A 56165-nucleotide genomic window follows, 5' to 3' on the forward strand; every position below is an offset into this window, starting at 1 on the left:
ACGGCCGCGCCGAGCGCGAACACGCCGAAGCCCAGGAACAGGACCGTGGCGGTCATGTTCATGAGCCGGACGTCGAACGGCGGGGGCGGCAGGGCCTGGGCCATGGGTCAGTCGTTGTGGCGGTCGGTGGAATCGAGCCCGGCCGACGCGGCGATGCGCAGGCACAGGTCCTCGTACGAAATGCCGGCCGCGCGCGCCGACAGCGGCACCAGCGAATGGCTGGTCATGCCGGGGGCGGTGTTGAGTTCCAGCAGGAAGGGCCTGCGGTCGCTCGCGCGGACCATGATGTCGGCGCGGCCCCAGCCGCGGCAGCCGAGCGTGCGGTAGCTCGCGAGCACGATGCGCTGGATCTCGCGCTCCTCGTCGGCGGGCAGGCCGCTCGGGCAGTGGTACTGCACCGCGTCGGTGAAGTACTTGTTCTGGTAGTCGTAGGCGCCCTCGGGCGCCTGGATGCGCACCACCGGCAGCGCGCGCGCGTCGGCGCCGGTGCCGATCACCGGGCAGGTGACCTCCTCGCCGTCGATGAACTCCTCGCAGAGCACGTCGGGGTCGTACCGCGCGGCCAGCGCGACCGCGTCCTGCATCTCGGAGTAGCCGCCCACCTTGGAGACGCCGATGGACGAGCCCTCGCGCGGCGGCTTGACGATCAGCGGCAGGCCCAGCACGTCGGGCACCACGCGCACCTGCTCGCGCGCCTGCTGGTCGGAGGCCAGACGCACGTAGCGCGGCGTGGGCAGCCCTTCGGCGATCCACATGCGCTTGGTCATGACCTTGTCCATCGCGATGGCCGAGGCCAGCACGCCGGGGCCGGTGTAGGGGATGCCGAGCAGTTCGAGCGCGCCCTGGACCGTGCCGTCCTCGCCGTGGCGGCCGTGCAGCGTGATGAAGGCGCGGTCGAAGCCTTCGTCCTTCAGGGCTTCGAGCCGGCGTTCGGCCGGGTCGAACGCATGCGCATCGACGCCGCGCGCGCGCAGCGCCGCGAGCACGCCGGTGCCGGAGAGGAGGGACACCTCGCGCTCGGCCGAGGTGCCGCCGAGCAGCACGGCGACCTTGCCGAGCGACGCGGGATCGATGGATGGTGCGCGACTCACGATACCCTTCCCAGTACACTTCCAATACGAACGATTTCTGCCGGCACTGACCCTATACTCCCTGCCCCCATGCAGACGACGACGTCGCCGTCGCGGGCGTTGTCGAGGACGGCCTGCGGCAGCGCGGCCACGTCCTCGACGAAGAGCGGCTCGACCTTGGCCGCCACGCGCAGCGCGCGCACCAGCGCCCGGCCGTCGGCCGCGACGATCGGGCTCTCGCCGGCCGCATAGACCTCGGTCAGCAGCACGGCGTCGGCATGGCGGCCGATGACCGCGACGAAGTCCTCGAAGCAGTCGCGCGTGCGGCTGTAGCGGTGCGGCTGGAACGCGAGCACCACGCGGCGGCCCGGGAAGGCGCCGCGCACGGCCGCGAGCGTGGCTTCCATCTCGACCGGATGGTGGCCGTAGTCGTCGATGACGGCGAAGCTGCCCCCGCTGCGCGCAGGCACGTTGCCATAGCGCTGGAAGCGCCGGCCCACGCCGCCGAAGGCGGCGAGCGCGCGCAGCACGGCCTCGTCCGGCACGTTGAGTTCGGCGGCCACGGCGATGGCCGCGAGCGCGTTGCGCACGTTGTGCTCGCCGGCCAGGTTGAGCACCACGTCCAGGTCCGCCAGCGTGACGCCGTTGCGGCGCTGCACCGTGAAGTGCATCTGCGGGCCGACGGCGCGCACCTTCACTGCGCGCACCTGCGCGTCCTCGCCCAGGCCGTAGCTCGTCACCGGGCGCGACACGTCGGCCAGGATGGCGCGCACGCCGGGGCTGTCCACGCAGAGCACGGCCGCGCCGTAGAACGGCATGCGGTGCAGGAAGTCGACGAAGGCCTGGCGGAGCCGGCCGATGTCGTGGCCGTAGGTCTCCATGTGGTCGGCATCGATGTTGGTGACGACGGCCATGACCGGCAGCAGGTTGAGGAACGAGGCGTCGGACTCGTCGGCCTCGACCACGATGTACTCGCCCGCGCCGAGCCGGGCGTTGGCGCCGGCGCTGTTGAGCCTGCCGCCGATCACGAAGGTCGGGTCCAGCCCGCCCTCGGCCAGCACCGCGGTGACGAGGCTCGTCGTGGTCGTCTTGCCGTGGGTGCCGGCGATCGCGATGCCGCGTTTCAGGCGCATCAGCTCGGCCAGCATCAGCGCGCGCGGCACGACCGGGATCTTCCGCGCGCGGGCAGCCCGCACCTCGGGGTTGTCGGCCCGCACCGCGGTGGAGGTGACGACCGCGTCGGCGCCCTCGATGTGCGCGGCGGCGTGGCCGACCTGCGTGGCGATGCCCAGGCCCGCGAGCCGGCGCAGCGTGGCGCTGTCGGCCAGATCGGAGCCCGAGACGGTGTAGCCCAGGTTGTGCAGCACCTCGGCGATGCCGGACATGCCGGCGCCGCCGACGCCGACGAAATGGATGTGGCGGATGGCGTGCTTCACCGGCGGCCTCCACGCACGATGGATTCGTCGGCATCCTTGATGCCTTCGACGAAATGGATGTGGCGGATCGCGTGCTTCATCGGGCTGCGGCTTTCTCGATCTCGTCGGCCACGCGCGCCGCGGCCTGCGGCCGGGCTAGCGCGCGCGCCTGCTGCGCGAGCGACAGCAGCCCGTCGCGCGTGGTGCCGCGCAGCAGCTCGGCCAGCCGCCCGGCGCTCAGGTCGGACTGCGGCAGGTGCACGGCCGCGCCGTGGCCGGCCAGGAACGCGGCGTTGTCGCGCTGGTGCGCGGTGGTGCGGATCACGAGCGGCACCAGCACGCTGGCGACGCCGGCGGCGCAGAGTTCGCTGACGGTCACCGCGCCGGCGCGGCAGACCACGAGGTCGCAGTGCGCGAGCGCGGCGGCCATGTCGGCGATGAACGGCACCACCTCGGCCTGCACGCCGGCCTGCGCATAGGCCGCCTGCACGCCGTCGGCATGGGCGGTGCCGGTCTGGTGCAGCGTGAGCGGCCGCTCCTCGGGCGGCAGCAGCGCGAGCGCGGCCGGCACCGTCTTGTTGAGCACGCGCGCGCCGAGGCTGCCGCCGACGACGAGCAGCCGCAGCGGCCCCGCGCGGCCGGCGAAGCGCTCGGCCGGCGGCGGCAGCGATTCGATCTCGCGGCGCACCGGGTTGCCGGTGACCACGGCGCGCTTCGTGCGCTGCGCGTCGGGGCCGTCGAAGCCGAACGCGACGCGGTCGGCCACCGGCAGCAGGGCCTTGTTGGACAGCAGCAGCGCCGCGTCGGCGTTGACCAGCACGAGCGGCTTGCCGAGCACGCCGGCCACGAGCCCGCCGGGAAAGCAGACATAGCCGCCCATGCCGAGCACCGCGTCGGCGCGGCGCTGCCGCAGGATGCGCCAGCCCTGGAAGAACGATGCCAGCAGCGTGGCCGCGCCGCGCAGCGCCTGCAGCGGGCCCTTGCCGCGCAGGCCACCGAACGCGAGCCGGTCGAGCGCGATGCCGGCGGGCGGCACCAGCGTGTTCTCCATGCCCGCGGGCGTGCCGATCCAGCTGACCGTCCAGCCGCGCGAGAGCATCTCGCGCGCGACCGCGAGGCCGGGGATCACGTGGCCGCCGGTGCCGGCCGCCATGATGACGAGGTGACTCAAGGGAGTATCCCCCCCCCCCAAGCACTTATGCAATAGGCGGCATGGGGTCATACCCTGCCCCCTTTCATGAGCACCCTGTTCTCCCAGTCGATCCGCAGCACCACCGCGATCGCCACGAGGTTCAGCAGGATGGCCGAGCCGCCGTAGCTCATGAACGGCAGCGTCAGGCCCTTGGTCGGCAGCGCGCCGAGGTTGACGCCCATGTTGATGAACGACTGGAAGCCGACCCAGATGCCCACGCCCTGCGCGACCAGGCCGGCGAACACGCGGTCCAGCGCGATGGCCTGACGGCCGATGACCATGATGCGGCGCGTGAGCCAGAGGAACAGCACGATCGCGCAGAGCACGCCCACCAGGCCGAACTCCTCGCCGATCACCGCCATCAGGAAGTCGGTGTGCGCCTCGGGCAGCCAGTGCAGCTTCTCGACGCTGCCGCCCAGGCCCACGCCGAAGATCTCGCCGCGGCCGATGGCGATCAGCGAATGCGACAGCTGGTAGCCCTTGCCGAGCGCATGCTTCTCGTTCCAGGGGTTGAGGTAGGCGAAGATGCGCTCGCGCCGCCACTCCGAGCCCGCGACCATGAGGCCGAAGGCCACGACGACGAGCGCGGCGATCAGGAAGAACATGCGCGCGTTCACGCCGCCCAGGAACAGGATGCCCATGGCGATCACCGCGATCACCATGAAGGCGCCCATGTCGGGCTCGGCCAGCAGCAGCACGCCGACCAGCACCACGGCCAGGCCTATCGGCAGCACGGCGCGGAAGAAGCGCTCCTTGACCTCCATGCGCCGCACCATGTAGCCGGCCGCGTAGACCACGGTGGCGAACTTGGCGAGTTCGGACGGCTGGAAGTTCATGACGCCCAGCGGCAGCCAGCGGCGCGCGCCGTTGACGCTGCGGCCCACGTGCGGCACCAGCATCAGCGCCAGCAGCACGAGCGAGGCGATGAAGAGCGTGGGCGCCCAGCGCTCCCAGGTCTTGATCGGCACCTGGAAGGCCAGCACCGCGCCGGTGAAGGCCAGCACGATCGACAGGCCGTGGCGCAGCAGGAAGGACATCTGGTGGAAGCCCTGGCGCGCGAAGCGCGGGTTGTCGGGCAGCGCGATCGAGGCCGAATAGACCATGACCAGCCCCCAGGCCACGAGCGCGATGACGACCCAGACCAGCGCCCGGTCGAAGCCGGCGACCGTGGCCGGCGAGGTGCTCGCACGGCTCCAGTCGCTGCCGGCGCTGCTGCTGTAGACGCCGGCATGCACCGGCATCGGATCGCCGGCCTTCTCGCCGCGGCCGAACCAGGAGGCGATGCGTGCGGTGACGGTCATGGCGTGCTCTCCAGCGTGAGGCCGGCCGCGTCGGCCAGGGCCTGCACCGCGCCAGCGAACACGCGGGCGCGGTGCTCGTAGCCGGTGAACATGTCGAAGCTGGCGCAGGCCGGCGACAGCAGCACCGCGTCGCCGGCCTGGGCGCGCCCGGCGGCTGTGCGCACGGCCTCCTCCAGCGTGGCGGCGTCGAGGAGCGGCACGCCGGCGTCTTCCAGCGCGGCGCGGATCTGCGGCGCATCGCGGCCGATCAGCACCACCGCGCGCGCATGGCGCGCGACCGGCGCGGCCAGCGGCGCGAAGTCCTGGCCCTTGCCGTCTCCGCCGAGGATGGCGACGATGCGGCGCTCGGCGCCCAGGCCCGTGAGCGCGGCCACGGTGGCGCCGACGTTGGTGCCCTTGCTGTCGTCGAAGTATTCGACCTCGTCGATGACGGCCAGCGGCTCGACGCGGTGCGGCTCGCCGCGGTATTCGCGCAGGCCGAAGAGCATCGGCGCGAGCGGGCAGCCGGCCGCATGGGCCAGCGCCAGCGCGGCCAGCGCGTTGGCCGCGTTGTGGCGGCCGCGGATGCGCAGCGCGTCGGCCGGCATCAGGCGCTGGATGTGCAGGTCCTCCGGGCCGTCCTTGCGGCGGCGGGTCTCGTCGGCCTCCAGCGCGCGCACCAGCCAGGCCATGCCGTTGACGTTCTCGATGCCGTAGTCGCCGGGGCGCTGCGGCAGGTCGGTGCCGAAGGTGACGCAGGGCCGCTGGCGCGGCTTCTGCCATTTGACCTTGACCGGCGAAGGAGAGCCTCGTGCCCCCACGCTCGCCGCTGCGCGTGCTTCGCTGCCCCCCGAGGGGGCTGCGGCCGCCTTCGGGCGGCCGGGCGGCGGCAGCATGGCCATCACCGTGTCGTCCTCGCGGTTGAGCACCAGCAGCCCGCGCTCGCCGAAGATGCGCGCCTTGGCCGCGGCATACGAGGCGATGTCGCCGTGCCAGTCGAGGTGGTCCTGCGTGACGTTGAGCACCGCCGCCGCCGTGGGCTCGAAGCCCTGCACCCCGTCGAGCTGGAAGCTGGAGAGTTCGAGCACCCAGACCTCGGGCAGCGTGCCCGCGTCGATGCGCGCGGCCAGCGTGTCGAGCAGCGTCGGGCCGATGTTGCCGGCGACCGCGACCGTCTTGCCGGCACGCGCGACGAGCTGGCCCGTGAGCGCGGTCACGGTCGTCTTGCCGTTGGTGCCGGTGATGGCGAGTACGGCCGGGCGGTAGCCCGGCTCGGGCGCGGGCAGGGCAACGGCATCGGGACCATTCCTCATACCCTCGGGGATATCATCTTGCAGCCCGCTCTCTTCGGACACTATAGGTCTATACTCCCCGGCACCCTCCTCTGCTTCGGCAGCCGCTCCATCCGCCTCGCGCAGATCGGCCAGCGCCCGGGCGAACAGATCCAGCTCGCCGCCGACCGGCAGGCCGATCGCGCGCGCGGCATCGGCCACCGGCGCGATCACGGCCGGCGACAGGCCGGGCGAGCGGTAGACCGCCCGCACCGTCGTGCCCTCGACCAGCGCCGGCGTGAACGGCCCGCCGACGAAGGCGGCGCCCGGCACGTCCCGCGCGAGCGCGGCGCGCTGCGGCGGGTCCTCGCGCGTGTCGGCCACAGTCACCTGCGCACCGTGGCGGGCGCACCAGCGCGCCATCGCCAGGCCCGAGGCGCCCAGCCCCAGGATCAGTACGGGGAGGTCCTGAAGGTGCTTCATCGGAGTTTCAGCGTGGTCAGGCCCACGAGGCACAGCAGCATCGTGATGATCCAGAAGCGCACGACGACCTGCGTCTCTTTCCAGCCGCCCTCCTCGAAGTGGTGGTGCAGCGGCGCCATGCGCAGCAGCCGCCGGCCCTCGCCCCAGCGGCGGCGGGTGTACTTGAACCAGACCACCTGCAGCATCACCGACAGCGCCTCGACCACGAAGATGCCGCCCATGATCGCGAGAACGATCTCCTGGCGCACGATGATGGCGATGGCGCCGAGCGCGCCGCCGAGCGCGAGCGCGCCCACGTCGCCCATGAAGACCTGGGCCGGGTGCGTGTTGAACCAGAGGAACGCGAGCCCCGCGCCGGCCATGGCCGAGCAGAAGATCAGCAGCTCGCCCGAGCCCGGGATGTGCGGGAACAGCAGGTACTTCGAATAGGCGGCGCTGCCGGTCACGTAGGCGAACACGCCAAGCGAGGCGCCGACCATCACCACCGGCATGATCGCCAGGCCGTCGAGCCCGTCGGTCAGGTTGACCGCGTTGCTCGACCCGACGATCACGAGGTAGGTCAGGACCATGAAGCCGATCACGCCGAGCGGGTAGCTCACCTCCTTGAAGAACGGCAGCAGCAGGCCGGCCTTGGGCGGCAGGCTCACGTCGAAACCCGAGCGCACCCAGTTGATGAACAGCTCGACCACGCGCCCGTTGGAGTTCTCGGAGATGCTGAACACGAGGTAGAGCGCGGCCAGCAGGCCGATGACCGACTGCCAGAAGTACTTCTCGCGCGAGCGCATGCCCTCCGGGTCCTTGCGCACGACCTTGCGCCAGTCGTCCACCCAGCCGATGGCGCCGAAGCCCAGCATCACCGCCAGCACGATCCAGACGAAGCGGTTGGACAGGTCGGCCCAGAGCAGCGTCGAGACGGTGATGGCCAGCAGGATCAGCACGCCGCCCATGGTCGGCGTGCCGTTCTTCGACAGGTGCGACTGCATCGCATAGCCGCGCACCGGCTGGCCGATCTTGAGCTCGGCGAGCTTGCGGATCACGAACGGGCCGGCCAGCAGGCCGATCAGCAGCGCGGTCACGGCGGCCATCACTGCGCGCAGCGTGATGTACTGGAACACGCGGAAGTAGCTGAGCTCGGGCGACAGCCCCTGCAGCCATTGGGCCAGGCTCAGCAGCATGCGGCTGCCCCCGGCGAAACGTTGAAGAGAGGAGATGCTGCTGTTGTCATTCTTGCTTGCCTGAACCGTCCGAACCGGCGGCGGCCGAGATCGCCTCGACCACCCGCTCCATGCGCATCGAGCGCGAACCCTTGACCAGTACGCTGCCTGCGGCCGGCAGCGCGGCGCGCACCGCCTCCAGCAGCGGCGCGAGGTCGTCGAAATGGCGGCCGGCCGCACCGGCCTGCCGCGCGATCGCCGCGGCCTGGCGCCCCAGCGTGAAGACCTGGCCGATGCCGCGCGCGCGGGCATGGTCGCCGACCTCGGCATGGAAGGCCGGGCCCTGGTCGCCCACCTCGGCCATGTCGCCGGCCACCAGCAGCTGCGGCTGCGGCAGGGCCGCGAGCACGTCGACGGCGGCGCGCATCGAATCGGGGTTGGCGTTGTAGGTATCGTCCACCACGGTGACCGTGCGGCCGCCGAGCCGGAGCTGGAAGGCGCGCGAGCGGCCCTGGACCGGCTCGAACGCGGCGAGGCCGGCGCCTATGGCCGCGAGCGGCGCCCCGGCGCCGAGCGCGGCGGCCGTGGCGGCGAGCGCGTTCTTGACGTTGTGGCCGCCGGCGATGCCCAGCGTGAATTCCAGCGGGCCGGCCGGCGTGTCGACCTGCACCTGCCAGGCGTCGCCCTGCCAGTCGGCATGGCGCAGGCGCACGTCGGCCGGGCCTTGCGTGGCGAACGTGATGTGGCGGCGCGAGCCGGCCAGCGCCTGCCAGACGCCAGCGTAGTCGTCGTCGGCCGGCCACACGGCCACGCCGGCCGCATCGAGCGCCGCGATGGCCGCGCCGTTCTCGCGGGCCACGGCCTCGACCGTGTGCATGAATTCCTGGTGCTCGCGCTGGGCATTGTTGACCAGCGCGACCGTCGGCCGGGCTATCGATCCGAGCTGCGCGATCTCGCCCGGATGGTTCATGCCGAGTTCGACCACGCCGGCGCGGTGCGAAGCGCGCAGCCGCAGCAGCGTGAGCGGCACGCCCACGTCGTTGTTGAGGTTGCCCTGGGTGGCGAAGGCCGCGTCGCCGTGCCAGGCGCGCAGGATGGCCGCGACCATCTGGGTGACCGTGGTCTTGCCGTTGCTGCCGGTGACCGCGACGAGCGGAAGATCGAACTGCGCGCGCCAGCCGGCGGCGATGCGGCCGAGCGCGGCGCGGCCGTCGTCCACCCGCACGCCGGGCAGGCCGGCCGTGTCGAGGCCGCGCTCGGCCACCACGGCGGCGGCGCCGGCGGCGCGGGCCTGCGGCAGGAAGTCGTGCGCGTCGAAGCGCTCGCCGCGCAGCGCGACGAACAGGTCGCCGGGTCGGAGGCTGCGGGTGTCGGTGTGCACGCGCGCGACCGGCACGGTGCCGTCGCCCATGAGCGTGCCGCCGGCCCAGGCGGCGGCCTGCGCGAGGGTCATCATCGCCAGGGCACTCATGCAGCCGTCCTTGCGGCGAGCGCGGCCTCGGCCTCGGCGCGGTCGGAGAACGGGCGGCGCACGCCGGCCGTCTCCTGGGTGGCCTCGTGGCCCTTGCCGGCGATCAGCACCACATCGGCCGGCGCGGCCTCGGCCAGCGCGGCGTGGATCGCGCGGGCGCGGTCCGCTTCGGTGCACGCATCGGCGAGCGCGGGCAGGCCGACGGCGATCTGCTCGATGATGGCCCGCGGGTCTTCGCTGCGCGGGTTGTCGCTGGTGATCCAGACGCGGTCGGCGCCGCGCGCGGCGGCCTGGGCCATACGCGGGCGTTTCGTCGCATCGCGGTCGCCGCCGCAGCCGAACACGCAGATGAGCCGGCCGCCGCGCGCACGGCTGAGCGGGCGCAGCGCGGCCAGCGCCTTCTCGATGGCATCGGGCGTGTGGGCATAGTCCACGACCGCCAGCGGCTGGCCGTCGCGCGCGACGCGCTCCATGCGGCCGGGCACCGGTGCCAGCCGGGCGCAGGCCGCCGCGGCCTCGGCCAGCGGAACGCCAAGGGTGCGCAGCGCGGCGACCACGCCGAGCAGGTTGCTCAGGTTGTAGTCGCCGCCGATGTCTGCATAGAGGGGTATGGGCTCACTGTGCCCGTTCTCCGCCAGCTGGCAGGAGATTCCCCGGGCGGTATATTGAATGACTTGCGCAACCAGCCGGGCGCCGGCATGCAGCGAGACGGTCCACACGTCCAGGCCCCCGCCGGCCAGTTCGCCGGCCAGACGCACGCCGGCCGGATCGTCCACATTGACCACTGCGGCCCGCAGGCCCTCGTGCGCGAACAGCGCGACCTTGGCCCGCCAGTAGGCTTCCATGCTGCCGTGGTAGTCGAGGTGGTCCTGGGTGAAGTTCGTGAAGATCGCGGTGCGGATGCGCGTGCCCGCGAGGCGCTGCTCGGCGATGCCGATGGACGAAGCCTCGATCGCCGCGGCCCGGAGCCCGCCGTCGGCGAACGTGCGGAAGGCGCGCTGCAGCAGCACCGGGTCTGGCGTCGTCAGGCCGTTGTGGACCACGCCGTCCGGCGGCACGCCGGTGCCCAGCGTGCCGACCACGGCGCAGCCGATGCCGGCCTGCGTGGCGGCCTGGGCCAGCCACCAGGCGGTGCTGGTCTTGCCGTTGGTGCCGGTCACGGCCAGCACGTCGAGCGCGTGCGAGGGCCGGCCGAACCACAGCGCGGCGATCGGGCCGGTGGCGGCTTTCAAACCAGGGTAGGCCGCGACCTCGGCCGTGCCGAAGTCGAACACCTCGGCGCCTTCGGCCTCCACGAGCGCCGCCCCAGCGCCCTGCGCGAAAGCGTTGCCGACGAAGCCGCGTCCATCCGTCGCGGCACCGGGCCAGGCGATGAAGCCGTCGCCCGCGCCGACCGCGCGGCTGTCGGTCTGCAGCGTGCCGGGCGCGCGCGCGCGCAGCCACTGCACGGCCTGTTCAGGAGTGCGAAGGATCGTCGGGCTCACAGCGATTCCTGCACCGGATCGGCCACGATCTGCGGCTTGACGCTGAGGTCGGGCTGCACGCCCATGAGGCGCAGCGTCTGCTGCACCACTTCGCTGAACACCGGCCCGGCGACGGTGCCGCCGTAGTAGGAGCCGGCGCTCGGCTCGTCGACCATGACGGCGACGATGATGCGCGGCTTCTCGATCGGCGCCATGCCGGTGAACCAGGCGCGGTACTTGCCCGCGGCGTAGCCGCGGCCGACCTGCTTGCGCGCCGTGCCGGACTTGCCGCCGACCGAATAGCTCACGGTCTGCGCCTTCTGGCCGGTGCCGCCGGGGCCAGCCGCGAGCCAGAGCATGTGGCGCACCTCGGCCGCGTTCTCGGCCGAGAACACGCGCGTGCCGACCGGCGCCCCGGTGCTCTTGAGGATGGTGGCCGGGATCACGCTGCCGTCATGGGCGAAGGCGGTGTAGGAGCGCGCCATCTGGAACAGCGAGGCCGACAGGCCGTAGCCGTACGACATGGTGGCCTGCTCGATCGGCCGCCAGCTCTTCCAGGGCCGCAGCCGGCCGCTGACCGCGCCGGGGAACTGGATCTGCGGCTTCTGACCGAAGCCGAGCGCGCTGAAGTGGTCCCACATCTCCTGGGCCGACAGGCGCTGCGAGACCTTGGTCGCGCCGATGTTGCTCGACTTCTGGATCACGCCCTCGACCGTCAGCAGCCCATGGTTGCTGGTGTCGGTGATCGTCGAGCCGGTCACCGTGTAGCGGCCCGGGTTGGTGTCGATGAGCGTCGAAGGTTTCACACGGCCCAGCTCCAGCGCGGTGGCGATGGTGATCGGCTTCATCGTCGAGCCGGGCTCGAAGGTGTCGGTGAGCGCGCGGTTGCGCAGCTGCTCGCCGGTGAGGTTGCCGCGGTGGCCCGGGTCGTAGCTCGGATAGTTGGCCAGCGCCAGCAGTTCGCCGGTGACGGCGTCGAGCACGACCACGCTGCCGGCCTTGGCCTTGTTGGCGGTGACCGCGTCGCGCAGCTTCTGGTAGGCGAAGAACTGGACCTTGCTGTCCACCGACAGCTGGATGTCCTTGCCGTCGACCGGCGGGATCTGCTCGCCCACGCCCTCGACCACGCGGCCCAGGCGGTCCTTGATCACACGGCGCGAGCCGGGCTTGCCGGCCAGCTCGTCGTTGAAGGCGAGTTCCATGCCTTCCTGGCCGCGGTCTTCCACATTGGTGAAGCCGACCACGTGCGCGGCCGACTCGCCCTCGGGGTACTGGCGCTTGTATTCCTTGCGCTGGTAGATGCCCTTGACGCCCTGCGCGGCGATCTTCTGGCCGATGTCCCAGTCGACCTGGCGCTTGATCCAGACGAAGGTCTTGTCCTCGTTCTCGATCTTCTTCTCGAACTCGGCGAACGGCATCTCCAGCAGCTTGGCGATCTGCTGGAGCTTGGCCCGCACTTCGGGATCGTCGCGGTCGATGTCCTCGGGAATGCCCCAGATGCTGGCGGCCGGCACGCTGGAGGCGAGGATCAGGCCGTTGCGGTCGAGGATGCGGCCGCGGTTGGCCGGCAGCTCCAGCGTGCGGGCGAAGCGGACCTCGCCCTGGCACTGGAAGAAGTCGTTGCCCACGACCTGCACGTAGAGCGCGCGGCCGGCCAGCCCCAGGAAACCGAAGGCGATCATCGCGACGATGAACTTGCTGCGCCAGACCGGCGTCTTGCTGGCCAGCAGCGGGCTGGTGGCGTAGCGCACGCTGCGGCTCATTGGGACGCTCCTGCCGGCGCGGCCGGGGCGGCGTCCTGCGGCACCGGCGCCGGTGTGCCCTTGTCGTGCACGTACTGGGTGATCGCCGGCGTGGCCGTGCGCATCTTGAGCTGGTCGCGCGCCATCTTCTCCACGCGCAGGGGAGTGGCCTGGGCGCGGCGCTCGACCTGCAGGCGGTCGAAGTCGGTGGCGAGGCTGCGGCCCTCGGACACGGCACGGTCGAGCGCGGTGAACAGCTGGCGCGATTTGTACTGCGTGTGCACGAGGTAGAGCGCGCTCGCGATGACGGCGAGCAGCAGCACGAGGCTCAATCGGGTCATGCGGGCACCTCGGTGCGCTCGGCCACCCGCAGCACGGCGCTGCGGGCGCGCGGGTTGGCCTCGACCTCGGCGGCCGAGGGCTTGATGCGCCCGATGGCGCGCAGGCGCTGCGGCTTGGGCGGCGCGAACGGCGCGCGGCGGTCGTAGACCTCCTTCGAATGCCGGGCGATGAAGGTCTTGACGATGCGGTCTTCGAGCGAATGGAAGCTGATGACCGCGAGCCGGCCGCCCGGCGCCAGCACGCGCAGGCAGGCGTCTAGTGCCTGCTGGAGCTCTTCAAGCTCAGCGTTGATGAAAATCCGCAGTGCCTGAAATGTGCGCGTCGCAGGGTTCTGGCCCGGCTCGCGGGTCTTGACCGCACCGGCCACGAGTTCGGCCAGTTCGGCTGTGCGGGCAAGGGGGCCGCGCTCCTGCCGGCGCGCAACAATCGCCTTTGCAATGGGGCCAGCAAACCGTTCTTTACCGAAGTCACGTATCACCTCCGCGATCTGTTGCACGTCGGCCGTGGCGAGCCAGTCGGCCACGCTCTCGCCGCGCGTCGTGTCCATGCGCATGTCGAGCGGGCCGTCGCCGCGGAAGCTGAAGCCGCGCTCGGGATTGTCGATCTGCGGCGAACTCACGCCCAAGTCCATCAGCACGCCGGCCACGCTGCCCGCGGGCAGGTCGCCCAGCCCCACGAAGCCCCCGTGCCGGATCGCAAAGCGCGCATCGGCGATGCGCGCGGCCTCGGCGACGGCCTCGATGTCCTTGTCGAAGGCAATGAGCCGGCCGCCCGCGGGCAGGCGCGAGAGGATCAGGCGCGCATGCCCGCCGCGGCCGAACGTGGCATCCACGTAGGTGCCCGCCGCGAGTTGCGCCGCCGTGCCGTCGGACGCAGGCTGCGCCGACAGGGCGTCCACTGCTTCGTTGAGCAGGACGGTGGTGTGCCGCCACTGGTTGTCCACGCTGCCCCGCTAGAAAGAGAAGTCCTTGAAGACGTCCGGCATCTCGCCCTGCATGGCCTCGGCCTCCTGCTGGTCGTAGGTGGCCTTGTCCCAGAGCTCGAAATGGCTGCCCATGCCCAGGAGCACGGCGTCCCTGGCGATGCCGGCGGCGCTGCGCAGTTCGGGCGAGATGAGCACGCGGCCGGAGCCATCCATCTCCACGTCCATCGCGTTGCCCAGGAAGATGCGCTTCCACCACTGGGCGTTCATCGGCAGCCTGGCCACGCTCTCGCGGAACTTCTCCCATTCGGGGCGGGGAAAAACCATCAAGCACCCATGAGGGTGCTTGGTGATGGTGAGGGCTCCGGCGGCCGTGGCGCTGAGGACGTCACGATGCCGGGTCGGCACCGATAGCCGCCCCTTTGCATCCAGACTCAGCGATGAAGCCCCTTGAAACACTGCAAAAACCCCGGTTCGCCCAAAACGCTTCCGACTGCGCATGGGATGGGCACTTTTTGCCACTTCATCCCACTTTTTTGCACTGTAGCAGGAAACGCGACCGCCGCAAGGGGGCCTGCAGGAAAGTTTTGCAATGAAATCAATGACTTAGCTGTTCATCTGAAATGCCCGCTTACGCAAAAGCATTCCAGGTGAACGACTTAGCCGAAGCTCTTCAATAAGTTTGTGAAGGAACTCGGCCTTGCCTACAAGATGTAACGCGACCAGTCCTCGTCGCGGCTGCGCTCGGTGATGCGCGCATCCACATAGGCTTCGTCCACGGTCACGGTGGTGCCGGCCAGTTTGGCGGCATCGAAGCTGACCTCGTCGAGCAGGCGCTCCATCACGGTGGAGAGCCGGCGCGCGCCGATGTTCTCGGTGCGTTCATTCACGTCGTGCGCCACCTCGGCGATGCGGGAAATACCCCCGGGGGTGAACTCCACCGTCACCCCCTCGGTGCCGAGCAGCGCCTGGTACTGCCTGACCAGGGAGGCGTGGGTCTGCGTGAGGATGGCCTCGAAGTCCTGCACCGACAGCGACTCCAGCTCGACGCGGATCGGGAAGCGCCCCTGCAGTTCGGGGATCAGGTCGCTCGGCTTGCTCAGGTGGAAGGCGCCCGAGGCGATGAACAGGATGTGGTCGGTCTTGACCATGCCGTACTTGGTGGTCACGGTCGTGCCTTCGACCAGCGGCAGCAGGTCGCGCTGCACACCCTGGCGCGAGACCTCGCCGGCGCCCGATCCGCCTTCCTGGCGCGAGGCGACCTTGTCGATCTCGTCGATGAAGACGATGCCGTTCTGCTCGGCATTGGCGAGCGCCAGCGTGCGGATCTCGTCCTCGTTGACCAGCTTGCCGGCCTCCTCGTCGACCAGCAGCCGGAGCGCCTCGCCGATGCGCAGCCTGCGTGTCTTGCGGCGGCCCTGACCCATCTGGCCGAACAGATCGCGCAGCTGCTCGGTCATGCCTTCCATGCCCTGCGGCCCCAGGATCTCGACCGGCGCGCGCGGCTCGGCCAGGTCGATCTCGATCTCCTTGTCGTCGAGCTGGCCCTCGCGCAGCTTCTTGCGGAAGGCCTGGCGGGCGGCATTGTCGGCCGGCGCGTCGGTGCCGCGGGCCGGCGGGATCAGCACGTCGAGGATGCGGTCCTCGGCGGCGTCCTCGGCGCGCACGCGCAGCTTGGCCCGCTCGGACTCGCGCAGCTGCTTGACGGCGACCTCGACCAGGTCGCGGACGATCGAATCGACGTCCTTGCCGACGTAGCCGACCTCGGTGAACTTGGTCGCCTCGACCTTGATGAACGGCGCGTCGGCCAGCCGCGCGAGGCGGCGGGCGATCTCGGTCTTGCCGACGCCGGTGGGGCCAATCATCAGAATGTTCTTCGGCGTGATCTCGTGGCGCAGCTTCTCGTCGACCTTCTGGCGGCGCCAGCGGTTGCGCAGCGCGATCGCGACGGCGCGCTTGGCCTGGGCCTGGCCGACGATGTGGTGGTCGAGCTCGGAGACGATCTCCTGGGGGGTCATGGAGGCAGACATCAGTCGAGGCTTTCGATCGTGTGGTGCATGTTGGTGTAGATGCAGAGCTCGCCGGCGATCTCCAGCGACTTCTTGACGATGTCGCGCGCCGGCAGCGCGGTGTGGTCGAGCAGCGCCTTGGCGGCGGACTGCGCATAGGCGCCGCCGGAGCCGATGGCGATCACGCCGTGCTCGGGCTCCAGCACGTCGCCGTTGCCGGTGATGATCAGCGAGGCGTCGCGGTCGGCCACGGCGAGCATGGCTTCGAGCCGGCGCAGCACGCGGTCGGTGCGCCAGTCCTTGGTCAGCTCGATGGCCGCGCGCACGAGGTGGCCCTGGTGCTTGTCGAGCTTGGCCTCGAATCGCTCGAACAGGGTGAAGGCGTCGGCCGTGGCGCCGGCGAAGCCCGCGAGGACCTTGCCGTGGTGCAGCCGGCGGACCTTGCGGGCCGAGCCCTTGACGACGATGTTGCCCAGCGTGACCTGGCCGTCGCCGCCGATGGCGACCTGCACGCCGTCGGCCGTCTGGCGGCGCACGCTGACGATGGTGGTTCCGTGATATTGCTCCATAGCTGCCGGAGGTGGGGGCGGCGCCACGCATTGCAACCGCCTCGCAGCCCAAAGCGGGGAAACATACTCCCCCAGTAGCACCCCTGAAGCACCCGGCCGTCGCCCGCCAGGGGCATATACCCCCGGGGCTAGTCCTTCCGCACCTGGATCAGCGCGTGCTCGTTGATGCCGATCACGTTGAAGAACACCGCGACCAGCCGCTGCACCTGGGCGAACTGGAGGCGCCGGCCTTCGGCCTCGTGGGCGGCGGCCCAGTTGAGGATGGTGCCGGCGGCGGTGAAGTCGACCCGGGCCAGCCGGCCGCAGTCCACCCGCCAGCCGCCGTGCGGGGCGAGCGCCGCATCCACCGGCGCCAGCGCCGCGCCGGCATCGCCGACCAGGTGGCCGCTGAGTGCCGGCACCGGCCCGGCCGGGCCGGTCTGTGCGGCCGGCGCGCCCAGCAGGTCGATGTCCCCGGTGCCGCTGGGCACGAAGTCGGCCGGCAGCGTGCTCACCCCATCCAGCGCCAGGTGGTCGGACTGCTGGAAACGGCAGCGCGGCGGCTGCCAGGGCGGCGGCGAGACTTCGTAGGTGATGCAGTAGTCGAGCGCAGCCAGGTCGAAGGCCTCCGGCTGCGCGAGCAGGCGCAGCAGTTCCAGCCGCAGCCGCCACCAGCCGGCATCGACGCTGCGGTCGTGCGATAGCGTGCGGTCGCGCAGCAGCGACTCCAGCCGCGCCGCGCCCTGGAAGCGCAGGTCCAGGCCCGGAGTGTCGAGCCAGCGGACGAACACGCGCACCAGCGGCGCCAGCGCCGCCGGGTCGATGGCGGCGAGCGCCTCCCAGTTCAGCTGCACCGGGCCGCCGGCCGTGGGCGCAGCATCGAGCGCGGCGGCCGCCTGCCCGGTGAGCAGCGGCGGCGCCACCCAGCCGAAGCCGGCCGGCGGCGCCGACGCCCCGGGCTCCGGCGCCTCGCCGAGCAGGTCGGGCAGTGAGAACCACAGCGGCGCGGAGCGGTCGAACCGCGCCGCATAGTCGAGGGCGGCGTTCTCGAAGGATTCCTGCCAACCGGCGGCGCGGTAGAGGTCGAACAGCACCAGCCAGGCCTCGGCCTGCCCGTCGCCCTGGCGTTGGTCGCACACGGCCAGCAGGCTGGCCTCGGCGCTGCGAAAGTCGCCGTTGGCGAAGAAGATGGCCGCGTCCTCGAACTCGGGGTCGTGGCGGAAGCCCTCGGGCTGCGGCGGCGGCAGGGCGTTGAGCGCGGTGTCGCGCAGGTTCGGCGCGAATCCCGACGGACCGCCGGTCAGGAAGAGCGGCGCGGCATCCGACAGGTGCGACGGCGGCGCCCCCCCGGGGACGGTGGAGGCATAGCCGCCGATGTCTCCCATCGCGACGGTGGACAGGCCGGCCGGCGCCGTGGGCGCCAGAGCGGCCGCCGGCTGCGGGGGCTGGGCACCCCCCTCGGCGGCCGGTGCGGCGGCACCCGGTGGCGCGCCCTTGGTGCGCCACCACTGCATCGACATCTGCGCTTCGATCTCGTCGATCTTCTTGAGCGTGACGGCCCGGTCGTCGGTCGGGCGCGAGGCGAGGCTGCTCTGGAAGAAGGAGGGCCGGCCCTCCGCCTCCTGCTCGGTCGGCGGCGCCGCGGCGCCTCAGCTTGCGCAGGTGGTCGAACTCGCGGCGGCGGACGAAGTCGTTGCGCCGCTTGCGCTCGATCATCGCCTTGAGCATCTGGCGGCTGTAGGCGCTGTCGCGCTCGCTCTCGGGCTGGTCGAGTTCGGACCAGTTGACCGTCGGGTTCCTGACGAACCGGACGACCTTGGAGAGCAGGCCGCCCGGCGGCGGCGGGGCCTCTTCCTTGCTCACGGGGCCGGCCGGGGACGGTTCAGTCGCCGAACATCTTCTGCTTGAGCTCGCGGCGCTGCTGCGCTTCGAGCGACAGCGTGGCCGTGGGCCGCGCGATCAGGCGGCCCACGCCGATGGGCTCGCCGGTCTCGTCGCAGTAGCCGTAGTCGCCGGCGTCGATGCGGGCGATCGACTGCTCGATCTTCTTGAGCAGCTTGCGCTCGCGGTCGCGGGTGCGCAGTTCGAGGGCGTGCTCTTCCTCGATCGTGGCGCGGTCGGCCGGATCGGGCACGACGACGGTGTCCTCGCGCAGGTGCTCGGTGGTCTCGCCGGCGTTGTTGAGCATGTCCTCCTTGAGCTGCACGAGCTTGCGGCGGAAGAACGCGAGCTGCTTGTCGTTCATGTACTCGCCGTCGGGCATGGCGAGCACTTCGGCGTCGGTCAGCTCTTCGGCGGACTTGGTCTTCCAGTTGTTCGCCAGCTTCGGATCTTTCTTGGCTGCCGCGAGGGGGGTGGGCACGGTCGAGGTAGTCATGGTCGGTTTATAGCTGGCTTTGGGGGAATCGTGGGTTTCCACGGCCGGGGAGGCTGGCAGGACCTGGCGGCGCTCCGGTGCAGGAGCCGGCGCCGCGGGGGCGGAGCCGCTTTTCTTCGCGGCGGCCGCCGCGCGCGGCGCCTTGGGAGTGCTCGATGAGGCCGTCACTTTGCTGTCTCCTTGCAGGAAGGGGCCCGTACCGTGCGTCGCCTGTGCCTCGTCAGCCGGGCGGCGCCTTCCGCCCGGGGGCGGAATGGATCGGCGCGCGATTGTATAGGCAGTGCCCTGTGTTCACACCTGCTCAGACCAGGCATTGTTCCAGACCCTGCACGAGGATGTCGCGCGGCAGGTCGATGCCGATGAAGACCAGCTTGCTCAGCCGCTCCTCGCCCCCGGCCCAGGCCGGGCCCAGGTCGCTGCCCATGAGTTGGTGCACGCCCTGGAAGATGACCTTGCGGTCGGTGCCCTTCATGAACAGCACGCCCTTGTAGCGCAGCATGCGCGGGCCGTAGATATTGACGATGGCGCCGAGGAAGTCCTCCAGTTTCGCCGGGTCGAACGCGCGCGGCGAGCGGAAGACGAAGCTCTTGACGTCGTCGTCATGGTGATGGTGGTGGCCATGGCCTTCGTGGCCATGATCGTGGTCGTGTTGGTGCGACGGGTGGTCGCAATGCTCGCCGTCATGGTGGTGGTGGTCGTGGCCGTGCTCGTCTTCCTGGAGGAAGTCGGGGTCGATGTCGAGCTTGGCGTTGAGGTTGAAGCCGCGCAGGTCGAACACCTCGGCCAGCGGCACCTCGCCGAAGTGCACGGCCTTGATCGGCGCGCGCGGGTTCATGTGCTTGAGGCGGTGCGTGAGCGCGTTGGTCTCCTCGGCCGTGACCAGGTCGGTCTTGGACAGGAAGATCTGGTCGGCGAAGCCGACCTGGCGGCGCGCCTCCTGGCGGTCGTCGAGCTGCTGCTGGGCATGCTTGGCGTCGACCAGCGTGATGATGGAGTCGATGAGGTAGGTCTCGGCGATCTCCTCGTCCATGAAGAAGGTCTGCACCACCGGACCGGGGTCGGCCAGGCCGGTGGTCTCGATCACGATGCGCTCGAAGTCCAGCAGGTTGCTGCGGCGCTTGGCGGCCAGCAGCTGCAGCGTCTCGCGCAGGTCCTCGCGGATGGTGCAGCAGATGCAGCCGTTGCTCATCTGGAGGATCTGCTCCTTCGACTCGGTGACGAGGATGTCGGTGTCGATGTTCTCCTCGCCGAACTCGTTCTCGATCACGGCGATCTTGCTGCCGTGGCTCTCGGAGAGCACGCGCTTGAGCAGCGTGGTCTTGCCCGAGCCGAGGAAGCCGGTGAGGATGGTGACGGGAATGAGAGACATGGGCGGCTGCCTTGACGTGGCGTCGATGGGCGCCGGCGACGAAAGCGGGCGCGGCCGGCACGGGTGGGGGGGGGGGTGGAATGCGCGAACGCGGGGAAGAACCGCGAATCCGGGGAGTTTAGCGGCGAAATCGCGCCCCGGCATCCGCGCCGCAAGTGGGGTCATTCGCTATCGGATCGATAGCAGCCTGCACCCCTGCCACGCCATTTTTCATGGGGCCGGACACGGTATCCGGCTGCCGGCTGAGCTACATTTCGTATCCACTGCTGCGCCGTCTGCCGCCCGCCCCGGACACTCGATGGAATACCGTCTCACCGCCACGCTGCTGGACACCCTGGGCATCGCCATGTGCGTCTTCGACGCCGGGGACCGCACCGTTTTCTGGAACGAAACCTTCCTGCGCTTCTTCCCCGAGCACGACGGCTTCGTGCACGCGGGCGAGCCCTACGCCGAGAACCTGCGGCGCTTCTACCGCTGCCGCCTGCCGCCCGAGGAGCAGGCCAACATCGAGCGCTACGTGGCCGACGGCGTGTTCCGCCACCGCAACCAGACCCGGCCCTACGTGTTCCAGCACCGCGGCCGCTGGTTCCGCGTCACTTCGGCGCCCGGAGCCGACGGCGGGCGGCTGCGCATCTGGCTGAACCTGTCCACCTCCGAGGTCTGGCAGAACGACGACCGCCCGCCCGAGGCGGTGCTGCGCGACCTGCACGACCCGGCCACCGCCGACATGCTGGAGAACGTGGGCGAAGGTGTCTGCGTGCTCGGGCCGGACGACCGCATCGTCGCGGCCAACGACCGCTTCCTGCGCATGTACGGCCTGCCGCACAAGGAAGCGGCGCTCGGCCGCAGCTTCGCCGAGATCGTTCGCGCGCTGTGGGACGCGCCCGCCGCCGCGGAAGAGCGCACGCAGTTCGCCGACGACGTGCAGGCCGCGCTGGTCGATGGTGCCGCCTTCGTCGGCGCCCCTTTCGTCGTGCCGCTGCCCGGACCGCACTGGATCCGCGTGGCGGTCAACCGCACCGCCGGCGGCCAGAGCTACGCCATCCATGCCGACATCACCGCCACCAAGCGGCAGGAGCAGGAGCTGCGCGAAGCCGAGCGCCACGCCCGCGACCTGGCCGAGCAGCTGCGCGCCGAGACGCGGCGGCTGGAGGCCAGCGAGCACCGGGTGCGCACCACCTTCACCGAATCCGGCATCGCCTCGCTGGTCGCGCAGCCGGACGGTACGCTGGTGGACGCGAACCTGGCGCTGGCGCGCCTGCTGGGCTGCACCGCCGCCGGCCTGGTCGGCCGCAACCTGGCCGACTTCATTCCGGACGAGGCGGCGGCGCGGACCCGCAGCTTCGCCGCGGCGCAGGCGGCGGCCGGCCCGTCGCGCGTCTTCGATGCCGAGGTGGTCTTCCGCCGCGTCGACGGCAGCCACGGCGTGGCCCAGTTCTTCTATGCGCCCGTGCTCGACGGCGAAGGCCGCTGCATGCACCTGGTCGGCCACCTGCTCGACATCACCCAGCGCAAGGCCGACGAGACCGCCAACGCCCGCGCGGTGCAGGTGCTACGGGAGGAGGCCCTGCACGACGGCCTGACCGGGCTGCGCAACCGCCGCAGCATCGAGGCAGAACTCGACGCCCTGGCCACCCGCGGCGGCGCGCATGCGCTGCTGTTCATCGACCTCGATGGCTTCAAGGCCGTCAACGACGCCGCCGGACACGCCGCCGGCGACGACATCCTGCGCCAGGTGGCGCTCACACTGCGCGGCGCCACCCCGGACGGCGGGACGCTGGCCCGGCTGGGCGGCGACGAATTCGTGGTGCTGCTGCGCGACTGCGCCAGGGCGGATGCGGCGGCCGTGGCCGCGGCCATCGTGCGCACCGTCACAGCGCAGCCCTATGCGTTCGAGCGCCGCACCTTCCACGTGGGCGCCAGCGTCGGCGTGCGGGCCTTCCGCACGCCCGCCGCCGCGCCCGGCGTCTTCATGGGCGATGCGGATGCGGCCTGCTACGCGGCCAAGCGGCATGGCCGCGGACGGGTCGAATTCCACGGGGCCTATCCCATACCCCCAGGGTGACCAGCGTAGAGCCTGCCAACTGAGCGCGCCAGCCGAATATACCCCTTCTCAGCGGTTCTACCCCCTGCGCTTGTACCGCCCCTTACCTCCGGCGGGACGGCTGAATTCGGGGCGTGCGACGAAGACCGGCGAAGCGATGTTGGAAACATAAGGCCCGAGCCTCAGCAGGGTCAGGTCCGTCTCCCCTTCGAAGCGCGACGCGCCGAACGACACCGCGTGGCGCACCGCTCCGGTCGTCAGGTGCCCCGCAGACTGATCTGCTGCGTGTCCGAATCGTTGTACTGCGGCGGCGGCGGAGACTGTCCAGACCTCGTTCAAGTCCACTTCGCCGTGCAGCGCATAGCAGGTGTCCCGGATATCGGCAAACGGCCAGGGCTGACAGCCGCACCCGCTCGCCCTGGTAGTCCGGCCCGAGCACGGCCGCGCCCAGTTCCTGGGACTGGCGCTTCACGGCGGTGTCGCCGTTGCGGCAGGTGCCGTTGAAGCGCACGCCGAACTGTCGGTCCTCGCCGAAGCGCCGGCCCAGGTCGATGCCCGCGCCCGGCTGCGACCGCCCGGCATAGCCCGCCGTCACGCCGGTGGCGGGCTCATTCGCCGCGCGCTTGGGGCCTGTCATGACGCGCGCATGAAGGGCGGTAGGCGGTATACCCTGGCTATTTGCGCAGAACGACGAGCCCCTTGAGGTATTCGCCTTCGGGGAATTCCAGCGTTACCGGATGGTCCGGCGCGCCGGCCAGGCGTTCGAGAATGTAGCCGTCCACGCCCGCGTCGGCGCCGGCGGAGGCGACGATCTTGTGGAACAGTTCGGCGCCCACGCCGCCCGAGCACGAGAAGGTGAACAGCACGCCGCCGGGCTCCAGCAGCTGCAGCGCGAGGCGGTTGATGTCCTTGTAGGCCCGCGAGGCACGCTCGACCTGGGCCGTGGTGGGCGCGAACTTCGGCGGATCCAGCACGATGGCGTCGAAGCGCCGTCCTTCCTTGAGGAAGCGGCGCAGCGAGGCGTTGACGTCGGCATCGACGAATTCGGCGCGCGCCGCGTCGCAACCGTTGAGCGCCACATGCACCGCGGCACGCTCCAGCGCCGGGCCGGAGGAGTCGATCGACACGACCTGCTGCGCCCCGCCTGCCAGCGCCGCGACGCTGAAGCCGCCGGTGTAGCTGAAGCAGTTCAACACCCGCTTCAGGCCCAGCCGGCGCACCGTCTCGGCGAAGCGGCCGCGGCTGTCACGCTGGTCGAGGTAGTAGCCGGTCTTGTGGCCTTCGGCCACGTCGAGCGTGAGCTGCCAGCCGTGTTCGCGGATGGTGTGCTCGGTCGCACCGTCGCCGCGCAGCCAGCCGGTGACCTCGGGCAGGCCTTCGAGCTGGCGCACGCTGGCGTCCGAGCGCTCGTAGAGGCGCGCGAGGCCGGTGGCCACGAGCAGCGCATCGGCGATCGGCGCCTTCCAGCGCTCCACGCCGGCGCTGCCGAACTGCGCGACCAGCGTGTCGCCGTAGCGGTCCACCACCAGGCCCGGCAGGCCGTCGGATTCGCCGTGGACCAGGCGGATGCCGTCGCTGTCGATCGCGAGCCGCGTGCGCAGCGCCACGGCACGCTCGATGCGGCGGGCGAAGAAGGCGGCGTCGATGCGTTCCGCTTCGTCGAAGCTCTAGGCGCGCGCGCGGATGCGCGAACTGGGGCTGAACGCGGCCCAGGCCAGGAAGGCGCCTTCGGCCGATTCCACCCGCACCGTCTCGCCGCTGTCGCCGCCGCCCTTGGCGATCGCCGATTCGAAGATCCAGGGATGGCGCCGCAGCAGCGAACGGTCGCGCCCGGGGCGCAGGCGGAGGGTTTTCATGGGGCGCATTGTCGCTGCGCGGCACAGCCTCAACCGGGCGCGGCGCGGTGCCAGTCTTCCAGCCGCAGGCCGGAGATGCCGCCGAAGTCCCTGGTGTTGCGGGTCACGAGCGTGAGGCCCTGGGCGATCGCGATTGCCGCGATCTGGCCGTCGGCGAACGGCAGCGGGTGGCCGCTGCGCTCTCGCTCGGCCCGGATCTCGGCATGGATGCGCGCGGCCGCGCCGTCGTAGGGCACGAGCGGCAGCAGGGCCAGCACGTCGTGCAGATAGCTGCCGATCAGGTCCCTCCGGCGCCCGGCCGGCATGCGCAGCCACCCGTAGCGCAGCTCATGCCAGACCGTTGCGGCCAGGGCGAGCGTTGCCTCGTTGCGCTGCAGCGACCCGATGACGCCGGCATCCGGCACGGGCCGCATGGCTTCAGACCAGACATTGCTGTCGGGCAGCCAGGCCGGCACGCTCACCACCGGAAGTCGCGGCCCGGGTCGGTATCGCGCACACCGTCGAGCCAGTCGGCGTCGTCGCCGCCTTCGGCCAGCGCATCGGCATGGATCGCACGCCAGGCCTCGAGCCGGCTGGCGCCACCGGCGGGCACGCTACGCAGCCGCTCGAACTGCGCGATCGACATCACGACCGCCACCGGCTCGCCGCGGCGGGAGATGAAGGCCGGCTCGTCCAGCTGCTCGACGCGGCGCAGCGTGTCGGCCAGATGCGCGCGGGCCTCGGAGAACGGAATGGTCTGCATGGGGCCTCCGGCAAGAAAAGTACAAGTCAATTGTACATTTCCCGACCCATGGCACCATTACCCCAGGTACGCCTTGCGCACCGCGTCGTTGGCCAGCAGGTTCGCGCCGGTGTCGCTCAGCACGACGCGGCCGGTCTCCAGCACGTAGCCGCGGTCGGCCACGCGCAGCGCCTGGTTGGCGTTCTGCTCCACCAGGAAGATGGTCACACCCTCTTCGCGGATCGCGCGGATGATCTCGAAGATCCTGGCGATGATGAGCGGCGCCAGGCCCAGCGTCGGCTCGTCGAGCAGCAGCAGGCGCGGACGGGTCATCAGCGCGCGGCCGATGGCCAGCATCTGCTGCTCGCCGCCCGACAGGGTGCCGGCGCGCTGGTGGGCGCGCTCGCGCAGCCGCGGGAACAGGCCGAACACGTGGTCGGTGCCGGCCTCGATACCGGCCTTGCTCGCGAAGAAGCCGCCCATCTTGAGGTTGTCCAGCACCGTCATGTCGGCGAACACGCGCCGGCCCTCGGGTGAGAGGGCGATGCCGCCGCGCATGATCTCGTGCGTGGGCGCCCGGGTGATGTCGCGCCCCTCGAACACGATGCGGCCGCCGCTGGCGCGCGGCGTGCCGCAGACGGTCATGAGCAGCGAGGTCTTGCCCGCGCCGTTGGCGCCGATCAGCGTGACGATCTCGCCCTGCTGCACGTCGACCGAGACGCCGTCGAGCGCCTGGATGGCGCCGTAGTGGGTGCTGAGGTTCTGGATCTGGAGCATCAGGCTTCCCCCAGGTAGGCCTTGATGACCCGTTCGTCCGCGCGCACCACGTCCGGCGTGCCGGTGGTGATCGGCCTGCCGTGCTCCATGACGAGCACGCGGTCCGACACGCCCATGACCAAGCCCATGTCGTGCTCGATCAGCAGCACGGCCACGCCGTGCTCGCGGCGCAGGCGGTCGATCAGGCCAGCCAGGTCGCGCTTTTCCTGCGGATTGAGACCCGCGGCCGGCTCGTCGAGCATCAAGAGGCGCGGCTTCGTGATCATGCAGCGCGCGATCTCCAGCCGTCGCTGGTGGCCATAGGCCAGGTTGCCAGCCTCGCGGTTGGCGAACGGCAGCAGGCCCAGGAATTCCAGCCACTGCGCGGCGCGCTCCTGGGCCTGGGATTCGGAGCGGCGGTAGCCCTCGAGGTTCAGCAGCCCCGGCAGCAGCCGGTTCTCGACCTGGGTGTGCTGGGCGACCAGCAGGTTCTCCAGCACCGTGAGGTTCTTGAACAGCCGCACGTTCTGGAAGGTGCGCACCAGGCCGTGGCGCGCCACCTTGTGGCTCGGCAGGCCCGCGATCTGCGCGCCGTCGAACCGCACGTCGCCGGCGGTGGGCCGGTAGAAGCCGCCCACGCAGTTGAACACCGTCGTCTTGCCGGCGCCGTTGGGGCCGATGATGGCGAAGACCTCGTCGCGCAGCACATCGAAGGCCACGCCATCGACGGCCAGCAGGCCGCCAAAGCGCATCGACAGGCCCTGGACCTGAAGCAGGGCAGCCGTCATGAGCGCCCCTCGTCGCGCAGGCTCACGTGCGGCCGCTGCATCGGCAGCAGGCCCTGCGGCCGCCAGACCATCATCAGCACCATCACCAGCCCGAACATCAGCATGCGGTACTCGGCGAACTCGCGCGCCACCTCGGGCAGCACCGTGAGGATGATGGCCGCGAGGATCACGCCGAGCTGCGAGCCCATGCCGCCGAGCACCACGATGGCCAGGATCAGCGCCGACTCGATGAAGGTGAACGACTCCGGCGTGACCGCGCCCTGCCGCGCCGCGAAGAACGCGCCGCCGAAGCCGGCGAACATGGCGCCCAGCGTGAAGGCCGAGAGCTTGATGCGCGTGGGGTTGAGGCCCAGCGAGCGGCAGGCGATCTCGTCCTCGCGCAGCGCCTCCCAGGCGCGGCCGATCGGCATGCGCACCAGTCGGTTCGACACGACCAGCGTGACGATGGCCAGCAGCAGCGCCATCAGGTACAGGTAGACCACCATGTGCTGGTTGCTGAAGTCCAGCCCCAGCAATTCGTGGAAGGTGGTGCCGCCCTCGGTGCTCGGGCGGCGCGCCATCTCCAGGCCCAGCACCGACGGCTTCGGAATGCCCGAGATGCCGTCGGGCCCGCCGGTGAACTCGGTCAGGTTCACCAGCAGCAGCCGGATGATCTCGCCGAAGCCCAGCGTGACGATGGCGAGGTAGTCGCCGCGCAGCCGCAGCACCGGAAAGCCGAGCACGAAGCCGAACAGCGCCGAGGCGGTGCCCGCCACCGGCAGCGCCTGCCAGAACCCCCAGCCGGCCCAGTGGAACAGCAGCGCGTAGGTGTAGGCGCCCACGGCGTAGAAGCCGACGAAGCCCAGGTCCAGCAGGCCGGCGAAGCCGACCACGATGTTGAGCCCCAGGCCCAGCATGATGTAGATCAGCACCAGCGTGGCCACGTCCACCTGGCTGCGCCCGCCGAAGAACGGCCAGGCGACGGCCGCCAGCAGCACGATGGCCAGCGCCGCACGGCGGCCGGCCGAGGGCTTCGACGGCAGGGCCGGCAGCGCGGGCAGCCGCGCCGCCACGCCGGCGAACGGCCGCGCGAGCCACGGCCGCGCCAGCTGCACCGCGAAGACCAGTACCGCGCCCCAGAGCACTGGCAGCCAGTTCGTCGACAGCACCGTGCGCGCGCCCTCGCGCGACAGCGTGAAGCCGAACATCGGCGCCACCACGATCACCGCGAGCAGCGCGGCGATCGATGCATTTCGGAAGTTCTGCGCGAACATCAGACTTTCTCCACCTCGGGCTTGCCCAGCAGCCCGGTCGGGCGCAACAGCAGGATGCCCACCAGCAGGCCGAAGGCCACGATGTCCTTGTACTGCGACGAAAAGTACGCTGCCGCGAAGGTCTCGGCCAGGCCCAGCAGCACGCCGCCGAGCATCGTGCCCGGAATGCTGCCGATGCCGCCGAGCACCGCGGCGGTGAACGCCTTGATGCCGGCGATGAAGCCGATGAACGGATTGAGCTTGCCGATGGTGACCGCGATCAGCACGCCGGCCACGGCCGCGAGCGCGGCGCCGAGCACGAAGGTGAAGGCGATCACGCGGTTCGTGTCGATGCCCAGCAGGTTGGCCATGTGCATGTCCTGCGCGCAGGCGCGCGAGGCCCGGCCCATGCGCGAATGCTTGATGAACAGCGTGAGCGCGACCATCAGCACCACGGTCACGCCGATGATGAGGATGCGCGAATACGCGAGCGTGACCTCGAAGTGCTCGCCGATGTGGAACTGCACCGCGCCCGGGATCAACGCCGGCACGGCCATGTCGCGCGCGCCCTGGCCCAGCGCGACCCAGTTCTGCAAAAAGATCGACATGCCGATGGCCGAGATCAGCGCCACCAGCCGCGGGCTGTTGCGCACCGGCCGGTAGGCGATGCGCTCGACCGTGTAGCCGTAGACGCCGGTGACGGCCACCGCCACGACCAGCATCGCGGCGATGACCAGCGGCACCGGCAGGCCGCCCTGGGTGCCGAGCGCGGTGAGCGTGATGAGCCCGACGTAGGCGCCGATCATGTAGATCTCGCCGTGGGCGAAGTTGATCATGCCGATGATGCCGTAGACCATCGTGTAGCCGATGGCGATCAGCGCATAGATCGCGCCCAGCGACAGGCCGTTGAAGACCTGCTGGACGAGTTGGGGGAGGAGGTCGGACATGCGGAAGGTTCCATGCAAAAGCCCAAAGCCGCGCCGCCCGGATCCTCTCGGATCCGGGCGGCGCGGCGGCAGGCAGGCATTGCTTACTTCGTGGCAGGCGTCTTGCTGCCGTCCTTGTGCCAGTCGAAGACCTGGAAGTCGAACGAATTCAGGTCGCCCTGCCTGTTCCACGAGACCTTGCCGATCGGCGTGTCGAAGCTGTTGGCATGCAGGTATTTGGCGACCTTGGCGGGGTCGGTGCTGCCCGCGCCCTTGATGCCGTCGGCGATCACCTTGACCGCCGAATACGAGGTCAGCTGGAAGGCGCCGCCCGGGTTGCGCTTCTTGTCCTTGAACGCCTTGACGACGGCCGCGTTGGCCGCGTTGCCCGAGAAGTCGGCCGGCAGCGTGACCAGCAGACCCTCGACGGCCGGGCCGGCGATGGCGTTGATGTCGGGGTTGCCCACGCCCTCGGGGCCGAAGAAGCGGGCCTTCACGCCCTGCTCGGCCGCCTGGCGCAGCAGCAGGCCCAGCTCGGGGTGGTAGCCTCCGTAGTAGACGAAATCGACGCCGGCGCTCTTGAGCTTGGTGATGACGGCCGAGTAGTCGCTTTCGCCGGCGTTGATGCCTTCGAACAGCGCGACCGGCACGTTGGCCTTCTGCAGGTCGTTGCGCACCGAGGTGGCGATGCCCTGGCCGTAGGACTGCTTGTCGTGCAGGATCGCGACCTTCTTGGGCTTGACCTTCTCGATGATGAACTTCGCGGCGGCCGGGCCCTGCTGGTCGTCGCGGCCGATGGTGCGGAAGATGAATTCGTAGTGCTTGCCGTCGGTCAGCGCCGGCGAGGTGGCCGAGGGGGTGACGGCGACCACGCCCTCGTTGTTGTATATCGGTGCGGCGGCGATGGAGGCGCCGGAGCACACGCCGCCCACGACGAAGCCGATCTTGTCGTTGACCACGCGGTTGGCCGCGACCGGGCCCTGCTTGGGTTCGCAGCCGTCGTCGATGAAGACCAGTTCGAGCTTCTTGCCACCCACGCCGCCGGCCGCGTTGATCTGCTCGACCGCCGTGCTGGCGCCTTCCTTCACCTGGTCGCCGTACTGCGTCAGCGCACCGGCCAGCGGGCCGACGACGGCGATCCTGATGTTCTGCGCCTGGGCGGCGGCCGGCAGGGCCAGGGCGGTTGCGAGGCCGAGGGCGGCGGCGAGGGCGGTGCGGCGCAATGCCATGTCTGTCTCTCCCGAAATCGATGAGAAAAGGCGCCACATGTCCTGTACCGGCCACGTACCGGCGCCTGCGAAGTGGCAGCAGCATATCGCATTCTCTCGCCCGCGAGAGCCCGGTGCCGCTCCGGGAAATCCCCAGCCGCTTGCGCCATCGCAAGGTGGCCGTCAGCCTGCGGCTACTTCCTGCGGGCCCGTGGATGGGCGGCGTCGTAGATCGTGGCCAGGTGCTGGTAGTCGAGCCGCGTGTAGACCTGGGTCGTGGTGATGTTGGCATGGCCCAGCAGCTCCTGCACCGCGCGCAGGTCGCCGCTGGACTGGAGCAGGTGGCTCGCGAACGAATGGCGCAGCATGTGCGGATGCACCGGCACGGCGAGCCCGGCGCGCGCGCCGCGGCTGCGCAGCCGCTGCCAGACCGACTGCGCGGTGAGCCGCGTGCCGTGGCGGCCGACGAAGAGCGCCGGCTGCGCGGCCAGGTCCGGCCCGCCGGATTCGGCCCGGCGCAGCAGCCAGTGCCGCAGCGCAGCCAGCGCCGGCGCGCCCACCGGCACCGCGCGGCGCTTGCTGCCCTTACCGAACACATGGGCCTCGCCGGCTGCCAGGTCGATCCAGCCCCGGCCGTCGCGCTGCGCCTCGGCGCTCGCGGCCACGTCGAGCGAGACGATCTCGCCCACGCGCAGGCCGCAGCCGTAGAGCAGCTCGACCATCGCCGCGTCGCGCGCTTCGAGCCACGGGTCGTCCTCGGCGTCGCGGAAGTCGGCCAGGCCAACGGCCGCGTCCACCGCCAGCGCCTTGGGCAGCGGCTTGGGCGCCTTGGGCGCGCGCACGCTCTGCACCGGGTTGGCGGCCACCACGCCGGTGCGGCCGAGCCAGGCATAGAAGCCGCGCCAGCCCGAGAGGATCAGCGCGATGCCGCGCGGGCTGCGGCCGGCCGCATGCATCTGCGCGACGGCGCGGCGCACGTGGGCGGTGTGCAGCCGCTCCAGCGGCAGGCCGGCGGCTTCGGCCACGTCGGCGAGGCGGCGCAGGTCGTCGGCATAGAGCGCGACGGTGCGCTCGGCCAGGCGCTTTTCGACGCGCACATACTCCAGGTACTTCTCCGCCAGCGCGGGCAGCACACGCGCGCTGGCGGGTGATACTCCCCGGTCTTCGCCCATCAGCGCAAACGCTGGAGGGCCGCGCTCGCGAGCGCGGCCATGCGTTCGAGGAAGTCGGTGCCGAGGCCGGCGTCGAAGCGCTGCGGGTCGGGCGAGCCGAGCACCAGCAGGCCGAAGGCCGGGCCGGCGCCCGCCGGGTCGTCCCGGGAACTGTCGCGCAGCGGCAGCAGCGCCACCGAGCGCGCGGCCGCGCCGTCGGCCAGCCACTGCAGCGGCTCGAAGCCGAGGTTGGCGCCGACGAACGGCGTGGCCAGCGAGGCGGCGAAGACCTTCACGTCCTCGCTCGCACCCTGGGCGAAGTCGTACTCGCGCCAGCGCTCGGCCACGTCCCACACGCGGAGGGCGGCCTGCGGCACGTCGAAGCGCGTGCGGATGTCCTCGACGATGCGCACCGGCAGCGCCTGCGGCTCGCGCTCGCGCAGCAGCGCGGCGCTCCACTGCTGCACCTTGTCGGCGATGGCGGCGTTCTCGCTGCCGTGGCGCACCATCTCGATGATGCGCTGCTCCAGCGTCTTGATCTTCTCGCGCAGCATCTCGGCCTGGCGTTCCTGCAGGCTCACCGCGCGGTTGCCGTGGGGGCTGGCGATCTGCACGCTGTGCAGCACCTCGGCATGGCGCTCGAAGAAGCCGGCGTTGCTGCTCAGGTAGGCGGCGATGTCGTCCTCGGTGATCGGCGGGATGTGGCTCGGCGTGTCGTCGTTGTTGTGCTGCTGGGTCATAGCGTGTCGGGGAGTTCGATCTGGCCGTGGAACACGGTGACGGCGGGGCCGGTCATGGAGACCCGCGCATCGCCACCGGCCCAGGAAATGGCGAGCAGGCCGCCGCGCGTGTGCACGTCGACCGTGGCGTCGAGCAGGCCGAGGCGGATGCCGGCGGCGACCGCGGCGCAGGCGCCGGTGCCGCAGGCCAGCGTCTCGCCGGCGCCGCGTTCGTACACGCGCAGCCTGACGGTGCGGCGGTCCACGATCTGCAGGAAGCCGGCGTTGACCCGCTTCGGAAAGGCCGGGTGGCGCTCGATGCGCGGGCCGAGCTCGGCCACCAGCGCGGCATCGACGTCGCCCACGATCTGCACCGCATGCGGGTTGCCCATCGACAGCACCACGACCGGCACGGTGGCCGCGCCCAGCGGCAGCGGCCAGCGCTGCCAGTCGCCCTGCGGGCCGGCCGGCTCGGGCGCGAGGCCGGCCGGCTCGAACGGCACGCGCGGCAGGTCGAACACCGGCGCGCCCATGTCCACGGTGACGCGGCCGTCGTCGGTCAGCCGCGGCTCCATCACGCCCGAGAGCGTCTGCACACGCAAGCGCCGCTTGTCCGACAGGCCCTGCTCGCAGACGAAGCGCACGAAGCAGCGCGCGCCGTTGCCGCACTGCTCCACCTCGCCGCCGTCGGCGTTGTGGATCACGTATTCGAAATCGACGCCCGGAGCCGGCGCGGGCCGCACGCTCAGGACCTGGTCGGCGCCGACGCCGAAGTGCCGGTCCGCCAGCCGCCGGTAGTGCGCCGGCGTCAGAGGCAGGCGGCCGCGCGTCTCGTCGAGCACGACGAAATCGTTGCCGGCGCCCTGCATCTTGGTGAATGGGATGAGCATGGCGCGCATTATCCCGTCCGCCTGCCCTCGGCGTCGCGTGCGCGGCGTGCAGACCGCGGCGGCACTGCAGATAATCGTCGCAACGCGTTTCAAGTTGTCGAGCCATGCCGCGCCCCAGCCAGCAACTCCTGCCGCCCCACTCCCCCGCCCCGGCACGCGCCGCCGCCACCGTGGTGCTGCTGCGCGACATGCCCGGCGGCGCCGGGGTGGAGGTGCTGATGACCCGGCGCTCGCACCGGGCGAGCTTCGCACCCAGCGCCTATGTCTTCCCCGGCGGCGGCATCGATGCGAGCGATGCCGACCCGGCCACCCACGCGCTGGCCGACCATCGCGAAGACCAGGACGCGCAGCAGCGCACCCAGGCCATCGCCGCCATCCGCGAGAGCTTCGAGGAACTGGGCGTGCTGCTGGCGCGCGACGCCGACGGCCGCTTTGTCGATGGCGAACGGTTCGCCGGCCTCGACCGCACCGCGCCGCTGGCGCCGCAGATTGCCGGACGCGGCTGGCGGCTGGCGGCCGACGCGGTGTTCGTGCTGGCGCGCTGGCTCACCGGGCTTGACCGGCCGCAGCGCTTCGACGTGCCCTTCCTCGTCGCCCGCATGCCCGAGGGACAGGTGCCGGTGGCCGACGGGTCCGAGCAGTTCGAGCCGGTCTGGGTGCGCCCGGCCGATGCGCTGGCCCGGCATGCGGCCGGCGGCTTCGAGATGATCTTCCCGACGGTGCGCACGCTGCGCTGGCTGCAGGCGCATGCGGCGGTCGATGCCGTGATCGCGGCCTGCGCCGGCGGCCGGCCGCTGTGGACCAGCACGCCGCGCGCCGGCCTGCTCGGCGGCAAGGAAGCCCGCTACATGGAGCACGAGCCGCCCTACGGCGAACTGGTGCTCGCCACGCCCGACGGCCAGGTGCTGCATCCGCTGGACTGGCAGCACGAGCGTCCCGTGCCGCTGCTGAAGAACGTGCAGCGCCTCACCGTGGGCAACCCTGGCGTGATGACCGGCCCGGGCACCAACAGCTACCTCGTGGGCGACGCGGCCTCGGGCTACCTGGCGATCGATCCCGGCCCGCTGGACGAGGTGCACCTGCGGCGTCTGCACGACGCGGCCGGCGGCGACATCCGCTGGATCGTCTGCACCCATTCGCACGCCGACCATTCGCCCGGCGCCGCGCCGCTGGCCGCGCTGGTGGAAAGTGCGGGCCGCCCACGCCCGCCGGTGCTGGGCCTGCCCTCGGCCGACACGGCCCGGCCGGCGAGCTTCTTCCGGCCCGACCGGGCGCTCGCGCACGGCGAGCGCATCGTGCTCGAAGGCGGCGGCCTCACCCACACGCTGGAGGCGCTGCACACGCCGGGCCATGCGGCCAACCACGTGTGCCTGCTGCTGCTGGAGGACGGCCTGCTGTTCAGCGGCGACCACATCTTGAACGGCAGCACCACCGTCATCGACCCGCCGGACGGCGACATGACGGCCTACCTGGCTTCACTCGACCTGCTGGCCGCCGCCTGCGCGCGGCACGGCGTGGAGTTCATCCTGCCGGCCCACGGCTACGTGCTGGGCCCGGCGCCGCAGGCCATCGCCGCGCTCAAGGCCCACCGCCTGCAGCGCGAGGCGAAGATCGCCGCGGCCCTGGAGGCGCTGCCCGACGGCACGGTGGACGACTGGGTCGCCCATGCCTATGCCGATGTGCCCTCGCGCATGTGGCCGGTGGCCGCACGCTCGCTGCTGGCACACGTGCAGCGCATCCGCGCCGGCGCCGTCACTTGAGGGTCACGGTGCCCTTCATCAGGGCCGAGTGGCCGGGGAACGAGCAGAAGAAGGCATAGCTCTCCTTCGGCGCCAGCTTGGCCACCGGCACCGGGACGCTGTCGGACTCGCCGCCGCCGACCAGCTTGGTGTGGGCCACGACGCGGGCGTCGCCGGCCTTGACGTAGTCCTGCGCGGCGCCGGCGGCGATGCCGTCGTTGGCCACGGCCTGCAGGTCGGCCGCCTTGGCGATCAGGACGTTGTGGCCCATCGCCGTCTTGGGCAGCTTGCCGGTGTGCCTGAGGGTGAGCTTGAACTGCTTGCAGCTCTTGTCCACCGCAATGTCCTTGGTGTTGAACTGCATGGCGTCGTTGGCCTCGACCACGGCTTCGCAGGTGGCGGCGAACAGCGGGCCGGCGGCCAAGGCCAGCAGCGAGGCGGTGACAAGGGTGCGCAGGGAGATGGCGGTCGGAAGAGGCATGGTGTCGGTGTCCTTGGAATGCGCCGGTTGGCGTGCATCCATTGCATGGCGCACCCCCGGTTCGCGCCATGACCTGGGTCAAGTCTTCGCCGGCCCTACACTCGGCGGCCCATGACCGACGACGACACCGCCATCCGCCTCGCCAAGCGCGTGGCCGAACTGCTTTGCTGCTCGCGCCGCGAGGCCGAGCTGTACATCGAGGGCGGCTGGGTGCAGGTGGACGGCCGCGTGGTCGAGGAGCCGCCCGCGCGCGTGCGCTCCGGCCAGGCCGTGACCGTGGCGCCCGGCGCCCGGCCGCAGCCGATCCCGCCCGCCACGCTGCTGTGGAACCACCGCGCGGGCGACCCGATCGCGCTGCCGGCCGATGGGCCGCAGGGCGGGCCGCAGCGCGTGCTGCGCCGCCAGCTGGCCGGGCAGGAATGCGTCGCGCCGCTGGAGCGCGCGGCCAGCGGGCTGGTCGTCTTCACGCAGGACCACCGCATCGGCCGCCGGCTGGTGGAGGAAGCGGCCCTCGTCGAGCATGAGTTCAACGCCGAGGTGCGCGGCCGGCCATCGGACGCCGCCCTGCGCGACCTGGCGATGGGCGCGCGGTCGCTGGGCTGCACGGCCTGCAAGGCGAGCGTGAGTTCGCACGGCGACGACGTGTCGGGCCTGCGGCTGGCGGTCAAGGGCTGGTCCGGCGGCCTGCGCGCCGAACGCTGGTTCCGCGATGCCGGATTGCAGCTGCTGGCGCTGCGCCGCATCCGCATCGGCCGCATCCCGCTGGCGGGGCTGGAGCCGGGGCGCTGGCGCTTCCTCGCCGCGCACGAACGGTTCTGAGTTCGTATACCCCCCGGGGATATATTCCAGTGCGCTTGAATGACAAGCGCTCCGAGGTCATACCCCCCGCAAATAAAGTGTGAAGCCCACCGATAAGCCGGATTCTGTGCACCGCGGTTGCCCGCGGCGTGACCGCCATTACTCTGGGCCGGGGGTCGCCCGCCCGGCTCGATGCCACCTACCCGCCGGCTCAGCGGAACCACCTCACAACCGGCCTACTTGGTGTTGCTGCGCGTAGAGATTGCCCGTTTCACCCCGTGCGGGCCGGCCTGCCATACGGGTGGCTATGCGCTGCCCGGCTCGCGCCGGGAACCGGATGGCTTGCGCCATCCCGTCGCCAGCTTGCGCCGGCGGCTCATAGAACACCCGAGGGGGCATGGTCCGCGCGGACTCGTCTCTGTTGCTCTGATCCTCACCTCGCGGTGGGCAGCCGTTAGCTGCTACGCTGTCCTGTGCAGTCCGGACGTTCCTCCAGTGCGGCCTTTCGGCTGATGCACCAGCGGCGGTCTGGCGTGCTTCACGGGTGGGATTATCGCCGGCTGCGGCCTCTACCGGGCCGTCATCGAGAAGATGTTGTAGGCGATGATGCCGAGCGCGCCGAGGATGCCGAGCATCATCAGCGCAGGGCCCCAGGCGTATTCGCGGGCGGTGAAGCCGACCAGCAGCAGCATGGTGCTGCCGGCGAGGATGAGCATGGTGCCTTCGAACAGGGTCATGGCGGGATCGGCGGGGCGGTCAAGGACGAGGCGCCTCAGCCGGCGGCGCCCAGCCGGCTGCTGATGTCCCGGGCCGCGGCGCGCACCGCGGGGGCGAGTTCGCGCAGGCGCGCCTCGTCCGAATAGGCATCGGTGCTGGTGACGCTGATCGCGGCGACGACGGTTCCGCTGGCGTCGCGCACCGGCGCGCCCACGCAGAGGATGCCGGGGATGTTCTCGGCCAGGTCGAGCGCATAGCCCTCGCGCGCGTAGACGGCCATATCGGCGAGCCACGGATCCAGCGCGATGGAAGATGCGCGGCCCAGGCTCGCGCGCTCGGCCTCGTAGCGCGCACGCCACGCGGGGGCGCCTTCGTCGAGGATCAGCGCCTTGCCCACGCTGGTGGAGCACACCGGCTTGCGCCCGCCGATGCGGGTGCTGACCTCGATCGGCCGCTGCCCGCCGATCTTGTCGAGATAGACGACGGCGTCGCCGTCGAGCACGGCGAGATGGACGGTGTCGAGCGTGCGGGCCGCCAGCGCTTGCAGGTCTGCGCGGGCGACGGTCGTCACCGCCGATTCGCGGTAGGCCAGGAAGCCCAGCTCCATGAGCCGGCTGCCCAGCCGGTAGCCCTTGCGCGGCTCGAACTGCAGGTAGCGGATCTGCACCAGTGCCGAGGCGAGCCGGTGCGTGGTGCTGAAGGTGACGCCCGTGCGCTCGGAGATCTCGCGCACCGTGCGGCAGCCCTCGGCCACGGCGCTCACGACGTCGAGGCCGCGAAAGAGGGTCTGGCTGGCAATCTGGCGGGCGGGCGTGTCGGAGGACGGCTGCGGCATGGGTGGCGGGCTGTCGGGCCGCCCGGCCGGGAGGCCCGCCGCGCTTCAGGCGTCGAGGCTCTGGCCGGTGCGATCCTGCGTGAAGGCAATGGCGATCAGGGAGACGAGGCTGCAGCCGATGATGAACAGGCCCACCGGCAGGTAGCTGCCATGATAGCGGGTGAGCAGCGCGGTCGCGATCAGCGGCAGCGGCCCGCCGACCAGCGCAGCCCCCACCTGGTAGCCGAGCGACACACCGGTGTAGCGCACGTCCGCCGGAAAGCTTTCGGCGAAGAAGGTGCCGAGCACCGAACCGTAGGTGGCCCACACGATCGAGAAGCCGACCACCGCAGCCACGGTGGCCAGCGCGAGCGACCCCTGGTTGAGCAGCCAGAAGTACGGGAGTATGTAGACCGCCATCGCCACGGTGCCCCAGGCGAACACCTTGCGCCGGCCGATGCGGTCGGACAGCGCGCCAAAGAACAGCATCACCGGCACGGCCAGCAACGCCGCCAGAAGCACCACGTTGAGCACATCGACCCGCTTGTAGCCCAGTCCTACCAGATAGGAGATGGTGAAGGTGGCGAACAGGAAGAAGGTGGACGTCTCGACGAACTTGGCACCGATCACGATGAGCACGGCGCGGCGATGCCTGGTGAGCGTTTCGAGCAGCGGCACCTTCCTGGAAGTGCCGGTGCGCGCGATGCGCCGGAACGACGGGGTCTCGTCCACACGGTTGCGGATCCACATGCCGATGAGAACCAGCACGATCGACAGCACGAACGGAATGCGCCAGCCGTAGGAGAGGAAGGCTTCCTCGGAGAAAAAGATGCTGAGACCCGAAGTCGCCAGGTTGCCCAGCGCCAGGCCGAACAGCGCGCCCGTCTGCGGCACCGCGCCGTAGAAGCCGCGGCGCTGCGGCGGCGAATACTCGACCGCGAGCAGCACGCCACCACCCCATTCGCCGCCCAGCGCCAGCCCCTGCAGCAGGCGCAACACGGTGAGCAGGATGGGTGCCCATGCGCCGATCGTTTCGTAAGTCGGCGTCAGGCCGATGAGCACGGTCGACAGACCCATGATCGACAGCGTGATCACCAGGGTCTTCTTGCGGCCCACACGGTCGCCTATGTGTGAGAAGACGATGCCGCCGATCGGCCGGATCAGAAAGGCCAGCGCGAACGAGGCCAGCGCCAGCAACTGGCTGGTGACCGGGTCGGCGGACGGGAAGAAGAGCCGACCGAAGACGATGGCCGACATGGTTCCGTAGAGGAAGTAGTCGTACCACTCGATGGTGCTGCCGATGGCGCTGCCCCAGAGGGCGCGGCGCCGGTCTGCATCGCTGATGAGTTGGTGGCCGGCTGCGGCGGCGGCGGATGCGATGGCTGCCATGACGTCTTTTTCTTGGTGGTGATGCTTGAGGGGCATGGCGTCGGCCCGGCGGGCCGGCGCCGCTGTCAGGCGCGCGCGGGCGACCGGGACTGGAGAAGATCGAGCGCCACGTCGACGATCATGTCCTCCTGGCCACCCACCATCTTGCGCCGGCCCAGTTCGACGAGGATGTCGACCGTCTTGATGCCGTAGCGGCGCGAGGCGGCCTCCGCATGGCGCAGGAAGCTGCTGTAGACGCCCGCATAGCCCAGCGCGAGCGTCTCGCGGTCCACCCGCACCGGCCGGTCCTGCAGCGGGCGCACGATGTCGTCGGCGGCGTCCATGAGCTTGTAGAGGTCGGTGCCGTGGTTCCAGCCCAGCCGCTCGGCCGCGGCGATGAAGACCTCCAGCGGCGCGTTGCCCGCGCCCGCGCCCATGCCGGCGAGGCTGGCGTCCACGCGGTCGCAGCCCTCCTCCACCGCGACGATGGAGTTGGCCACGCCCAGGCTGAGGTTGTGGTGGGCGTGCATGCCTGTCTGCGTCGCCGGGTCGAGCACGTCCTTGAGCGCGCGAAAGCGCTCGCGCACGTCCTGCATGCCCAGGGCGCCTCCGGAGTCGACGACGTAGATCGTGGTGGCGCCATAGCTTTCCATCTTCCTGGCTTCCACGGCGAGGTTCTGCGGCGTGGTCAGGTGGCTCATCATGAGGAAGCCCACGGTGTCCATGCCGAGCTTGCGCGCGTATTCGATGTGCTGGCGCGAGACGTCGGCCTCGGTGCAGTGCGTGGCCACGCGCACGATGCGCGCGCCGGCGTCGTAGGCAGCCCTGAGGTCGTGCACGGTGCCGATGCCCGGCAGCAGCAGCGTGGCGATCTGCGCGTGCTTCACCACGCTGGCCACGGCCTCGATCCATTCGAGGTCGGTGTGCGCGCCGAAGCCGTAGTTGAAGCTGCTGCCCTGCAGGCCGTCGCCGTGCGCGACCTCGATCGAATCGACCCGGGCCTCGTCGAGCGCCTGCGCGATGCGGCGGACCTGTTCGACCGAGTACTGGTGGCGGATCGCGTGGCTGCCGTCGCGCAGCGTCACGTCGGAGATGTAGATTTTCTTGCTCGTCATGGCGTCAGGCTCCGGTGTGGGCCGCTGCGATGCGCTCGGCGCAGGCCAGCGCGGCCGAGGTCATGATGTCGAGGTTGCCGGCATAGGCCGGCAGGTAGTGCGCGGCGCCCTCGACTTCGAGGAACACCGAGGTCTTGAGGCCAGAGAGGCGGCCCAGGCCCGGCACGTTGACCGGCGCGGAGGCCGGGATGTGCTCGAACTGCACCTTCTGCTTGAGCCGGTAGCCCGGCACGTAGCCCTGCACGGTGGCGACCATCTCGTGGATGGAACGCTCCACCGCCGCCTCGTCGGCCTCCTCGGACAGCACGAACACCGTGTCGCGCATGATGAGCGGCGGCTCCGCCGGATTGAGGATGATGATCGCCTTGCCGCGCCGCGCGCCGCCGAGCTTCTCGATGGCCTTGGACGTCGTCTCGGTGAACTCGTCGATGTTGGCGCGCGTGCCGGGGCCGGCGGACTTGCTGGAAATCGAAGCCACGATCTCGCCGTAGTGCACCTGCGCCACGCGCGAAACGGCCGCCACGATCGGGATCGTGGCCTGGCCGCCGCAAGTGACCATGTTGATGTTGGGCGCGTCGAGTTTGGCGTTGAGGTTGATCGCCGGGATCACGTAGGGGCCGATGGCCGCCGGCGTGAGGTCGATCACCTTGATGCCGTGCGGCTGCAGCAGCGCGTTGTGCTTCGCGTGGGCGCCGGCCGAGGTGGCGTCGAACACGATGCCGATGTCCCCGAAGCCGTCGAGGGCCAGCAGCCCCTCGATGCCGCCGGCGGTGGTGGGCACGCCCAGCCGCGCGGCCCGCGCCAGCCCGTCGGAGGCCGGGTCGATGCCGACCAGCGCTCCCGCCTCGATGCGCCGGCCGTGGCGCAGGATCTTGATCAACAGGTCGGTGCCGATGTTGCCCGAGCCGATGATGGCCGCTTTGGTCTTGGTGGTGGTTGTCTCTGCCATGGGTGAACTCCGTCGCGCCGTGCGCATGGGCGTGGGCCGGACCGCCACACGCCTGGGGGTCGAAGTCTAGGCAGGATTTTCAGAATTATCAACATATGAATGATTTACTCATATATTGATAATTCCAAAGAAAACTCGCCACGGGGCGGGCTCCGCGGGCCGAGGCGCGGCCTATTGCGGTCCTGCGGCCTCCCAGCCGCCGCCGAGCGCGAGGAACAGCGCGATCTGGTCGGCTGCGAGCTGGGCATCGGAGGCGGCCAGCGCCGCTTCGCTGGCGGCCAGGCCGCGCTCGGCATCGAGCGCGTCGAGGTAGCCGGTGCGGCCGTTGCGGTAGAGCGCGCGGGCCTGCCCGGCCACGGTCGCGCTGGCGTCGCGCGCGGCCTGCAGCTCGGCATGGCGGTCCAGCTCGCGGGCGTAGGCCGACAGCGCCGTTTCCGTTTCGCGCAGCGCCGTGAGCACCGTGCCGTCGAACTTCGCCAGCGCCGCGCGCGTGCCGGCCTCCGCCTGCGCGATGCGGGCCTGGGCGACGCCGGTGTTCGGGATGGTCCACGAGATCAACGGCCCCAGGCTCCAGCTGAAGGTGTCGCCGCGGCCGAAGCCGGTGGCCGGGCCGACCGAGCCGGTCGACAGGCCGAGCTGCACCTTCGGATAGAGATCGGCCGTCGCCACGCCGATGCGGGCCGTGGCTTCGGCCAGGCTGCGTTCGGCCTGGCGCACGTCGGGCCGGCGGCGCAGCAGTGCTGCGCCGTCGCCCACGGGGATGGTGGCCGCCACGCGCGGCGGCGTGCTGCAGCCTGCCACGTCGGCCGGCACGTCCTGCGGCAGCGCGCCGGTCAGCGTTGCGAGCCGGTAGAGCGCGGCCTGGCGCTCGGCCTCCAGCGGCGGCAGCGCGGCGCCGAGCTGCCGCAGCTGCGCCTCGGCGCGCGAGGTGTCGATCACGCCGGCGCGGCCGGCCTGCTGCAGGCGCTCGGTTACGCCGAGGGCCTCGCGCTGGATCTCCAGCGAGCGGCGCGCACTCTGCAGCTTCAGGCCCGCCGAGCAGACGTCGGCATAAGCACGCGCGGTGCCGGCCGCGACGGTGACGCGGGCCAGGTCGAGCGCAGCCTGCGCGGCTTCGGTACCGGCCGCGGCGGCTTCGGACGCGCGGCGCAGCTGACCGAACAGGTCGAGCTGGTACGAGACGCCGGCACTGGCGCTGTAATGGAACGCGTTGGGCGGTTCGTAACCCGGCTGCAGCAGCGACAGGCCCGAGACGTGGCCATACGACGGACCGCCGCTGACGGTGGCCTGGGGGCGCCGCGCACCGGCGGCTTCCTCCTCGACGGCGCGCACGCGTTCAAGGTTGGCCACGGCCTGGCGCAGGTCGGTGTTGCGCTCCAGCGCCCGGGTGACGAGGCCGTCGAGCCGCGCGTCGTCGTACAGGCGCCACCAGCGGTCGGGCAGCGGCGCGGCGGCGTAGAGACCGGCCTGGGCCTGGGCGAACGGCCGGGCCGCGCCGGGCCGGTGGATGGCGGCATCGGCGGGCACGGCATAGTCCGGTCCGACCGGCGCCGTGCCGCAGGCGGCCAGCAGCGCGGCGGCGGCCACGGCCGCCAGCCGCTGCGCAAGGGTCCTTGCCGCAGACTGCATGGTGCTCATCCCTTCGTGGCCGAGCCGCGCTCGACCACCTGCACCGTCACCGTCTGGCCGGCCACGAGGCGCGCGCCCTCGGGCAGCGCGTCGAGCTGCACCCGCACCGGAATGCGCTGGGCCAGCCGCACCCAGTTGAACGTCGGGTTCACGCTGGGCAGCAGGTTGGCGCTGGTGGAGCGGTCGCGGTCGGCGATGCCGGCGGCCACGCTGGCCACGGTGCCTCCGATCTCGCCGCCGCCCATCGGCAGCACGCGCACCCGGTCGCCGACATGGATGCGCGGCAGCTTGGTCTCCTCGAAATAGCCTTCGACGTAGATCGACTGCGTATCGACCAGCGCCAGCACCGCATGGCCCGCCGCGGCATAGGCGCCCTGGCGCAGGTCCAGGTTGGTGACCAGGCCGCCGGTGGGGGCGCGCACTTCGGCGCGGGCCAGGTTCAGCCGGGCGTTGGCCAGCGCCACCTCGGCCTGCGTGACGGCGGCGCGGGCCTGGGCCACGGCCGACTCCGCCTGCGTCACGCCCGAGCGGGCCTGCTCGGCGCGGGCATGGGTCTGCTCGCGCGTCTCGCGCGACACGAGTTCGCCCAGCGCGGCGTTGCGGGCGTCCTCGCGCTGCGCCTGGCCGAGCGTGGTCTGCTGCGTCGCCAGCGCTGCGCGCTGCGCGCCCAGCGCGGCCTGCGCCGCGGCCAGGGCGGCCTCGGCCTGGCTCTGGGCCAGCGCATAGCGGGCGCGGTTCACTTCGAACAGCAGCGCGCCGGCGGCCACCGGCTGGTTGTCCTGGATCGGCACGGCGGTCACGAGGCCCGAGACGTCGGGCGCGATCTGCACGACGTTGGCGCGCACGCGGCCGTCGCGGGTCCAGGGTTGGAGCTCGTAGTGGTCCCACAGCCGCAGGCCGGCGAACACGGCCGCGGCCAGGACGGCCAGGGTGACGGCGACGCGGGCGGCAGACGCGAGCCGGGGGTGGTCGGCGGCGAACGGAGCGGCTTTCATCGGCATGGCTTTCTTTCAGAACAACAGGGTGAGGCGCACGAGCGCATAGAGCAGCAGCACGTACAGCGAGATATCGAACAGCGCCGGATGCCAGACCCAGCGGTAGGCGCCGCTGGCCACCAGCAGGCGCCGCACGGCCCACAGCAGCGGCCAGGCCGCCAGCGCCAGCAGCATGAGCCAGGGCAGGTACAGGCCGTAGAAACTGGCTTCGCCGATCATGGCGGGGGGTCCTCCGACGTCAGGGTGGGTCCGAAGGCCGGCGGCGCATCGGGGAAGAGGTTGCGGCGCAGCCCGACCAGTGCGGTCACGGCGCTGCGTTGCACCGCAGGCGCGGGCACCGACAGCAAGTCGGCCAGCAGCCGGTCGATGCGCGACCGCAGCGCGGGCGGCGGCCGGGCCGGCCGGCGCTCGGCACGGGCGCGGAAGAAGTCGGCGATGCCGCCGAGCACGGCGGCGGCGGCGGCCTGCGGCAGTGCCGGCCGCGCGCGCTGCAGCGCCACGATGTCGGCGCCCATGCGCAGGTCGCGCAGCGTGTCGTCCGCCTGCACGCCCTCGACCGAGCCGCCGGCCTGCGCGATGCGCGGCGCCAGCAGGCCGGTGCGGTCGAGCATGCGCACCGCATAGCCGTCGGCGCCGGCGCCGAGCCGCGGCGCGGCGGCCAGGACGGCCAGCTCGCGCCAGGTGGCGCGCTGGATGCGGCGTGCGCCGATGTCCGCGCCAATGGAGCGCATCAGCCGCGTGACGCGGCCGGCCGCCAGCACGCCGCCGATCTGCCCGAGCATGCTGTTGGCAAAGCTCACCAGGTCGGCATTGGCGGTGTCGTGCAGTGCCAGCGTGCCGGCCACGCCGAACAGCATCGCCATGGCACCGAGGAAGTTGGCCGGCCGCGCCATGAAGCAGCCGATCAGCAAAAAGGTCGGCGCGCAGACCAGCACCAGCGAGACGAAATCGTGCACGGCCGGCATCAGCACCAGCACATAGACCGCCGAGATCGGCACCGACCAGAGCGTGAACTTGAGGAAGCCGTGGATCGCCGGCACCGGGTCATCCATCGCGGCGAAGAAGCTGCAGAAGATGGCGGCCATCATGGCGGCCACCGAACCGCTGGGCCAGCCGGTCAGGATCCAGACGGCGCAGCAGAGGCAGATGACCACGAAGGCGGCGAACGCCGACAGCAGCGCCAGCCCCCGGTCGCGGTGCAGTTCGCGGTCGCCCAGCGCCGCCACGCGGCGCGGCGGCCTGGCCGAAGTCAGGCCCGCGTCGATGTCGCGGCGCAGGCGGCGGCAGGCGTGCCAGCCGCTCACCAGTTCATCGAGGCGCTGCGCCAGCGCCAGCCGCAGCGCCTGCGGCCAGTCCGTGCCGGCCACGGTGCCCAGGCCGGCCACGGCCGTGCGCAGCGCGGCCAGTCCGCTGTCGTCCTTGGCAGCGAGCCAGGCCTCGGCATGTGCCAGCACAGCCGCCACGTCGGGCGGCAGCTTGCCATCGGCCGTGGTGGCGGCGAGCGCGTGGAGCCGGTCTTCCACGGCCGACAGCGAGGGCGTCAGGGCCGCGACCTGGTCCTGCATCGCGCGGATGGCGCCGACCGTCCAGCGCAGGTTGCCGGTGTCGAACGGCACGTGGGTGGACAGCAGGCGCAACTGGGTCAGGTCGCCCGCCAGGCGCTGGCGGTCGGCCTGCAGCACCTTGGCATCGCGGGCCGGCGACTGCCCGGTGCCGAACAGGTCGGCCAGCCACTGCCGCGCATCGCGTAGCGACCGGTCGAGCAGGCCCAGCACACTGGGCGCCAGACTCTGCGGCAGGACCAGGCTGTGGACCAGCGTGGCGCAGAGGATGCCCAGGCCGATCTCCTCGACGCGCGAGACGGCGGTATCGAACAGCGTGGCCGGCGTCTCCACCGTGGGAAAGCCGATCAGCGCCGCGGTGTAGCCCGCGAGCATGAAGGCATAGGAGCGCGGCGTGCGGTCCTGCAGCGACACGTACAGGCACACGGCCACCCAAAGCGCCAGCACCATCGACAGCAGCTCGGGCGCGTTGGCGAACAGCGGCACCAGCAGCAGCGTGGCCGTGCAGCCCACCAGCGTGCCGCAGAAGCGGAACAGCGCCTTGGACCGCACGGCGCCGGCCAGCGGATGCGCCACCACGTAGGCCGTGGTCAACGCCCAGAACGGCCGCGGCAGGCCGGCGCGGCTGGCCACGTACATGGCCAGCACCGCGCCGGCGAACGCCTTGGCGGAAAACAGCATCTCGGCCGCGCTGAAGCGCAGCGCGGATGGCCAGCGCAGGTTCATTGGATAACCTCCGCGCTGCGCGCTGCGGTGCGAGCGCCTTCGGACGGCCGGGCCGCGCTCATGCCGCGGGCGCCTGCGGCAGCTGGCAGCCGAGGTTGCCGGCCAGGGTGGTGAAGACGCGGGTGCAGGCGGCCACGTCGTCCTGGGAGACGCCGGCGAACAGCTCGTTGCGCAGCGCCGCCAGCGCCGCCTCGATCTTCGCGCAGGCGGCCTCGCCGGCGGGCGTGAGATGCAGCGTGCGCGCCCTGCGGTCGGCCGCGTCCTCGCGCCGCTCGATGAAGCCGCCCTCGACCAGCTGGTCCATCGAGCGCGCCAGCGACGGCGCCTCGACACCGATGTACTCGGCCAGCACGCCCTGGCGCAGCCCGTTGCCATGGCGGCCGACCATGACCAGCGGCCAGCCCATGGTCTGCGACAGGCCGACGTGGGCGATGGCCTTGTTGGCCGCGGCATGGTAGGCGCGGGTCAGCACCGGCATGGCTGCGCTGATCGCCAGCAGCGAGAGTTCGTGGCGCCGCCGGGCGGACGGTGCGGTGGATGGAGGTGCAGACATGGCGGCAGCCTGGACAACTAGATAGTTAGCTTGCTATCTATTATGCCGCATCCACGCGGCGCGTGCAGCGCGGGCATGGCACGCGGCCGTCCGCCATGCGGTGCGGCAGGCATACCCCTGCCCTTATGCATCGGCAGCCATCTTGGCACATGCTCTGCAGACACATACCCCCGTTTAATTGAAATTGCGTGCGGCGCGGCGCCGTGCCGCCGCAGAAGTCCACATGGGATCGGCCGCCCGTCCTACAGGCATGTCCACGGCCGGGCCGACAGAATCCCGCAGACTCGTTGGCGCGTGTGCCGCTGCGCACCGTCCCGTCCTGACCACCGTCCGCCCCGCATGAGTTCCACCGACCGCCAGTCCTTCGCCTTCAAGGTCCTCACCGTGAACGTGCACAAGGGATTCACCTCGTTCAACCGCCGCTTCATGCTCCACGAGCTGCGCGAAGCGGTGCGCGAGGTCGCCGCCGACGTCGTGTTCCTCCAGGAAGTGCTGGGCACGCACAGGCGCCATGCCAGCCGGCTGGCCAACTTCCCGCAGTCGCCGCACTACGAATTCCTGGCCGACCAGATCTGGCCGCAGTTCGCCTACGGCCGCAACGCGGTCTACGACAATGGCCACCACGGCAACGCGCTGCTGTCGAAGTTCCCGATCTCGTACTACGAAAACCACGACATCTCCATCACCGGCCCCGAGCGCCGCGGCATGCTGCACTGCGTGCTGGAGCCGCCGGGGCACGCCGCGAAGATCCATGCGATCTGTGTGCACCTGGGCCTGCAGGAGGCCCACCGCCGGCAGCAGCTGCACCGCGCCGCCGCACTGATCCGCAGCTTCCCCGCAGACGAGCCGGTGGTGCTGTCGGGCGACTTCAACGACTGGCGCGGCCGGGCCCACGCCATCCTGGAGGACGAGGCCGGCATGCAGGAGGTCTTCGTGCGGGCCTTCGGCCGCGCGGCGCGCACCTTCCCTTCCTCGCTGCCGGTGCTGGCGCTGGACCGCATCTACGTGCGCAACGCCGCCGTGCATGCGCCGGTGGTGCTGCCGCGCAAGCCCTGGGTCAGGCTGTCGGACCACGCGCCGCTGGCCGCGGAGATCTCGTTGTGACGCCTCCCGCCGGCCACGGCACCGCAGCGCCCCGGCGGCGGTCCCGGCGCGCCCGGCACCGGCCGGGCTGGATCGGCGGCAACCGCTTCGAGCTGCTGGAAAACGGCGAGGAATTCTTCCCCCGCGTGTTCGAATCCATCCGCCAGGCCAGGCGCGAAGTGCTGCTGGAGACCTTCATCCTGTTCGAGGACAAGATCGGCCGGGCCCTGCATGCCGCACTGCTCGAAGCCGCCCGCCGGGGCGTGGAAGTGCACGTGCTGGTCGACGGCTTCGGTTCGCCCGACCTGTCCCCGGCCTTCGTCGACGCGCTGGTGCAGGCCGGCGTGCGGCTGCGCATCTTCGATCCCGGCAGGCGGCTCTTCGGCCAGCGCCTCAACGTGCTGCGCCGCATGCACCGCAAGATCGTGGTGATCGACGGCGAGTTCGGCTTCATCGGCGGCATCAACTACTCGGCCGACCACGTGGCCGACTTCGGCCCCGAGGCCAAGCAGGACTATGCGGTGGAGGTGCACGGCCCGGTCGTCGCGCAGATGCACCGCTTCGCCCGCGAGGCGGTGGACATGGCCTCGCGCGGCCCCTGCACCGAGCCGGCGCCGGCCGGCGCGGCGCAGGCCCTGTTCGTCACCCGCGACAACCACCGCCACACCAACGACATCGAGCGGCACTACCGCCTCGCGCTGCGCACCGCGCGCGAGCGGGTGGTGATCGCCAACGCCTACTTCTTCCCCGGCTACCGCTTCATCCGCGAGATGCGCCGCGCGGCCCTGCGCGGCGTGGACGTGCGGCTGATCCTGCAGGGCAAGCCCGACATGCCGATCGTGCGCACGGCCGCCGGCATGCTCTACGACCACCTGATCCGCGCCGGCGTGCGCATCTACGAATACTGCGAGCGGCCGCTGCACGGCAAGGTGGCGCTGGTGGACAGCGAATGGGCCACCGTCGGGTCGAGCAACCTCGACCCGCTGAGCCTGTCGCTGAACCTGGAAGCCAACGTCGTGATCCGCGACCGCGGCTTCAACGCCCACCTGCACGAGCGGCTCGCCCATCTGATCCGGCACAGCTGCCGCGAGGTGGAGGCGCCCGAGCCCGGGCGCTGGCGCGGCCTGCGGCTGCTGCGCAGCTACCTGGTGTTCCATGTGATGCGCTGGTTCCCGACCTGGGCCGCCTGGCTGCCGCGCCACCGCCCGACCATCGCGCTGGCCAGCGCAGCGGCCGACAGCGCACACCCTGCCGCATGACGCGCATGCAGCCCCGGGGAACGTCGCCATGGCCAGCCATCCGGCAACCCGCCTGCACCAGCGCCGCCGCCATGACGGCGGCTGGATGAGCACGCTGCACGGCCTGCGCGAGCGGCTGTGGTGGCCGTGGGTGACCCGGTCGCTGGCGGCGGCCTTCCTGCTCTTCGTGGCATGGCTGATCGCGCACCAGGCCCGGGCGGTGGACTGGTCGGGCGTCGGCCGGTCGATGCAGGCCCTGCCCGCGCCGGTGCTGGCGCTGGCCGTGGCGCTGGGCCTGGCCAGCCACCTGGCCTATTCCAGCTTCGACCTCATCGGCAGGCACTGCACCGGCCACCACCTGCCGGCGCCCACCACCATGGGCATCACGCTGGTCAGCTACCCCTGCACGCTGAACCTGGGCTCGCTGATCGGCGGCGTGGGCGTGCGCTACCGGCTCTATGCGCGCAAGGGACTGAACCCCGGCACCATCGGCCAGATCGTGGTGACCAGCGTCGTCACCAACTGGGCGGGGTACTTCCTGCTGGCCTGCGCCGTGCTGTGGACCTGGCAGCCGCCGGCCACCGGGGACTGGACGCTGCCCGCCGCGTCGCTGCGGTGGACCGGCGCCGCGCTCGCACTGGTGTCGCTCGCCTACATCGCGCTCTGCGTGCGGCGCGGCGGCCGGCCGCTGGCGCTGCGCGGCCGCACGCTGCCGCTGCCGGGCTGGCGCATGGCGCTGCTGCAGGTCGCGGTGTCGATGGGCAACTGGTGCCTGATGGCCTCGTCGCTCTGGATGCTGCTGCAGGGCCGGGCGCCGTTCGTAGCCGTGCTCGCCGTGATCCTGTTCGGCGCGGTCGCCGGCCTCGTCTCGCGCGTGCCGGCCGGCCTGGGCGTGCTGGAGGCGGTGGGCGTCGCGCTGCTCGGGCCCGTGGCCGGCCGCAACAAGGTGCTGGCCGCCATGCTGGCCTACCGGGCGCTCTACTACTTCGCGCCGCTGCTGCTGGCCGGTATCGCATTCGCCTGGGCCGAGCTGCGCTGGCGGCGGTCGCCGCACCCGGCGCAGGGCTGATTCCCGCTCGCCTGCACGGCGCACCGATGCCGCGCACAATGGCCGCTATGCCTTCCACCCCACCCGCATCCCTTCCCGCGTTCTCGTTCCTGGACCTGGTCGCCGTGCGCGAAGGCGGCACCGTGGCGCAGGCGATCGATATCGCGCTGCAGACCGCGCGCCACGTCGAATCGCTGGGCTTTACGCGCTACTGGATGGCCGAGCACCACAACATGGACGGCATCGCCAGCTCGGCCACGGCGGTGCTGATCGGCCACATCGCCGCGGGCACGGGGCGCATCCGCGTCGGCGCCGGCGGGATCATGCTGCCCAACCATGCGCCGCTGGTGGTGGCCGAGGCCTTCGGCACGCTGGCCACGCTGCACCCGGGCCGCATCGACCTGGGCCTGGGCCGCGCGCCCGGCACCGACCCGGCGACCATGCGTGCCCTGCGGCGTGACCGCACCGAGACGGTGGACGACTTTCCGGCCGACGTGGCCGAGCTGCAGCGGCTGCTGGCGCCGGCCCAGCCGGGCCAGCGCATCAAGGCCGTGCCGGGCGCGGGCACCGAGGTGCCGATCTGGCTGCTGGGGTCCAGCCTGTTCTCGGCCCAACTCGCGGCCGAGCGCGGCCTGCCCTATGCCTTCGCCTCGCACTTCGCCCCGCGCTCTCTGCTGCAGGCAGTGGAGCTGTACCGCAGCCGCTTCCAGCCCTCGGCCACGCTGGCCGAGCCCCACGTGGCCATCGGCGTGCCGCTGATCGCCGCGCCGACGGATGAAGAGGCCCAGTTCCTCGCCAGCAGCACCTACCAGCGCGTGCTGGGCATCCTGACCAACCAGCGCGGCCTGCTCAAGCCGCCGGTGGAACATTTCGCCGACCGGCTGCATCCGCAGGAGCGCGCGGCCATCGAGGACTTCCTCGCCGCCGGCGTGATCGGCGGGCCGGAGACGGTGCGCGCCGGCCTGCGGGAGCTGGCCGAGCGCACCCGGGCCGACGAGTTCATCTTCGTCTGCGACATCTACGGCCCGGCGCTGCGGCTGCGGTCGCTGGACATCGCCGCGGCGCTGCGCTGACCATCGGGCCTTCCGGCTTCAGAACCAGGGGGTATCGGGCCATTGCGCATGGTCGGCGGGCACTCCGAGAGATAACCCGGCTGGGTATGTCAATCGCTGCGGAAAACCGCATCCACGCCGGCATCTATCTCAAAGCCTGCTTGACATGAGCCCGCGCCCGGCGCGCAGGTAGCGTGTGGCGGGCCGGCTCCTTGCCGCTGGATGCGCGCCGCGCGCACCAATGCGGCCAGCCAGCGCTGGAGGCTGCGGCGCGCCACGCCCGGCAGGGCTCACCCTGCGCCTGCGCCCGCTCGACATCGCCGCGTCGTTGCGTGGTTGAGATGCTCGCGCGCTACCATCCGCGCCATGCCCGCCTACTCCTTCGTCGCCCTCGATGCCGAGGGCCATTCCCGCAAGGGCGTCCTCGACGCCGACACGGCCCGCGCCGCGCGCAGCCTGCTGCGGGCGCAGTCGCTGATCCCGCTGGCGGTCGAGCCGATCGCGCCGGCGGCGGCGGATGCGGGCGCATCCGGCGTGTTCCGCCGCCGGGTGTTCGACGCGACCGGCCTCGCGATCTGGACGCGCCAGCTCGCCGGCCTGGTCTCCTCGGGCCTGCCGCTGGAGCGCGCGCTCACCGCGCTGGCCGAGGAGGCCGAGGACGAGCGAGCGCACCACCTGGTCGCCGCGCTGCGCGCCGAGGTCAACGGCGGCGTGCCCTTCGCCCAGGCGCTGGCCCAGCATCCGCGCGAGTTCTCTCCCATCTACACGGCCGTGATCGGCGCCGGCGAGCACAGCGGCAACCTCGGGCTGGTCCTGGAGCGGCTGGCCGACGACCTGGAGGAGCGCCAGGCGCTGAAGTCCAAGCTCATCGGCGCGGCGCTCTACCCGGCCATCGTCACGCTGGTGGCGATCGTGATCGTGCTGTTCCTCGTGGGCTACGTGGTGCCGCAGGTGGCCGGCGTGTTCGCCAGCACCAAGCGCGCCCTGCCCTTCCTGACCGTGGCCATGCTGGCGCTGAGCGACTTCGTGCGCAGCTGGGGCTGGGCGGTGCTGCTCGGATGCGTGGCCGCGGGCGTCGCGGCCCGCCTGGCCTACAAGCGCCCGGCGGTCCGTGCCCGCTTCGACGCGGCCTGGCTGCGGCTGCCGCTGGTGGGCCGCATCGCACGCGGCTACAACGCGGCGCGCTTCGCCGGCACCCTGGCGATGCTGGCCGCCGCCGGCGTGCCGATCCTGCGCGCCCTGCAGGCCGCGGCCGACACGCTGTCGAACGCCGCGCTGCGCGAGGACGCGCTCGACGCGCTGGTGCTGGTGCGCGAAGGCGCGCCGCTGGCCTCGGCGCTGGCGCAGAAGAAGCGCTTCCCGGGCCTGGTGGCGATGTTCGCGCGGCTGGGCGAGCAGACCGGCCAGCTGCCGACCATGCTGCAGCGCGCGGCCACCCAGATCGGCGCCGAGGTGCAGCGCCGCGCCATGGCGCTGGCGACCCTTCTGGAGCCGCTGCTGATCGTGGCCATGGGCGTGGTCGTGATGCTGATCGTGCTGGCTGTCATGCTGCCAATCATCCAACTGAACCAGTGGAAAGGCTGATGGGTATACACCCCGGTCATCCCCTTCATAGCGGTTTCATTCTGCGCGCTATACGCATATACTCCTGATGCCCATCACCCTCGACGACAAGCTTGTGGTCGCGATCTCCTCGCGGGCGCTGTTCGACTTCGCGGAGGAGAACCGGGTCTTCGACCCGAAGGACCCGCAGCCCTACATGCAGCTGCAGCTGGAGCGGCGCACCGTGCCGGCCAAGCCCGGCGTGGCCTATCCGCTGGTGCACAAGCTGCTCAAGTTCAACACGCCGCAGGCGCAGCGGGTGGAGGTGGTGCTGCTCTCGCGCAACGACCCGGTGAGCGCGCTGCGCATCTTCCATTCGGCGAAGGAGGCCGCCCTGCCGCTGGAGCGCGGCGTATTCACCCAGGGCCGCGACCCGTTCCGCTACCTGGAGCCGCTGGGTGCGGACCTGTTCCTCTCGGCCAACCACGACGACGTGCGCGAGGCGCTGGCGCTGGGCTACCCGGCCGCGCGGGTGCTGACCGAGTCGGTCGCGGCCAGCGCCACGTACCCCGACGAGCTGCGCATCGCCTTCGACGGCGATGCGGTGCTGTTCTCCGACGAGGCCGAGCGCGTCTACCAGGCCCAGGGCCTGGCCGCGTTCCAGGCGCACGAGACGAGCAAGGCGGCGCTGCCGCTGTCGGGCGGGCCGTTCAAGCCGCTGCTGGCCGCGCTCTCCAAGCTGCGCCGGCAGGAGGATGTGACCGGCATGCGCATCCGCACCGCGCTGGTGACGGCCCGCAGCGCGCCGGCGCACGAGCGCGCCATCAACACGCTGATGGAGTGGAAGCTGTCGGTGGACGAAGCCATGTTCCTCGGCGGTCTGGAGAAGGGGCCGTTCCTGCGCCAGTTCGAGCCCGACTTCTTCTTCGACGACCAGAACGTGCACGTGGACAGCGCCGCGCGCCACGTGCCGGCCGGCCATGTCGGCGCCGGTCCGCTGGCCGCCGGGGTCGATACCTCCGCGGCCGCCGTGCGCAAAGCCGCCGCAAAAGTCCGTAACACGCGGTGAAGTGCTGCCGGCACGGCGTGCGCGCGCGGCCGTGCCGTGCCACCATGCGGGCCATGCTTGACCACCGTGTTCTCCGCCCCCTGTCCTTTGCCATCGGCGCACTGCTGGCCTGCGCCGCGGCGCAGGCCCAGGTCCGCGTCGAGGTTGCGCCGACCTCCGGCGCCGACGTTCCCGCCACCGACGCCAACGGCCGCCCCATCAGCAGGGGCGAGCAGAAGGCGATCCGCGACTTCCAGTTGCTCGACGCCAACCACGACAACCGCCTGAGCCGCGACGAGGTGGCCTTCATCCCGCAGCTCTCGGCCGCCTTCGACGAAGCCGACACCGACCACGACGGCTACGTCAGCCAGGACGAGATCCGCGCGTTCTCCAAGATCTACCGCGCGCGCCGCGATGCGGCCAAGCGCGCGGCGCAGCAGCAACAACAGCAACAGCACGACGGCGCATTGCCCTGAGCGCACCCCCGGCGGATTCCACGCCACGACAAGAAGAAAGAAAACCGATGACGATACTGACCCGGGTGCGCCGCATGCGCACCGAACTCGCGCGCGCCGGCGCGCTGGTCCTGCCCTATTTCCGCGATTCCGGCGAGCGGTGGAAGGCGCGCGGCCTGCTCGCGGCCATCGTCGCGCTCAACCTCGGCGTGGTCTGGATGCTGGTCCAGCTCAACGAATGGAACCGCGTCTTCTACGACGCGCTGCAGAACAAGGACGCCGCCGTGTTCTGGCACCAGCTGGGCCGCTTCAGCTACCTGGCGCTGGGCTACATGGTCATTGCGGTCTACAAGTTCTACCTGACCCAGCTGCTGCAGCTGCGCTGGCGGCGCTGGCTGACCGACCACTACCTCGACCGGTGGCTGGCGGCCAAGGCGTTCTACCGGCTGGAGCTGGCCCGCTACGGCAGCGCCGGCGGCGGCGCGCCCGACAACCCCGACCAGCGCATCCAGGAGGACCTGAACCTCTTCACCAGCTACACCGTATCGCTCGGCATGGGGCTGTTCAACGCGGTGGTCACGCTGGCGAGCTTCGTCGGCATCCTCTGGGCGCTGTCGGGCATCACGCCGCTGCCGCTGCCCGCGGCGCTGGGCGGCACGGTGCAGGTCAGCGGCTTCATGGTCTGGATGGCGGTGCTCTACTGCGCCGCGGGCACCGCCATCGCGTTCGCGATCGGCCATCCGCAGGTGCGGCTGAACTTCGGCCAGCAGGCGCTGGAGGCCGACTTCCGCCACCACATGGTGCGGGTGCGCGAGTACGGCGAGGCGATCGCGCTGGACGGCGGCGAGGCGGTGGAGCGCGGCCAGCTCGACACCCGCTTCACCGCGGTGATGGGCAACTACCTGCAGCTGGTGCGCAAGCAGAAGAACCTGGTGTGGTTCACCAGCCTGTTCGGCCAGGCGGCCACCGTCTTTCCGCTGATCGTGGCCGCGCCGCGCTTCTTCGGCGGCGCGATCCAGCTCGGCGAGCTGATGCAGATGGCTCGCGCCTTCGACCAGGTGCAGACGTCGATGAGCTGGATCGTGGACAACTACAGCGACATCGCCGTCTGGCGCGCGACCACGCAGCGGCTGACCGGCTTCGAGGAAAGCCTGCAGGCCCAGGCCGCCACCGCCGCCCAGCCCCAGCTGGCCGTGCAGGAGGGCGACCGCCTGCAGGCGCGCGGCCTGAGCGTGGCACTGCCCGGCGGCGCCACGCTGCTGCACGACGCGGCGCTGGACGCGGCGCCCGGCGACAGCGTGCTGGTGCGCGGCCCCTCGGGTGGCGGCAAGTCCACGCTGCTGCGCACCTTCGCGGGCATCTGGCCGTTCGCACGCGGCCGGCTGGAGAAGCCGGCCGACCGCATGTTCATCGCCCAGCGGCCTTACTTCCCCGACGGGCCGCTGCGCGACGCGCTGGCCTATCCGGAGCCGGCGGCGCGCTATGACGATGCGCAGCTGCGCCAGGCGCTGGCCGACGCCCTGCTGCCGCAGCTGGCCGGCCGGCTCGACGCGGTGGAGAGCTGGGGCCACGTGCTGTCGGGCGGCGAGCAGCAGCGCCTGGCGATCGCACGGGTGCTGCTCAGGCGGCCGGCCTGGGTGTTCGCCGACGAGGCCACCAGCGCGCTGGACGCGGCGGCCGAGCGGCAGGTGTACGAAAGGCTGGCGGCGCTGGTGCGCGAGCGCGGCGGCGCGCTGGTGTCGGTGGCGCACCGCGACAGCGTCGCGCCGTTCCACCGCACGCAGTGGGTGATCGACCCGGCCGCCGGCACGGTGGCAGCCGGGGCCGTGGACGCTACGACGACTTTTTGACCGTGGGGTCGGAGTAGATCGGCGACTCGGTGCGCGGCGTCTGCGCCGCGCGCTCCTGGCCGGCGACGCGGCTGTTTTCCTGCGCGACCTCGATGGCGCCCGCGCTGGCGCGCCAGACCGACTGGAGGAATTCGAGCAGCTGCTTGGAGATGGGCTCGCGCGCGGCCTCCTTCTCGGCGGCCGCCCGGGCCTCGGCGCGCGCGGCCTCCTTCTGCTCGCGCTGCACCGTCCAGTCGCTGTCGGCGCTGTCGGGATCGGTGGGCTGCTGCTCGGCCGCCTGGCCCGCCTTGGCGGGCGCGCGGCCGCCGACGTCGGTCACGCCGGCCGGCGTGCCGTCGGCGGAGCTGCCGCCGGCCGATGCATTGGCGCCGCCCGCGGCGCCGGCCGCGCCCGCAGCGCCCACCCGGGCCGCCGCCGGCCCGAGGATGCCCGCCGCCCCATCAATACCCCCGGCACCATCATCCCCCAGCCCGCTCTGCAGGCCAGCTGCGTGCTTTAACCCATTGGGGGTATAAAGACCGGCCTGGGCATCCGTTGCAGTGTCGGATGCCGTGCGGATGACCACGCCCTCGCCCACCTTGTCGACCGCCTCGACGGCGTTGACCGGCTGCACGGGCCGGACCGCGACGGCGCCGGAAGCGCCGGTCGAGTACAGGTCGGCGCTCTGCACGCGCCATGCGGTGGTGGTGGTCGTCGTTCTGTCTACAGGCGGGATGGACATGGTGGCCCCCAGGGCTGGTCAGGAGTTGCCAGGCTCAGCGCACAAGCACCTTTGACGGCTTTCCGCCGGTATCGGCAACGTGCCGGAAAAATGAAGGACTTTTTGCGGGTGACAGGCTAGGAGCCGTCCGCCCAGCGGCGCTGGATGTCCAGCACGGCCGGCAGGCAGGTCTCGAAGCGGTCGACCAGGTCGGGGTCGAAGTGGCGGCCGCGCTCGCTGCGCAGCAGGTCGAGCGCACGCTCCAGCGGCCAGGCGGGCTTGTAGGGGCGCACGCTGGTCAGGG

At 71.3% G+C, this 56165-nt stretch carries 53 protein-coding genes, 1 other RNA gene and 1 pseudogene (2 of these 55 running past the window's edge); 12 read left to right on the forward strand and 43 right to left on the reverse strand.

Translation table 11 applies throughout. The features are described 5' to 3' along the window. From GAK38_RS05315 to GAK38_RS05390, 16 genes are all read right to left on the reverse strand, one after another. Positions 1-104, reverse strand: the beginning of a protein-coding gene (locus tag GAK38_RS05315) for a cell division protein FtsQ/DivIB (RefSeq protein WP_325342068.1). The gene continues 733 nt to the left of window position 1, outside the view; only the first 104 of its 837 coding nucleotides appear in the window; its start codon is at positions 102-104; the stop codon falls past the left edge of the window. A 3-nt stretch (positions 105-107) separates the two neighbouring features. Continuing rightward, positions 108-1091: a D-alanine--D-alanine ligase gene (locus GAK38_RS05320; protein WP_325342070.1), complete on the reverse strand. Its 984-nt coding sequence runs from the start codon at positions 1089-1091 to the stop codon at positions 108-110. Further along, positions 1088-2506 (reverse strand): UDP-N-acetylmuramate--L-alanine ligase, encoded by a 1419-nt coding sequence (gene murC, locus GAK38_RS05325; protein ID WP_325342072.1) that lies wholly within the window; start codon positions 2504-2506, stop codon positions 1088-1090. Before murC ends, GAK38_RS05320 begins: the two co-directional genes overlap by 4 nt. Before the next feature lie 76 nt (positions 2507-2582). Continuing rightward, entirely contained in the window at positions 2583-3656 is a 1074-nt protein-coding gene (gene murG, locus GAK38_RS05330) for an undecaprenyldiphospho-muramoylpentapeptide beta-N-acetylglucosaminyltransferase (RefSeq protein ID WP_325342074.1), read from the reverse strand. A 47-nt stretch (positions 3657-3703) separates the two neighbouring features. After that, the gene (ftsW, locus tag GAK38_RS05335) at positions 3704-4978 is read right to left on the reverse strand and encodes a putative lipid II flippase FtsW (RefSeq protein ID WP_325342076.1); all 1275 of its coding nucleotides are present in this window, start codon (positions 4976-4978) and stop codon (positions 3704-3706) included. Then, entirely contained in the window at positions 4975-6711 is a 1737-nt protein-coding gene (locus GAK38_RS05340) for a Mur ligase family protein (protein ID WP_325342078.1), read from the reverse strand. The genes ftsW and GAK38_RS05340 overlap by 4 nt, the downstream gene beginning before the upstream one ends. Then, a complete protein-coding gene (gene mraY / locus GAK38_RS05345; protein ID WP_325342080.1) occupies positions 6708-7886 on the reverse strand; it encodes a phospho-N-acetylmuramoyl-pentapeptide-transferase in 1179 nt (392 codons plus the stop codon). The genes GAK38_RS05340 and mraY overlap by 4 nt, the downstream gene beginning before the upstream one ends. Positions 7887-7932: 46 nt before the next feature. Beyond that, positions 7933-9336 (reverse strand): UDP-N-acetylmuramoyl-tripeptide--D-alanyl-D-alanine ligase, encoded by a 1404-nt coding sequence (locus GAK38_RS05350; protein WP_325342082.1) that lies wholly within the window; start codon positions 9334-9336, stop codon positions 7933-7935. Next, positions 9333-10826 carry a UDP-N-acetylmuramoyl-L-alanyl-D-glutamate--2,6-diaminopimelate ligase gene (locus GAK38_RS05355; RefSeq protein WP_443089158.1) on the reverse strand — a complete coding sequence of 498 codons (1494 nt, stop codon included), beginning with the start codon at positions 10824-10826 and terminating at the stop codon, positions 9333-9335. Before GAK38_RS05355 ends, GAK38_RS05350 begins: the two co-directional genes overlap by 4 nt. Next, the gene (locus GAK38_RS05360; RefSeq protein ID WP_325342086.1) at positions 10817-12562 is read right to left on the reverse strand and encodes a peptidoglycan D,D-transpeptidase FtsI family protein; all 1746 of its coding nucleotides are present in this window, start codon (positions 12560-12562) and stop codon (positions 10817-10819) included. The genes GAK38_RS05355 and GAK38_RS05360 overlap by 10 nt, the downstream gene beginning before the upstream one ends. Beyond that, positions 12559-12882 (reverse strand): cell division protein FtsL, encoded by a 324-nt coding sequence (gene ftsL / locus GAK38_RS05365; protein ID WP_325342088.1) that lies wholly within the window; start codon positions 12880-12882, stop codon positions 12559-12561. The genes GAK38_RS05360 and ftsL overlap by 4 nt, the downstream gene beginning before the upstream one ends. After that, on the reverse strand, positions 12879-13826 hold the full coding sequence (gene rsmH, locus GAK38_RS05370; RefSeq protein ID WP_325342090.1) for a 16S rRNA (cytosine(1402)-N(4))-methyltransferase RsmH: 948 nt from the start codon (positions 13824-13826) through the stop codon (positions 12879-12881). The genes ftsL and rsmH overlap by 4 nt, the downstream gene beginning before the upstream one ends. Before the next feature lie 9 nt (positions 13827-13835). Beyond that, complete coding sequence (gene mraZ, locus GAK38_RS05375; RefSeq protein WP_325342186.1) at positions 13836-14264, reverse strand: division/cell wall cluster transcriptional repressor MraZ; 429 nt, start codon at positions 14262-14264, stop codon at positions 13836-13838. A 245-nt stretch (positions 14265-14509) separates the two neighbouring features. Further along, positions 14510-15835: an ATP-dependent protease ATPase subunit HslU gene (gene hslU, locus GAK38_RS05380; RefSeq protein ID WP_325342091.1), complete on the reverse strand. Its 1326-nt coding sequence runs from the start codon at positions 15833-15835 to the stop codon at positions 14510-14512. Then, the gene (gene hslV / locus GAK38_RS05385) at positions 15835-16383 is read right to left on the reverse strand and encodes an ATP-dependent protease subunit HslV (protein ID WP_325342092.1); all 549 of its coding nucleotides are present in this window, start codon (positions 16381-16383) and stop codon (positions 15835-15837) included. The genes hslU and hslV overlap by 1 nt, the downstream gene beginning before the upstream one ends. Before the next feature lie 128 nt (positions 16384-16511). Beyond that, positions 16512-17882 carry an STAS domain-containing protein gene (locus GAK38_RS05390; RefSeq protein WP_325342094.1) on the reverse strand — a complete coding sequence of 457 codons (1371 nt, stop codon included), beginning with the start codon at positions 17880-17882 and terminating at the stop codon, positions 16512-16514. Between GAK38_RS05390 and GAK38_RS05395 the strand changes: the two genes are divergently transcribed. Then, positions 17857-18270 (forward strand): hypothetical protein, encoded by a 414-nt coding sequence (locus tag GAK38_RS05395; protein ID WP_325342096.1) that lies wholly within the window; start codon positions 17857-17859, stop codon positions 18268-18270. The two genes, GAK38_RS05390 and GAK38_RS05395, sit on opposite strands and share 26 nt — an antisense overlap. Here GAK38_RS05395 and dksA read toward each other — a convergent pair. Together dksA and GAK38_RS05405 are read right to left on the reverse strand one after the other, a co-directional pair. Beyond that, entirely contained in the window at positions 18245-19009 is a 765-nt protein-coding gene (gene dksA, locus GAK38_RS05400; RefSeq protein ID WP_443089159.1) for an RNA polymerase-binding protein DksA, read from the reverse strand. The two genes, GAK38_RS05395 and dksA, sit on opposite strands and share 26 nt — an antisense overlap. Positions 19010-19040: 31 nt before the next feature. After that, complete coding sequence (locus GAK38_RS05405) at positions 19041-20108, reverse strand: CobW family GTP-binding protein (RefSeq protein ID WP_325342097.1); 1068 nt, start codon at positions 20106-20108, stop codon at positions 19041-19043. Between the two features lie 298 nt (positions 20109-20406). Here GAK38_RS05405 and GAK38_RS05410 point away from each other — a divergent pair, with 298 nt between their 5' ends. Beyond that, positions 20407-22173, forward strand: a complete 1767-nt coding sequence (locus GAK38_RS05410; protein WP_325342099.1) for a diguanylate cyclase domain-containing protein — start codon at positions 20407-20409, stop codon at positions 22171-22173. A 653-nt stretch (positions 22174-22826) separates the two neighbouring features. Here GAK38_RS05410 and GAK38_RS05415 read toward each other — a convergent pair. The 11 genes and pseudogenes from GAK38_RS05415 to dapF all read right to left on the reverse strand — a co-directional run bounded on the left by GAK38_RS05415 (position 22827) and on the right by dapF (position 32399). Further along, positions 22827-24008: pseudogene (locus GAK38_RS05415) on the reverse strand (class I SAM-dependent rRNA methyltransferase). Between the two features lie 29 nt (positions 24009-24037). After that, on the reverse strand, positions 24038-24469 hold the full coding sequence (locus GAK38_RS05420; RefSeq protein ID WP_325342101.1) for a type II toxin-antitoxin system VapC family toxin: 432 nt from the start codon (positions 24467-24469) through the stop codon (positions 24038-24040). After that, positions 24466-24750 carry a type II toxin-antitoxin system Phd/YefM family antitoxin gene (locus tag GAK38_RS05425; RefSeq protein WP_325342103.1) on the reverse strand — a complete coding sequence of 95 codons (285 nt, stop codon included), beginning with the start codon at positions 24748-24750 and terminating at the stop codon, positions 24466-24468. Before GAK38_RS05425 ends, GAK38_RS05420 begins: the two co-directional genes overlap by 4 nt. Positions 24751-24807: 57 nt before the next feature. Continuing rightward, positions 24808-25506 carry an ABC transporter ATP-binding protein gene (locus GAK38_RS05430; protein ID WP_325342105.1) on the reverse strand — a complete coding sequence of 233 codons (699 nt, stop codon included), beginning with the start codon at positions 25504-25506 and terminating at the stop codon, positions 24808-24810. Then, positions 25506-26273 (reverse strand): high-affinity branched-chain amino acid ABC transporter ATP-binding protein LivG, encoded by a 768-nt coding sequence (livG, locus tag GAK38_RS05435; RefSeq protein ID WP_325342107.1) that lies wholly within the window; start codon positions 26271-26273, stop codon positions 25506-25508. The genes GAK38_RS05430 and livG overlap by 1 nt, the downstream gene beginning before the upstream one ends. After that, the gene (locus tag GAK38_RS05440) at positions 26270-27526 is read right to left on the reverse strand and encodes a high-affinity branched-chain amino acid ABC transporter permease LivM (RefSeq protein ID WP_325342109.1); all 1257 of its coding nucleotides are present in this window, start codon (positions 27524-27526) and stop codon (positions 26270-26272) included. Before GAK38_RS05440 ends, livG begins: the two co-directional genes overlap by 4 nt. Further along, positions 27526-28452, reverse strand: coding sequence for a high-affinity branched-chain amino acid ABC transporter permease LivH (gene livH / locus GAK38_RS05445; RefSeq protein WP_325342111.1), 927 nt, complete (start codon positions 28450-28452; stop codon positions 27526-27528). Before livH ends, GAK38_RS05440 begins: the two co-directional genes overlap by 1 nt. Before the next feature lie 83 nt (positions 28453-28535). Beyond that, positions 28536-29660, reverse strand: a complete 1125-nt coding sequence (locus GAK38_RS05450) for a high-affinity branched-chain amino acid ABC transporter substrate-binding protein (RefSeq protein WP_325342113.1) — start codon at positions 29658-29660, stop codon at positions 28536-28538. 173 nt (positions 29661-29833) lie between these two features. After that, a complete protein-coding gene (locus GAK38_RS05455) occupies positions 29834-30811 on the reverse strand; it encodes a tyrosine-type recombinase/integrase (RefSeq protein WP_325342114.1) in 978 nt (325 codons plus the stop codon). Continuing rightward, the gene (locus GAK38_RS05460) at positions 30811-31530 is read right to left on the reverse strand and encodes a DUF484 family protein (protein WP_325342115.1); all 720 of its coding nucleotides are present in this window, start codon (positions 31528-31530) and stop codon (positions 30811-30813) included. Before GAK38_RS05460 ends, GAK38_RS05455 begins: the two co-directional genes overlap by 1 nt. After that, positions 31527-32399, reverse strand: coding sequence for a diaminopimelate epimerase (gene dapF / locus GAK38_RS05465; RefSeq protein ID WP_325342117.1), 873 nt, complete (start codon positions 32397-32399; stop codon positions 31527-31529). The genes GAK38_RS05460 and dapF overlap by 4 nt, the downstream gene beginning before the upstream one ends. Before the next feature lie 104 nt (positions 32400-32503). Between dapF and GAK38_RS05470 the strand changes: the two genes are divergently transcribed. Then, entirely contained in the window at positions 32504-34159 is a 1656-nt protein-coding gene (locus GAK38_RS05470; protein WP_325342119.1) for an MBL fold metallo-hydrolase, read from the forward strand. On the opposite strand, the gene azu is transcribed toward GAK38_RS05470, so the two are convergent. After that, on the reverse strand, positions 34152-34619 hold the full coding sequence (gene azu, locus GAK38_RS05475; protein WP_325342121.1) for an azurin: 468 nt from the start codon (positions 34617-34619) through the stop codon (positions 34152-34154). The two genes, GAK38_RS05470 and azu, sit on opposite strands and share 8 nt — an antisense overlap. Before the next feature lie 111 nt (positions 34620-34730). Here azu and GAK38_RS05480 point away from each other — a divergent pair, with 111 nt between their 5' ends. Then, positions 34731-35438: an RNA pseudouridine synthase gene (locus GAK38_RS05480; protein ID WP_325342123.1), complete on the forward strand. Its 708-nt coding sequence runs from the start codon at positions 34731-34733 to the stop codon at positions 35436-35438. Positions 35439-35515: 77 nt separating this feature from the next. On the opposite strand, the gene rnpB is transcribed toward GAK38_RS05480, so the two are convergent. The 11 genes from rnpB to GAK38_RS05535 all read right to left on the reverse strand — a co-directional run bounded on the left by rnpB (position 35516) and on the right by GAK38_RS05535 (position 45845). After that, positions 35516-35957: RNase P RNA component class A (rnpB, locus tag GAK38_RS05485), an RNA gene on the reverse strand. Positions 35958-35986: 29 nt separating this feature from the next. Beyond that, positions 35987-36154, reverse strand: coding sequence for a hypothetical protein (locus GAK38_RS05490; RefSeq protein ID WP_325342125.1), 168 nt, complete (start codon positions 36152-36154; stop codon positions 35987-35989). A 35-nt stretch (positions 36155-36189) separates the two neighbouring features. Further along, the gene (locus tag GAK38_RS05495) at positions 36190-36969 is read right to left on the reverse strand and encodes an IclR family transcriptional regulator (RefSeq protein WP_325342127.1); all 780 of its coding nucleotides are present in this window, start codon (positions 36967-36969) and stop codon (positions 36190-36192) included. 45 nt (positions 36970-37014) lie between these two features. Then, complete coding sequence (locus GAK38_RS05500) at positions 37015-38337, reverse strand: MFS transporter (RefSeq protein ID WP_325342128.1); 1323 nt, start codon at positions 38335-38337, stop codon at positions 37015-37017. Between the two features lie 65 nt (positions 38338-38402). Continuing rightward, a complete protein-coding gene (gene dmpG, locus GAK38_RS05505) occupies positions 38403-39431 on the reverse strand; it encodes a 4-hydroxy-2-oxovalerate aldolase (RefSeq protein WP_325342130.1) in 1029 nt (342 codons plus the stop codon). A 4-nt stretch (positions 39432-39435) separates the two neighbouring features. Further along, the gene (locus GAK38_RS05510; RefSeq protein ID WP_325342132.1) at positions 39436-40380 is read right to left on the reverse strand and encodes an acetaldehyde dehydrogenase (acetylating); all 945 of its coding nucleotides are present in this window, start codon (positions 40378-40380) and stop codon (positions 39436-39438) included. 171 nt (positions 40381-40551) lie between these two features. Next, on the reverse strand, positions 40552-42009 hold the full coding sequence (locus GAK38_RS05515) for a TolC family protein (RefSeq protein WP_325342134.1): 1458 nt from the start codon (positions 42007-42009) through the stop codon (positions 40552-40554). A 5-nt stretch (positions 42010-42014) separates the two neighbouring features. Next, on the reverse strand, positions 42015-43004 hold the full coding sequence (locus GAK38_RS05520; protein WP_325342136.1) for an HlyD family secretion protein: 990 nt from the start codon (positions 43002-43004) through the stop codon (positions 42015-42017). Between the two features lie 15 nt (positions 43005-43019). Further along, positions 43020-43223 carry a DUF1656 domain-containing protein gene (locus GAK38_RS05525; RefSeq protein WP_325342138.1) on the reverse strand — a complete coding sequence of 68 codons (204 nt, stop codon included), beginning with the start codon at positions 43221-43223 and terminating at the stop codon, positions 43020-43022. After that, positions 43220-45292 carry an FUSC family protein gene (locus GAK38_RS05530; protein ID WP_325342140.1) on the reverse strand — a complete coding sequence of 691 codons (2073 nt, stop codon included), beginning with the start codon at positions 45290-45292 and terminating at the stop codon, positions 43220-43222. Before GAK38_RS05530 ends, GAK38_RS05525 begins: the two co-directional genes overlap by 4 nt. A gap of 58 nt (positions 45293-45350) precedes the next feature. Beyond that, positions 45351-45845, reverse strand: coding sequence for a MarR family winged helix-turn-helix transcriptional regulator (locus GAK38_RS05535; protein ID WP_325342142.1), 495 nt, complete (start codon positions 45843-45845; stop codon positions 45351-45353). Positions 45846-46184: 339 nt separating this feature from the next. On the opposite strand from GAK38_RS05535, the gene GAK38_RS05540 reads away from it, so the two are divergent. The 8 genes from GAK38_RS05540 to GAK38_RS05575 all read left to right on the forward strand — a co-directional run bounded on the left by GAK38_RS05540 (position 46185) and on the right by GAK38_RS05575 (position 55161). Then, entirely contained in the window at positions 46185-46949 is a 765-nt protein-coding gene (locus GAK38_RS05540; protein ID WP_325342144.1) for an endonuclease/exonuclease/phosphatase family protein, read from the forward strand. Positions 46950-47020: 71 nt separating this feature from the next. Next, positions 47021-48187, forward strand: a complete 1167-nt coding sequence (gene clsB, locus GAK38_RS05545) for a cardiolipin synthase ClsB (protein ID WP_325342189.1) — start codon at positions 47021-47023, stop codon at positions 48185-48187. Between the two features lie 28 nt (positions 48188-48215). Further along, a complete protein-coding gene (locus GAK38_RS05550) occupies positions 48216-49235 on the forward strand; it encodes a lysylphosphatidylglycerol synthase domain-containing protein (RefSeq protein WP_325342146.1) in 1020 nt (339 codons plus the stop codon). A gap of 47 nt (positions 49236-49282) precedes the next feature. Next, a complete protein-coding gene (locus tag GAK38_RS05555; protein ID WP_325342148.1) occupies positions 49283-50287 on the forward strand; it encodes an LLM class flavin-dependent oxidoreductase in 1005 nt (334 codons plus the stop codon). A 345-nt stretch (positions 50288-50632) separates the two neighbouring features. After that, on the forward strand, positions 50633-51850 hold the full coding sequence (gene gspF, locus GAK38_RS05560) for a type II secretion system inner membrane protein GspF (RefSeq protein WP_325342150.1): 1218 nt from the start codon (positions 50633-50635) through the stop codon (positions 51848-51850). Between the two features lie 67 nt (positions 51851-51917). After that, on the forward strand, positions 51918-52877 hold the full coding sequence (locus GAK38_RS05565; protein ID WP_325342151.1) for a 5'-nucleotidase: 960 nt from the start codon (positions 51918-51920) through the stop codon (positions 52875-52877). A 53-nt stretch (positions 52878-52930) separates the two neighbouring features. Next, positions 52931-53332, forward strand: a complete 402-nt coding sequence (locus GAK38_RS05570; RefSeq protein WP_325342153.1) for an EF-hand domain-containing protein — start codon at positions 52931-52933, stop codon at positions 53330-53332. Positions 53333-53379: 47 nt separating this feature from the next. Beyond that, the gene (locus GAK38_RS05575; RefSeq protein ID WP_325342155.1) at positions 53380-55161 is read left to right on the forward strand and encodes an ABC transporter ATP-binding protein/permease; all 1782 of its coding nucleotides are present in this window, start codon (positions 53380-53382) and stop codon (positions 55159-55161) included. On the opposite strand, the gene GAK38_RS05580 is transcribed toward GAK38_RS05575, so the two are convergent. Next, positions 55145-55882 (reverse strand): hypothetical protein, encoded by a 738-nt coding sequence (locus GAK38_RS05580; RefSeq protein ID WP_325342191.1) that lies wholly within the window; start codon positions 55880-55882, stop codon positions 55145-55147. The two genes, GAK38_RS05575 and GAK38_RS05580, sit on opposite strands and share 17 nt — an antisense overlap. A gap of 116 nt (positions 55883-55998) precedes the next feature. Further along, on the reverse strand, positions 55999-56165 hold the final stretch of the coding sequence (locus tag GAK38_RS05585; protein WP_325342157.1) for an HD domain-containing phosphohydrolase. It continues 820 nt past the right edge of the window; the window shows 167 of its 987 coding nt (coding positions 821-987); its start codon lies off the right edge, out of view — the gene reads right to left on this strand; it ends in the stop codon at positions 55999-56001.

It is taken from the genome of Xylophilus sp. (genome assembly GCA_009914555.1).
Taxonomy (GTDB): Bacteria; Pseudomonadota; Gammaproteobacteria; order Burkholderiales; family Burkholderiaceae_C; genus WNDY01.

Coding starts and splice junctions, on each gene's coding strand:
- GAK38_RS05510 (WP_325342132.1), bottom strand. CDS start 40,380: ATGGCAGAGACAACCACCACCAAGACCAAAGCGGCCATCATCGGCTCG.
- GAK38_RS05540 (WP_325342144.1), top strand. CDS start 46,185: ATGAGTTCCACCGACCGCCAGTCCTTCGCCTTCAAGGTCCTCACCGTG.
- GAK38_RS05570 (WP_325342153.1), top strand. CDS start 52,931: ATGCTTGACCACCGTGTTCTCCGCCCCCTGTCCTTTGCCATCGGCGCA.
- GAK38_RS05575 (WP_325342155.1), top strand. CDS start 53,380: ATGACGATACTGACCCGGGTGCGCCGCATGCGCACCGAACTCGCGCGC.
- GAK38_RS05405 (WP_325342097.1), bottom strand. CDS start 20,108: ATGTCTCTCATTCCCGTCACCATCCTCACCGGCTTCCTCGGCTCGGGC.
- GAK38_RS05550 (WP_325342146.1), top strand. CDS start 48,216: ATGGCCAGCCATCCGGCAACCCGCCTGCACCAGCGCCGCCGCCATGAC.
- GAK38_RS05580 (WP_325342191.1), bottom strand. CDS start 55,882: ATGTCCATCCCGCCTGTAGACAGAACGACGACCACCACCACCGCATGG.
- GAK38_RS05340 (WP_325342078.1), bottom strand. CDS start 6,711: ATGAAGCACCTTCAGGACCTCCCCGTACTGATCCTGGGGCTGGGCGCC.
- GAK38_RS05520 (WP_325342136.1), bottom strand. CDS start 43,004: ATGAAAGCCGCTCCGTTCGCCGCCGACCACCCCCGGCTCGCGTCTGCC.
- gspF (WP_325342150.1), top strand. CDS start 50,633: ATGCCCGCCTACTCCTTCGTCGCCCTCGATGCCGAGGGCCATTCCCGC.
- mraY (WP_325342080.1), bottom strand. CDS start 7,886: ATGCTGCTGAGCCTGGCCCAATGGCTGCAGGGGCTGTCGCCCGAGCTC.
- GAK38_RS05535 (WP_325342142.1), bottom strand. CDS start 45,845: ATGTCTGCACCTCCATCCACCGCACCGTCCGCCCGGCGGCGCCACGAA.
- GAK38_RS05425 (WP_325342103.1), bottom strand. CDS start 24,750: ATGCAGACCATTCCGTTCTCCGAGGCCCGCGCGCATCTGGCCGACACG.
- livG (WP_325342107.1), bottom strand. CDS start 26,273: ATGACGGCTGCCCTGCTTCAGGTCCAGGGCCTGTCGATGCGCTTTGGC.
- GAK38_RS05410 (WP_325342099.1), top strand. CDS start 20,407: ATGGAATACCGTCTCACCGCCACGCTGCTGGACACCCTGGGCATCGCC.
- GAK38_RS05495 (WP_325342127.1), bottom strand. CDS start 36,969: ATGCCGCAGCCGTCCTCCGACACGCCCGCCCGCCAGATTGCCAGCCAG.
- GAK38_RS05455 (WP_325342114.1), bottom strand. CDS start 30,811: ATGGGCGAAGACCGGGGAGTATCACCCGCCAGCGCGCGTGTGCTGCCC.
- hslV (WP_325342092.1), bottom strand. CDS start 16,383: ATGGAGCAATATCACGGAACCACCATCGTCAGCGTGCGCCGCCAGACG.
- GAK38_RS05390 (WP_325342094.1), bottom strand. CDS start 17,882: ATGTCGATGCAGTGGTGGCGCACCAAGGGCGCGCCACCGGGTGCCGCC.
- GAK38_RS05430 (WP_325342105.1), bottom strand. CDS start 25,506: ATGCTCCAGATCCAGAACCTCAGCACCCACTACGGCGCCATCCAGGCG.
- GAK38_RS05555 (WP_325342148.1), top strand. CDS start 49,283: ATGCCTTCCACCCCACCCGCATCCCTTCCCGCGTTCTCGTTCCTGGAC.
- GAK38_RS05350 (WP_325342082.1), bottom strand. CDS start 9,336: ATGAGTGCCCTGGCGATGATGACCCTCGCGCAGGCCGCCGCCTGGGCC.
- azu (WP_325342121.1), bottom strand. CDS start 34,619: ATGCCTCTTCCGACCGCCATCTCCCTGCGCACCCTTGTCACCGCCTCG.
- GAK38_RS05525 (WP_325342138.1), bottom strand. CDS start 43,223: ATGATCGGCGAAGCCAGTTTCTACGGCCTGTACCTGCCCTGGCTCATG.
- ftsW (WP_325342076.1), bottom strand. CDS start 4,978: ATGACCGTCACCGCACGCATCGCCTCCTGGTTCGGCCGCGGCGAGAAG.
- GAK38_RS05490 (WP_325342125.1), bottom strand. CDS start 36,154: ATGACCCTGTTCGAAGGCACCATGCTCATCCTCGCCGGCAGCACCATG.
- GAK38_RS05460 (WP_325342115.1), bottom strand. CDS start 31,530: ATGACCCAGCAGCACAACAACGACGACACGCCGAGCCACATCCCGCCG.
- GAK38_RS05470 (WP_325342119.1), top strand. CDS start 32,504: ATGCCGCGCCCCAGCCAGCAACTCCTGCCGCCCCACTCCCCCGCCCCG.
- GAK38_RS05530 (WP_325342140.1), bottom strand. CDS start 45,292: ATGAACCTGCGCTGGCCATCCGCGCTGCGCTTCAGCGCGGCCGAGATG.
- livH (WP_325342111.1), bottom strand. CDS start 28,452: ATGTCCGACCTCCTCCCCCAACTCGTCCAGCAGGTCTTCAACGGCCTG.
- GAK38_RS05360 (WP_325342086.1), bottom strand. CDS start 12,562: ATGAGCCGCAGCGTGCGCTACGCCACCAGCCCGCTGCTGGCCAGCAAG.
- dmpG (WP_325342130.1), bottom strand. CDS start 39,431: ATGACGAGCAAGAAAATCTACATCTCCGACGTGACGCTGCGCGACGGC.
- dapF (WP_325342117.1), bottom strand. CDS start 32,399: ATGCTCATCCCATTCACCAAGATGCAGGGCGCCGGCAACGATTTCGTC.
- GAK38_RS05500 (WP_325342128.1), bottom strand. CDS start 38,337: ATGGCAGCCATCGCATCCGCCGCCGCCGCAGCCGGCCACCAACTCATC.
- GAK38_RS05440 (WP_325342109.1), bottom strand. CDS start 27,526: ATGTTCGCGCAGAACTTCCGAAATGCATCGATCGCCGCGCTGCTCGCG.
- GAK38_RS05480 (WP_325342123.1), top strand. CDS start 34,731: ATGACCGACGACGACACCGCCATCCGCCTCGCCAAGCGCGTGGCCGAA.
- hslU (WP_325342091.1), bottom strand. CDS start 15,835: ATGTCTGCCTCCATGACCCCCCAGGAGATCGTCTCCGAGCTCGACCAC.
- GAK38_RS05565 (WP_325342151.1), top strand. CDS start 51,918: ATGCCCATCACCCTCGACGACAAGCTTGTGGTCGCGATCTCCTCGCGG.
- GAK38_RS05515 (WP_325342134.1), bottom strand. CDS start 42,009: ATGCAGTCTGCGGCAAGGACCCTTGCGCAGCGGCTGGCGGCCGTGGCC.
- GAK38_RS05450 (WP_325342113.1), bottom strand. CDS start 29,660: ATGGCATTGCGCCGCACCGCCCTCGCCGCCGCCCTCGGCCTCGCAACC.
- ftsL (WP_325342088.1), bottom strand. CDS start 12,882: ATGACCCGATTGAGCCTCGTGCTGCTGCTCGCCGTCATCGCGAGCGCG.